The 56,876-nt window shown below is 51.4% G+C and carries 60 protein-coding genes, 2 pseudogenes and 1 CRISPR repeat array (2 of these 63 cut by a window edge); of the genes and pseudogenes, 16 read left to right on the plus strand and 46 right to left on the minus strand.

Annotated elements, in window-relative coordinates:
* The 13 genes in view from spaS to invF are tightly spaced (at most 25 nt apart) and all read right to left on the minus strand, a layout consistent with a single transcriptional unit that may run on beyond the window.
* Positions 1-286, minus strand: the 5' portion of a protein-coding gene (spaS, locus tag J4650_RS06805) for an SPI-1 type III secretion system export apparatus protein SpaS (RefSeq protein ID WP_000097719.1). 785 nt of this gene lie to the left of the window's left edge; 286 of the gene's 1,071 nt are visible here — the first part of the coding sequence; its start codon is at positions 284-286; its stop codon lies beyond the left edge, outside the window.
* Positions 273-1,064: an SPI-1 type III secretion system export apparatus protein SpaR gene (gene spaR / locus J4650_RS06810; RefSeq protein ID WP_000498965.1), complete on the minus strand. Its 792-nt coding sequence runs from the start codon at positions 1,062-1,064 to the stop codon at positions 273-275. Before spaR ends, spaS begins: the two co-directional genes overlap by 14 nt.
* A 3-nt stretch (positions 1,065-1,067) precedes the next feature.
* Positions 1,068-1,328: an SPI-1 type III secretion system export apparatus protein SpaQ gene (gene spaQ / locus J4650_RS06815; protein ID WP_000342503.1), complete on the minus strand. Its 261-nt coding sequence runs from the start codon at positions 1,326-1,328 to the stop codon at positions 1,068-1,070.
* 25 nt (positions 1,329-1,353) lie between these two features.
* A complete protein-coding gene (gene spaP / locus J4650_RS06820; protein WP_000526014.1) occupies positions 1,354-2,028 on the minus strand; it encodes an SPI-1 type III secretion system export apparatus protein SpaP in 675 nt (224 codons plus the stop codon).
* A complete protein-coding gene (gene spaO / locus J4650_RS06825) occupies positions 2,018-2,929 on the minus strand; it encodes an SPI-1 type III secretion system protein SpaO (RefSeq protein WP_000058741.1) in 912 nt (303 codons plus the stop codon). Before spaO ends, spaP begins: the two co-directional genes overlap by 11 nt.
* Complete coding sequence (spaN, locus tag J4650_RS06830; protein WP_000503101.1) at positions 2,929-3,939, minus strand: SPI-1 type III secretion system protein SpaN; 1,011 nt, start codon at positions 3,937-3,939, stop codon at positions 2,929-2,931. The genes spaO and spaN overlap by 1 nt, the downstream gene beginning before the upstream one ends.
* A complete protein-coding gene (spaM, locus tag J4650_RS06835) occupies positions 3,939-4,382 on the minus strand; it encodes an SPI-1 type III secretion system protein SpaM (RefSeq protein ID WP_000555884.1) in 444 nt (147 codons plus the stop codon). The genes spaN and spaM overlap by 1 nt, the downstream gene beginning before the upstream one ends.
* A complete protein-coding gene (gene invC, locus J4650_RS06840; RefSeq protein ID WP_000856766.1) occupies positions 4,360-5,655 on the minus strand; it encodes a SctN family type III secretion system ATPase InvC in 1,296 nt (431 codons plus the stop codon). Before invC ends, spaM begins: the two co-directional genes overlap by 23 nt.
* Positions 5,652-6,059: an SPI-1 type III secretion system chaperone SpaK gene (gene spaK, locus J4650_RS06845; protein WP_001164066.1), complete on the minus strand. Its 408-nt coding sequence runs from the start codon at positions 6,057-6,059 to the stop codon at positions 5,652-5,654. Before spaK ends, invC begins: the two co-directional genes overlap by 4 nt.
* A 23-nt stretch (positions 6,060-6,082) precedes the next feature.
* Positions 6,083-8,140, minus strand: coding sequence for a type III secretion system export apparatus protein InvA (invA, locus tag J4650_RS06850; RefSeq protein ID WP_000927219.1), 2,058 nt, complete (start codon positions 8,138-8,140; stop codon positions 6,083-6,085).
* A 24-nt stretch (positions 8,141-8,164) separates the two neighbouring features.
* On the minus strand, positions 8,165-9,283 hold the full coding sequence (gene invE, locus J4650_RS06855; RefSeq protein WP_000612171.1) for a type III secretion system gatekeeper InvE: 1,119 nt from the start codon (positions 9,281-9,283) through the stop codon (positions 8,165-8,167).
* Positions 9,280-10,968 carry a type III secretion system outer membrane ring protein InvG gene (gene invG / locus J4650_RS06860; RefSeq protein ID WP_000848113.1) on the minus strand — a complete coding sequence of 563 codons (1,689 nt, stop codon included), beginning with the start codon at positions 10,966-10,968 and terminating at the stop codon, positions 9,280-9,282. The genes invE and invG overlap by 4 nt, the downstream gene beginning before the upstream one ends.
* On the minus strand, positions 10,965-11,615 hold the full coding sequence (invF, locus tag J4650_RS06865; RefSeq protein ID WP_001728903.1) for a type III secretion system transcriptional activator InvF: 651 nt from the start codon (positions 11,613-11,615) through the stop codon (positions 10,965-10,967). The genes invG and invF overlap by 4 nt, the downstream gene beginning before the upstream one ends.
* Before the next feature lie 455 nt (positions 11,616-12,070).
* Between invF and invH the strand changes: the two genes are divergently transcribed.
* The 3 genes from invH (at position 12,071) to J4650_RS06880 (ending at position 13,727) form a co-directional block, all read left to right on the plus strand.
* A complete protein-coding gene (gene invH / locus J4650_RS06870; protein WP_023993678.1) occupies positions 12,071-12,514 on the plus strand; it encodes an SPI-1 type III secretion system invasion lipoprotein InvH in 444 nt (147 codons plus the stop codon).
* A gap of 431 nt (positions 12,515-12,945) precedes the next feature.
* A complete protein-coding gene (locus J4650_RS06875) occupies positions 12,946-13,395 on the plus strand; it encodes an STM2901 family protein (RefSeq protein WP_000381612.1) in 450 nt (149 codons plus the stop codon).
* Positions 13,380-13,727, plus strand: coding sequence for a DUF1493 family protein (locus J4650_RS06880; RefSeq protein ID WP_001669174.1), 348 nt, complete (start codon positions 13,380-13,382; stop codon positions 13,725-13,727). Before J4650_RS06875 ends, J4650_RS06880 begins: the two co-directional genes overlap by 16 nt.
* Before the next feature lie 272 nt (positions 13,728-13,999).
* Here the strand turns inward: J4650_RS06880 and J4650_RS06885 are convergent, their stop codons facing one another.
* Positions 14,000-14,326 (minus strand): hypothetical protein, encoded by a 327-nt coding sequence (locus J4650_RS06885; RefSeq protein WP_000393300.1) that lies wholly within the window; start codon positions 14,324-14,326, stop codon positions 14,000-14,002.
* Between the two features lie 240 nt (positions 14,327-14,566).
* On the opposite strand from J4650_RS06885, the pseudogene J4650_RS06890 reads away from it, so the two are divergent.
* From J4650_RS06890 to J4650_RS06900, 3 genes and pseudogenes are all read left to right on the plus strand, one after another.
* A pseudogene (locus tag J4650_RS06890) lies at positions 14,567-14,745 on the plus strand (IS3 family transposase); the annotation flags it as partial.
* A gap of 269 nt (positions 14,746-15,014) precedes the next feature.
* Complete coding sequence (locus J4650_RS06895) at positions 15,015-15,305, plus strand: DUF1778 domain-containing protein (protein ID WP_000855694.1); 291 nt, start codon at positions 15,015-15,017, stop codon at positions 15,303-15,305.
* Positions 15,302-15,829, plus strand: coding sequence for a GNAT family N-acetyltransferase (locus tag J4650_RS06900; protein ID WP_023994249.1), 528 nt, complete (start codon positions 15,302-15,304; stop codon positions 15,827-15,829). The genes J4650_RS06895 and J4650_RS06900 overlap by 4 nt, the downstream gene beginning before the upstream one ends.
* Before the next feature lie 72 nt (positions 15,830-15,901).
* Here the strand turns inward: J4650_RS06900 and J4650_RS06905 are convergent.
* A pseudogene (locus J4650_RS06905) lies at positions 15,902-16,119 on the minus strand (IS5/IS1182 family transposase); the annotation flags it as partial.
* 334 nt (positions 16,120-16,453) lie between these two features.
* On the opposite strand from J4650_RS06905, the gene pphB reads away from it, so the two are divergent.
* On the plus strand, positions 16,454-17,110 hold the full coding sequence (gene pphB / locus J4650_RS06910; protein WP_000420451.1) for a protein-serine/threonine phosphatase: 657 nt from the start codon (positions 16,454-16,456) through the stop codon (positions 17,108-17,110).
* A 170-nt stretch (positions 17,111-17,280) separates the two neighbouring features.
* Here the strand turns inward: pphB and J4650_RS06915 are convergent, their stop codons facing one another.
* On the minus strand, positions 17,281-17,802 hold the full coding sequence (locus J4650_RS06915; protein ID WP_023994250.1) for a hypothetical protein: 522 nt from the start codon (positions 17,800-17,802) through the stop codon (positions 17,281-17,283).
* Positions 17,803-17,960: 158 nt separating this feature from the next.
* Between J4650_RS06915 and mutS the strand changes: the two genes are divergently transcribed.
* On the plus strand, positions 17,961-20,528 hold the full coding sequence (gene mutS / locus J4650_RS06920) for a DNA mismatch repair protein MutS (RefSeq protein WP_001005807.1): 2,568 nt from the start codon (positions 17,961-17,963) through the stop codon (positions 20,526-20,528).
* A 55-nt stretch (positions 20,529-20,583) separates the two neighbouring features.
* Here mutS and J4650_RS06925 read toward each other — a convergent pair whose 3' ends face one another.
* Positions 20,584-20,964, minus strand: a complete 381-nt coding sequence (locus tag J4650_RS06925; protein ID WP_023993675.1) for a DUF4440 domain-containing protein — start codon at positions 20,962-20,964, stop codon at positions 20,584-20,586.
* Positions 20,961-22,169, minus strand: coding sequence for an MFS transporter (locus J4650_RS06930; protein WP_017465870.1), 1,209 nt, complete (start codon positions 22,167-22,169; stop codon positions 20,961-20,963). Before J4650_RS06930 ends, J4650_RS06925 begins: the two co-directional genes overlap by 4 nt.
* 87 nt (positions 22,170-22,256) lie before the next feature.
* Here J4650_RS06930 and J4650_RS06935 point away from each other — a divergent pair, with 87 nt between their 5' ends.
* The gene (locus tag J4650_RS06935) at positions 22,257-23,189 is read left to right on the plus strand and encodes a LysR family transcriptional regulator (RefSeq protein ID WP_072100824.1); all 933 of its coding nucleotides are present in this window, start codon (positions 22,257-22,259) and stop codon (positions 23,187-23,189) included.
* A 41-nt stretch (positions 23,190-23,230) separates the two neighbouring features.
* On the opposite strand, the gene J4650_RS06940 is transcribed toward J4650_RS06935, so the two are convergent.
* Genes J4650_RS06940 through ltnD form a run of 6 tightly spaced genes read right to left on the minus strand, consistent with a single transcriptional unit; the run spans position 23,231 to position 29,309 of the window.
* Positions 23,231-24,727 carry a gluconate:H+ symporter gene (locus tag J4650_RS06940; RefSeq protein WP_000202725.1) on the minus strand — a complete coding sequence of 499 codons (1,497 nt, stop codon included), beginning with the start codon at positions 24,725-24,727 and terminating at the stop codon, positions 23,231-23,233.
* Positions 24,724-25,674, minus strand: coding sequence for a D-erythronate dehydrogenase (gene denD / locus J4650_RS06945; protein ID WP_001165730.1), 951 nt, complete (start codon positions 25,672-25,674; stop codon positions 24,724-24,726). Before denD ends, J4650_RS06940 begins: the two co-directional genes overlap by 4 nt.
* A 39-nt stretch (positions 25,675-25,713) precedes the next feature.
* A complete protein-coding gene (locus J4650_RS06950; RefSeq protein WP_001136899.1) occupies positions 25,714-26,490 on the minus strand; it encodes an HPr family phosphocarrier protein in 777 nt (258 codons plus the stop codon).
* 4 nt (positions 26,491-26,494) lie between these two features.
* Entirely contained in the window at positions 26,495-27,133 is a 639-nt protein-coding gene (locus J4650_RS06955) for an aldolase (protein WP_000153636.1), read from the minus strand.
* A complete protein-coding gene (gene otnK, locus J4650_RS06960) occupies positions 27,130-28,392 on the minus strand; it encodes a 3-oxo-tetronate kinase (RefSeq protein WP_023993673.1) in 1,263 nt (420 codons plus the stop codon). Before otnK ends, J4650_RS06955 begins: the two co-directional genes overlap by 4 nt.
* A complete protein-coding gene (ltnD, locus tag J4650_RS06965) occupies positions 28,386-29,309 on the minus strand; it encodes an L-threonate dehydrogenase (protein ID WP_000206958.1) in 924 nt (307 codons plus the stop codon). Before ltnD ends, otnK begins: the two co-directional genes overlap by 7 nt.
* A gap of 196 nt (positions 29,310-29,505) precedes the next feature.
* Here ltnD and ygbI point away from each other — a divergent pair, with 196 nt between their 5' ends.
* Positions 29,506-30,270: a DNA-binding transcriptional repressor YgbI gene (gene ygbI, locus J4650_RS06970; protein WP_000613179.1), complete on the plus strand. Its 765-nt coding sequence runs from the start codon at positions 29,506-29,508 to the stop codon at positions 30,268-30,270.
* Between the two features lie 18 nt (positions 30,271-30,288).
* On the opposite strand, the gene J4650_RS06975 is transcribed toward ygbI, so the two are convergent.
* Positions 30,289-30,693 carry a MarR family winged helix-turn-helix transcriptional regulator gene (locus J4650_RS06975; protein WP_000423338.1) on the minus strand — a complete coding sequence of 135 codons (405 nt, stop codon included), beginning with the start codon at positions 30,691-30,693 and terminating at the stop codon, positions 30,289-30,291.
* Between the two features lie 170 nt (positions 30,694-30,863).
* Between J4650_RS06975 and J4650_RS06980 the strand changes: the two genes are divergently transcribed.
* From J4650_RS06980 to J4650_RS06990, 3 genes are read left to right on the plus strand one after another with little or no spacing between them, the layout of a single operon-like run.
* Positions 30,864-31,457 carry a non-oxidative hydroxyarylic acid decarboxylases subunit B gene (locus tag J4650_RS06980; RefSeq protein ID WP_001237180.1) on the plus strand — a complete coding sequence of 198 codons (594 nt, stop codon included), beginning with the start codon at positions 30,864-30,866 and terminating at the stop codon, positions 31,455-31,457.
* Positions 31,457-32,884, plus strand: a complete 1,428-nt coding sequence (locus J4650_RS06985) for a non-oxidative hydroxyarylic acid decarboxylases subunit C (protein WP_023993672.1) — start codon at positions 31,457-31,459, stop codon at positions 32,882-32,884. The genes J4650_RS06980 and J4650_RS06985 overlap by 1 nt, the downstream gene beginning before the upstream one ends.
* A gap of 10 nt (positions 32,885-32,894) precedes the next feature.
* Entirely contained in the window at positions 32,895-33,131 is a 237-nt protein-coding gene (locus tag J4650_RS06990) for a non-oxidative hydroxyarylic acid decarboxylases subunit D (RefSeq protein ID WP_000562964.1), read from the plus strand.
* A gap of 43 nt (positions 33,132-33,174) precedes the next feature.
* Here the strand turns inward: J4650_RS06990 and rpoS are convergent, their stop codons facing one another.
* Both rpoS and nlpD read right to left on the minus strand, forming a co-directional pair.
* Entirely contained in the window at positions 33,175-34,167 is a 993-nt protein-coding gene (gene rpoS / locus J4650_RS06995; protein ID WP_000081498.1) for an RNA polymerase sigma factor RpoS, read from the minus strand.
* A gap of 62 nt (positions 34,168-34,229) precedes the next feature.
* Entirely contained in the window at positions 34,230-35,300 is a 1,071-nt protein-coding gene (gene nlpD / locus J4650_RS07000; protein ID WP_223151137.1) for a murein hydrolase activator NlpD, read from the minus strand.
* On the opposite strand from nlpD, the gene J4650_RS22775 reads away from it, so the two are divergent.
* A complete protein-coding gene (locus tag J4650_RS22775) occupies positions 35,230-35,388 on the plus strand; it encodes a peptidase (protein ID WP_223148970.1) in 159 nt (52 codons plus the stop codon). The genes nlpD and J4650_RS22775 overlap by 71 nt on opposite strands.
* A gap of 138 nt (positions 35,389-35,526) precedes the next feature.
* On the opposite strand, the gene J4650_RS07005 is transcribed toward J4650_RS22775, so the two are convergent.
* The 10 genes from J4650_RS07005 to cysD form a co-directional block, all read right to left on the minus strand.
* Complete coding sequence (locus tag J4650_RS07005) at positions 35,527-36,153, minus strand: protein-L-isoaspartate(D-aspartate) O-methyltransferase (protein ID WP_000253545.1); 627 nt, start codon at positions 36,151-36,153, stop codon at positions 35,527-35,529.
* The gene (surE, locus tag J4650_RS07010; RefSeq protein ID WP_023993671.1) at positions 36,147-36,908 is read right to left on the minus strand and encodes a 5'/3'-nucleotidase SurE; all 762 of its coding nucleotides are present in this window, start codon (positions 36,906-36,908) and stop codon (positions 36,147-36,149) included. Before surE ends, J4650_RS07005 begins: the two co-directional genes overlap by 7 nt.
* Positions 36,889-37,938 (minus strand): tRNA pseudouridine(13) synthase TruD, encoded by a 1,050-nt coding sequence (gene truD, locus J4650_RS07015; RefSeq protein ID WP_000134246.1) that lies wholly within the window; start codon positions 37,936-37,938, stop codon positions 36,889-36,891. The genes surE and truD overlap by 20 nt, the downstream gene beginning before the upstream one ends.
* A complete protein-coding gene (gene ispF, locus J4650_RS07020; protein WP_001219244.1) occupies positions 37,935-38,414 on the minus strand; it encodes a 2-C-methyl-D-erythritol 2,4-cyclodiphosphate synthase in 480 nt (159 codons plus the stop codon). Before ispF ends, truD begins: the two co-directional genes overlap by 4 nt.
* Complete coding sequence (ispD, locus tag J4650_RS07025) at positions 38,414-39,124, minus strand: 2-C-methyl-D-erythritol 4-phosphate cytidylyltransferase (RefSeq protein WP_000741649.1); 711 nt, start codon at positions 39,122-39,124, stop codon at positions 38,414-38,416. Before ispD ends, ispF begins: the two co-directional genes overlap by 1 nt.
* An 18-nt stretch (positions 39,125-39,142) precedes the next feature.
* The gene (gene ftsB / locus J4650_RS07030) at positions 39,143-39,454 is read right to left on the minus strand and encodes a cell division protein FtsB (RefSeq protein WP_000517480.1); all 312 of its coding nucleotides are present in this window, start codon (positions 39,452-39,454) and stop codon (positions 39,143-39,145) included.
* A gap of 190 nt (positions 39,455-39,644) precedes the next feature.
* A complete protein-coding gene (locus J4650_RS07035; RefSeq protein ID WP_023993670.1) occupies positions 39,645-39,968 on the minus strand; it encodes a DUF3561 family protein in 324 nt (107 codons plus the stop codon).
* Between the two features lie 50 nt (positions 39,969-40,018).
* The gene (gene cysC, locus J4650_RS07040; protein WP_001173659.1) at positions 40,019-40,624 is read right to left on the minus strand and encodes an adenylyl-sulfate kinase; all 606 of its coding nucleotides are present in this window, start codon (positions 40,622-40,624) and stop codon (positions 40,019-40,021) included.
* Positions 40,611-42,050, minus strand: coding sequence for a sulfate adenylyltransferase subunit CysN (gene cysN / locus J4650_RS07045; protein ID WP_023993669.1), 1,440 nt, complete (start codon positions 42,048-42,050; stop codon positions 40,611-40,613). The genes cysC and cysN overlap by 14 nt, the downstream gene beginning before the upstream one ends.
* A gap of 9 nt (positions 42,051-42,059) precedes the next feature.
* Positions 42,060-42,968 (minus strand): sulfate adenylyltransferase subunit CysD, encoded by a 909-nt coding sequence (gene cysD, locus J4650_RS07050; RefSeq protein WP_000372384.1) that lies wholly within the window; start codon positions 42,966-42,968, stop codon positions 42,060-42,062.
* 250 nt (positions 42,969-43,218) lie between these two features.
* Between cysD and J4650_RS07055 the strand changes: the two genes are divergently transcribed.
* Positions 43,219-44,265: an aminopeptidase gene (locus J4650_RS07055; protein WP_023993668.1), complete on the plus strand. Its 1,047-nt coding sequence runs from the start codon at positions 43,219-43,221 to the stop codon at positions 44,263-44,265.
* Positions 44,266-44,502: 237 nt separating this feature from the next.
* A CRISPR array of direct repeats spans positions 44,503-46,115; the repeat unit is 29 nt; unit sequence CGGTTTATCCCCGCTGGCGCGGGGAACAC.
* Between the two features lie 96 nt (positions 46,116-46,211).
* On the opposite strand, the gene cas2e is transcribed toward J4650_RS07055, so the two are convergent.
* From cas2e to J4650_RS07095, 8 genes are read right to left on the minus strand one after another with little or no spacing between them, the layout of a single operon-like run.
* A complete protein-coding gene (cas2e, locus tag J4650_RS07060) occupies positions 46,212-46,505 on the minus strand; it encodes a type I-E CRISPR-associated endoribonuclease Cas2e (protein ID WP_001518648.1) in 294 nt (97 codons plus the stop codon).
* On the minus strand, positions 46,505-47,425 hold the full coding sequence (cas1e, locus tag J4650_RS07065) for a type I-E CRISPR-associated endonuclease Cas1e (RefSeq protein WP_000144837.1): 921 nt from the start codon (positions 47,423-47,425) through the stop codon (positions 46,505-46,507). The genes cas2e and cas1e overlap by 1 nt, the downstream gene beginning before the upstream one ends.
* Positions 47,422-48,072, minus strand: a complete 651-nt coding sequence (cas6e, locus tag J4650_RS07070) for a type I-E CRISPR-associated protein Cas6/Cse3/CasE (protein WP_023993666.1) — start codon at positions 48,070-48,072, stop codon at positions 47,422-47,424. Before cas6e ends, cas1e begins: the two co-directional genes overlap by 4 nt.
* Positions 48,054-48,800, minus strand: coding sequence for a type I-E CRISPR-associated protein Cas5/CasD (cas5e, locus tag J4650_RS07075; RefSeq protein ID WP_023993665.1), 747 nt, complete (start codon positions 48,798-48,800; stop codon positions 48,054-48,056). The genes cas6e and cas5e overlap by 19 nt, the downstream gene beginning before the upstream one ends.
* A gap of 10 nt (positions 48,801-48,810) precedes the next feature.
* Entirely contained in the window at positions 48,811-49,869 is a 1,059-nt protein-coding gene (gene cas7e, locus J4650_RS07080) for a type I-E CRISPR-associated protein Cas7/Cse4/CasC (RefSeq protein WP_023993664.1), read from the minus strand.
* A 13-nt stretch (positions 49,870-49,882) separates the two neighbouring features.
* On the minus strand, positions 49,883-50,443 hold the full coding sequence (gene casB / locus J4650_RS07085) for a type I-E CRISPR-associated protein Cse2/CasB (RefSeq protein WP_000117946.1): 561 nt from the start codon (positions 50,441-50,443) through the stop codon (positions 49,883-49,885).
* Positions 50,440-51,996, minus strand: coding sequence for a type I-E CRISPR-associated protein Cse1/CasA (gene casA, locus J4650_RS07090; RefSeq protein ID WP_000368584.1), 1,557 nt, complete (start codon positions 51,994-51,996; stop codon positions 50,440-50,442). Before casA ends, casB begins: the two co-directional genes overlap by 4 nt.
* A gap of 11 nt (positions 51,997-52,007) precedes the next feature.
* Positions 52,008-54,671 (minus strand): CRISPR-associated helicase/endonuclease Cas3, encoded by a 2,664-nt coding sequence (locus J4650_RS07095; protein ID WP_023993663.1) that lies wholly within the window; start codon positions 54,669-54,671, stop codon positions 52,008-52,010.
* 443 nt (positions 54,672-55,114) lie between these two features.
* Here J4650_RS07095 and sopD point away from each other — a divergent pair, with 443 nt between their 5' ends.
* On the plus strand, positions 55,115-56,068 hold the full coding sequence (gene sopD, locus J4650_RS07100) for an SPI-1 type III secretion system effector SopD (RefSeq protein ID WP_023993662.1): 954 nt from the start codon (positions 55,115-55,117) through the stop codon (positions 56,066-56,068).
* Between the two features lie 212 nt (positions 56,069-56,280).
* Here sopD and cysH read toward each other — a convergent pair whose 3' ends face one another.
* Positions 56,281-56,876, minus strand: the 3' portion of a protein-coding gene (gene cysH / locus J4650_RS07105) for a phosphoadenosine phosphosulfate reductase (protein ID WP_000039870.1). It continues 139 nt past the right edge of the window; the window shows 596 of its 735 coding nt (coding positions 140-735); its start codon lies off the right edge, out of view; its stop codon occupies positions 56,281-56,283.

Raw genomic sequence — 56,876 nt, forward strand, 5'->3', positions numbered from 1 at the left:
GTAATGCGGAACACACTAAGCAGAGCAGCATAAATGGAATCAGATATTTTAACCCTATCCCAAAAACGGCCAAACTGTAGTCAGCCATGCTCTGATCAAAATTATCCGCAATAATGATCTTAATTATCCCCATAAACTCATTAAATGAGCCATACGACACCAGATAGGCAATTCCTCCCAGCGTCAGGCAGGCGATAATGAGATCTTTACTTTTAAATGACTGGCCTTTTTTAGCGGAGTCTTCCAGCCGTTTTTTAGTCGGTTTTTCTGTTTTATTCGAGGACATGCGTCGCCCCTCGCTCGTAAAACCAACTGCTTAACCCTGTGGCCTGGAAAGAGAGTCGCAGTACATTGTCCGGTAGTACCGGAGAGAAATAAAGCAGCATAATTAAAACGGCAATGCCGCTTTTTACCGTCAGTGAAATCGCAAAAGCGTTCATTTGCGGAGCAAAGCGCGACAATAAACCCAGGAATACTTCTGACAGCAACAGCACTAATACCACCGGGCTGGCCAGAACCAACGCGTTTTGAGCCACCTGATTAATAAACGTTAATAGCGGCGGTAATGAAGGCGTGCACTCGTTCATCGGATCGCATAGCTGATAGCTTTTATTTAACACGTCAACCATCGTGACCAGACCGCCGTTTTGTAAATAAACGACAGCGGCAAACATATTCAGGAAATTAGCCATTTCCGAGGTATCAATACCGTTTGCCGGATCGATACTGCTACTTAGCGTTGCCCCTCGCTGGTTATCGATAATACAACCCAGCGCATGCATAACCCAAAAAGGCCATGACAGCAGACAGCCCAGCATGACGCCTACCGCCGCTTCTTGCAGAACTAACGGGATCATCGCCACCGATAAAAACGGCGGCGCCTCGTTCAATGCATGCGGCCATACTCCCAATGCCACCAGGATGATAATGGCGTTTCTCGGCGCGCCGCTTAATACCCCGCTATTCAAAAACGGCAGGAAGAAAAAAATCGGCGCCACGCGAGCAAACCCTAGCGCCGCAGACGCAACCAGGTGATGAATTTCAAAGTACAACGCGTAAAACATTTTTTACCCCTTAGCCAACGCCAGGAATATCACCTGACGCCCGTAAGAGAGTAAAACTTCGCCATACCAGCCAGAGAGTAAAAACAAGCATAAACACACGCCAAGTAATTTAATGCCAAAAGGCAGCGTCTGTTCCTGTAATTGCGTTACCGTCTGGAATAACCCTACCAGGAGGCCGATAATCGTTGCGACAATCGTCGGCCACCCTGACAGGATCAAAACAAGATAGAGCGCCTTATTACCTGCAAACACTAAATCATCCATTTAACTATCCCGTCTCGTAATGATGTCATGTTGCAATGTCCATATACTGTAATATCAATCCCTTAGACAGTAAGGTCCAGCCATCAAGCGCAACAAAAAGCACCAGCTTAATAGGTGTAGATATCGTCACCGGACTCATCATCATCATCCCCAGCGCCAGTAGCACGCTGGATACCACCAGGTCGACGACGACAAAGGGTAAATAGAGATAAAAACCAATTTTAAACGCGCTTTTTATTTCGCTCAGCGCATAAGCAGGTAATAACGCAAATATTGATGGTTTTTCAATTTCATCTTTGTCACGCTTTACCGTCTCGGTATCTTCTCCATACTGACGCTTCAGTTGCGCGTTTTCAAAAAACTGAACTAACTCGCGATCTGAATATTTGATCAGATAATCGCGATAACCATCCAGACCTTCATCAACGTGTTTACTTAATGACGAAATATCATTAAAGGTGACATCTTCGTCCTCAAAATAGACGTAGGCATCATGCATTATGGGCCACATAACAAACATAGAAAGCAGCAATGCGACGCCGTTAAGCGTCATATTTGAAGGTATCTGCTGCAATCCCAGGGCGTTACGCACCATGACAAATACAATAGAAAATTTAACGAAACAGGTTCCTGACGCAATAATAAATGGCAACAGGGTGGAAAATGCCAGTAAGGCAATTAATGAGATATCATTCCCCATTACCAGACTCGCTCAGCCATTCATGGATCTCAACGCCTAAGGTGTCATTCATCTGTACCAGTTCGCCATTACCCAGCAAAACACCATTCGCCATAATTTCAACGTTAAGTTCAGCATTGGTCGGCAGTGATAATAGCTGCTGCTGCCCCATGGCTTCGAGTTCGGCGAGGGTAACGTTCTTACGATACAAAACAAATTCCAGTTTGACGGGCAATTGGTTCAAGCCAGGCAGAGTTTCTGCAGTTTCAGTTGTATTATTTTCTTCTTCGATATGTTGAATATCTAACGTTTCCACAATAATTCCCCCTTCAACACGGTTGAAATGACCTAACTTTTTCGCGTAGCAATAAACTTCCGCACGGGAAGTACGAATCAGGAGTACATCTCCGATCCCGATTCGGCCCAGCAACGAACGCTGCGTATCACTGCTACCGATTACAAAGCGCAACGGCCAGCGCAGCATTTTCGGCCTGCCGCCCCCGACTGCAGGCAGTTCAGGAAGATATTCAAACCACAGGCCGCCCCGATCGCTCATAATGTGCAACAATTTCCCTTCCGGCAGCGCGCTTCCCGGCACGGGGTTCTCTACGCATAAACGCCGACAGGACAAATGCGGCACGGGCAACTCAAACGGTCGCTCTGTTGCAGCAAGCCAGGGAACGACCAGGTGCTCAGCGCCAGCAGAAACCGCCGCCCCCGCCAGAGCGGGAGAGACATGCTCAAGCCAGTCCCCAGGTTGAATCCACGCCGACCACCGTTTTTCTGCATCGCTCAACCGAACCCACATTCCCTGTCGCGTCGGATATTCCAGCGTCGCTTCCCGGCCATGGCGCTGGCATTCTGTCGCGGTTTGCGCCAATAGCCATTCGCGACGATCAATCTGTCTCACACGCAATGACATCAGGCGTCATCCTCCTCGCCAGATTGTTGTCTGTGCTGTTGCTGCTGCGGATTTTGTTGATCGTCTCGCGTCAGGTGCCAGCGCTGGGGATTACCGTTTTGCCATTGATCATGCAAACGATGTTCAACCTGCGTATTTGACGGTATTAACGAAAACTCCCCTGCTTGCCGCGCCTGAATATTGACGGAATAGTCATTTCCCCAGCGCTGAAAACGGTAAGTCAGCGAGCTATCCTCTCCTTTCACGCCATCGGCAGTGGGAAAAATAGTCATCATCGGCTTTGATTGCGCCGCTAAAGGCATTTTTTCATCGCCGCCGGTTAATTGGCTAAGATCGGCGATAGTGGTTGGTTGCAGCGGAAGCTGAGAAACATCTTTAACCTTTTTATGATCTTTATCGTCAGGCTTACCGGTATTGGCTGCGGCCATTCGGGCAGGTGCGACATCCCGCGCCAGCGGCGCGCCCTCTTTACGAACGCCTTCGCCCGCGATGGCTTTATTATCCCCAGGCAATGCCTTGATATTATCGTCAGAGATTCCCGTGGCGTTATCGGTTACTTCACTAACGGATTCCACAGCTTTTAAATCAGCAGATAATTTTTTACCGCTTACGCTTTCTAACGGCCTATTTTTAGGCGATAGCAACGCTGCGGATTTATCTACTTTGGCCTCCGCAGAAATCAAACCGACAGATTTTTCAGCAGTGACTTTCAACAGTTTTTCAGCAATCCTGAGTTCGCCTTTTCCGTTATGATGCAGACCAGAAACGTTGCCATTGTGATGTTCTGATTTCGCTGGCGCGCCATGTCGCCATGCCGCCAGTAATACCGGTAAAGCCGTTTCTTTATGCATTACGAAAGCATCGCCATAGTCGCGATCTTTTTTATCACCGGAATATTCTGTCTTATGTTTTTCCACCGCTTTTTTTAATGCTTCTGATAAACCGCCAACCTCATCCTGCTGCGGCAGTAAAATGTTCCCGGATGAACTGACAGCTGACACATCGCCCATTAAATTATCTCCTCTGACTCGGCCTCTTCCTGCTGTATCTCTCGCTGGATATAGTGTCTTTTCTGACGGATTATCCAGCGTTGATAGTTCCCTTCTTTGCGCAACCAATATTTACTTTTTTTCTGAAACTCTTCCCTTTTCTTTTCCAGCTCGCTCCGTTTTTCCTGAATTTGTATAATCTGGAGTTCTAAATCTTTTATCTGCCGGCGAACAATAGACTGCTTACGTAATAACGTATAAATTTCCTCACGACTGAGCTGTCTGTTTTCTGCACGCAGCGTATCTAATAACAATTTCAGACCCGCTATTTGTTCAAGGATCGCCTCCTCCTCGGCCTGCAGCCCGCGGTCCTCATCCTGATAGCGAAGTAATATCGACTCACACTGTGAATGAAATACCGTACAGCGCCGCTGCAATACTTTAATTCTGGTCAGCGAATGCATTCATACCGCTCAACGTGTCATCAAAGGATGAATACTGCGCTACCGGCTGGCATAACCAGGCTTTCAGGCTATCCCGCATCTGCATCGCCCGATCGTTATCGATATTTTCGCCAGGACGATATTCTCCCAAGTCAATGAAAAGCTGGAGCTCTTCCAGACGCGTCATTAATTTACGCACGGCAGATGCCTGTTCAGCATGTGTCGGCGTCGTGACTTGTCCAAAAACGCGGCTTACGCTTTTCAGTACATCGATTGCCGGGTAATGTCCCTGCCCGGCCAGCTTTCTGCTCAGATACAGGTGACCGTCAAGGATAGAGCGAATTTCATCCGCCATCGGGTCCGCCTCTTCCTCGCTTTCCAGTAGTACCGTATAAAAGGCAGTAATGCTTCCCTCGCTGGTCGCCCCGGGGCGTTCCAGCAAGCGGGGCAAATTATCGAATACGGAGGCGGGATAACCTCGACGGGCCGGACGCTCTCCCGACGCCAGTGCCACGTCTCGCAAAGCACGCGCATAACGGGTCATGGAATCGATAAAAAGCACAACCCGTTTTCCCTGGTCGCGAAAATATTCCGCTACGGTTGTCGCCAGTTGCGCCGCATTGCAGCGATCGACCGAGGGGAAATCGGAAGTGGCAAAAACCAGCACGCATTTTTCTTTCTTATGCGAAGCGCGTAACATATCCACGAATTCAGTGACCTCACGGCCTCGTTCACCGATAAGACCGATAACAAAGACATCCGCCTCCGTTTGCTCGATCAGCATATGCATCAGCATGGTCTTACCGCATCCTGCGGAGGCAAAAATGCCCATTCGCTGGCCTACGCCACAGGTCAATAACCCGTCAATCGCGCGCACACCGGTAATCAGCGGTTCACGGACGCCAACGCGCGAAGCGTAAGACGGCGGTGCGACATCAATAACGCGTTCTTCGCTAATCGGCGCCACTTCAGGGGTAAAACGCTCAACGATTTTCCCTGTCGGATCCAACACCGCGCCTAATACTGAGTATCCCACCCACGCCGATAACGCACGTCCAGTGGGATAAAGCACGACATCGCGGCTCAGCCCCTGGGCATTGCCGATAAGGCTCAGCACGGTGCGTTCCCGCTGTAAGCCAACCACCTGCGCACGTGCAACAACCTGTTTTTGGTGCCAGCCACGGCGTATTTCACACAGTTCGCCAATGGCCACATCGCGCAATTCCGCCTCAATAATTGGGCCGGTTATTTTTTGTGGGTAGGCCAGATATTGCAGTAAACGAGGTGTTTTCATCTCATTAGCGACCGACTAAAAACTTCCAGATAGTTGTAAAACCCATTCAAGGCAGTAGAGAACTTTTCACCGTCAGATAAAAAATCCGGATGCACTAAGGCTTTAAGCGTTAGCTCCCCATTCTGCTCCCCCAGTAGTAATTGCCCGCCGCGGGCAAAATGGCATCCTTCCATTATGGTCATTAAGATTTCATAAGCCCGCTGTTGTAATACCACCATGCTGTCAGCACCCAATTGCGCCCAGATCCATACATCATCGTCCTTGACGCTGATACAGATACTTGGCAATGCAAATAAATCCAGAACAATTGTTGAATGGCTATCTATTCCTCCGATGAGTGAAGGATCGCAACCACTTACTTCCAGTGCGGAACGAACTAATTCAGCGATATCCAAATGTTGCATAGATCTTTTCCTTAATTAAGCCCTTATATTGTTTTTATAACATTCACTGACTTGCTATCTGCTATCTCACCGAAAGATAAAACCTCCAGATCCGGAAAACGACCTTCAATCATTTTCTTAATAAATCGACGGACATCGACAGACGTAAGGAGGACAAGATCTTTATGTGCAATCAATAAATCATCCAACTTAAGTGTAATGAGATCCATCAAATTAGCGGAGGCTTCCGGGTCAAGGCTGAGGAAGGTACTGCCAGAGGTCTGACGGATCCCTTTGCGAATAACATCCTCAACTTCAGCAGATACCATTACTGCTCGTAATTCGCCGCCATTGGCGAATTTATGGCAAATATAACGCGCCATTGCCCCACGAATATGCTCCACAAGGTTAATGACATCTTTTTCTCTTGGCGCCCACAATGCGAGCGCTTCCATAATTAACTTCATATTACGCACGGAAACACGTTCGCTTAACAAACGCTGCAAAACTTCAGATATACGTTGTACCGTGGCATGTCTGAGCACTTCTTTAAGTAAATCAGGAAATTTCGCTTCCAGTTGGTCCAGCATATGTTTTGTTTCCTGAATACCGAAATATTCATTGACGTTGCGCGCCAGCGTCACCGCCAGACAGTGGTAAAGCTCATCAAGCGCGTTCCGCAACACATAGCCAAGCTCCCGGAGTTTCTCCCCCTCTTCATGCGTTACCCAGAAATACTGACTGCTACCTTGCTGATGGATTGTTGGATTAATGCCAAAGGAAACAACTTCATCGGAATAATTTACCACTCGCATCAAATCAAAATAGACCGTAAATTGTTCAACACGGATCTCATTAATCAACAATACGATGCTGTTATCGTCTAGGCCCTCGCCATCGCGTAACAATACTTCCGGCAGGCGCACGCCATAATCAATAAAGAACTGACTACGTAGACGCTCCGCAAGTTGAGCTTTTTCCAGATCTTCACGCCGGCTCTTCGGCACAAGTAATATCAACGGTACGGTCTCTGTAGAGACTTTATCGAGATCGCCAATCAGTCCTAACGACGACCCTTCTTTTTCCTCAATACTGAGCGGCTGCTCGCCTTTGCTGGTTTTAGGTTTGGCGGCACTACGTTTTGCTTCACGGAATTTAAAATAGAAGAGTACGCTTAAAACCACCGATAAAATAACAAAAACCGGCAGCGGGAATCCCGGCAGAGTTCCCATTGAAATGGTCAAAATAGCCGTAACAACCAATACAAATGGGTTGTTCAACAGCTGCGTCATGATATTCCGTCCCATATTATCGCTATCGCCATTTACGCGAGTCACGATAAAACCGGCACTAATCGCAATCAACAATGCGGGGATCTGGGCGACAAGACCATCACCAATGGTCAGCATGGTATAAGTAGACAGGGCGGAGGACAAATCCATACCATGGCGGGTCATCCCCACCGAAATACCGCCAATAAAGTTCACAAAGATGATAATGATGCCGGCAATAGCGTCACCTTTGATAAACTTCATCGCACCGTCAAAGGAACCGTAAAGCTGGCTTTCTCTTTCCAGTACGCTTCGCCGTTCGCGCGCGGCATCCGCATCAATAATACCGGCCTTCAAATCGGCATCAATACTCATCTGTTTACCGGGCATACCATCCAGAGAAAATCGGGCCGCGACTTCCGCGACGCGTTCTGAACCTTTGGTAATAACGATAAACTGGACCACGGTGACAATAGAGAAGACAACAAAACCCACCGCCAGGCTATCGCCAATAACGAATTGCCCGAACGTGGCGATAATTTCACCGGCATCGGCTTCAATCAAGATAAGACGGCTGGTACTGATTGATAATGCCAGACGAAAGAGCGTGGTAATTAACAGTACCGCAGGAAACGTTGAAAAACTGAGGATTCTGTCAATGTAGAACGACCCCATAAACACCAATATCGCCAGTACGATATTCAGTGCGATCAGGAAATCAACCAGATAGGTAGGTAATGGAATGACGAACATAGAAATGATCATCACCATTAGTACCAGAATCAGTAATTCAGGTCGTAAACGAGCACTGTTAAGTAGAGAAAGCAGCACTATAGGTATCCTGTTAATATTAAATTAAGACAGCTTTTCAATAGTACGACGCTGTTCTGCCATTTCATGCTTGTAGGCAATATCGGTCATACTACGTAACGCCATTAACAATTCTTCCTGCCAATATTCTTCATAAAAGAGTGAAGAGGGTATGGCTTTACATACTTGATAAAATATCTGCAAAAAGGATGCATGTTCTTTATGACTAAGCAATAATGCATTCAAACCTATAATATCGGCTAACAGCGAATCCACTTCATGTGGCTGTTGCAATAGCGAAAGCATCAGTAGTAGCCACGACGACTCCTCCGCATTAAACGCTTTGGTAAACGAATACGACAACAATGTACTCACAAACAGTAGGTCAGCGGAGCGCAACATTTTAAGTTGCGTCAGGCGTCGTAAAAGCTGGCCAAACTCCAGGCGCGAACAACTGGCGTCATTCGCGTCAATATCGGTTAATAGCGAACCCTCAATAAAATCCAGTACCACCAGTCGACGTTGATAGCCATAACTGGCTATCCAGTCAGAGTAAATCTCCACTTCATGTGATTCACTCTGGATAAATTGCCGATAGCTGGCGCGCAATAAGCCTGGTTTTAACGATAATGTTTTCCCAAAAAGCCGGGCCTTCAACGCACAATTAATCCCTGCCTTGAGGGTCTTCGGATCGGTTTGCTCTTCAACGTGCTTAAGTAACGACTCCAGCTTTTTCCGCACGATCTCTTCCAGGTCTTTACGACGAAGCAATTCGCGTAACACAAGGACTAAATCACTGGGGTCAGGAAATAAGCTACGCGCCTGACGTAAAAAATCTTCTAACGCGCCGCCATGTACGCTAATTAGCTTTAAGATTTGCTTCGCCTTCGGTAAAGCCTCATCTTCCAGCACGCGTTCAAAACTGTTAGATAAATTACTGGATTTTTTTTCATAATCGCGACGGTTACGAAATTGCGCCAGCGCCGCTGACATTTCGTCCGTCGACTGGACAAATTTTTGTACTTCCGCCCCTGGAGACGAATCCTCTGCGGCCTGTTGTATTTCCGCCTGTTGCGCATCAGTATGCTGGGTCGCATCCTGATGAGATGTCTGCCGGGACAATATTCTGGAAAATGAAATACCGGAGGTTGAGCCAGGAATCATTTAATTGCCTCCTGACCTCTATCCAGATAAACACGAACCCATTTCTGTAACTTATCGTCCCCACTCCAGGCACCGCTTTGCTTCAGAATATTGTTTACCGATTCGCTGGCATCCGGCGTTAACGGGTCGACAATTTCTTTTGGTTCAATCATGAACACACGAACAACATTACTTTTATTCTTACTGGAATAGCGGAACAGGCTACCAATAAGCGGTAATTTGCCTAAAAACGGAATACTTTGGACAGTATCGGTATTTGCATCCCGTGTATAACCCCCGACCAGCAAACTTTTTCCGTGCGGCACTCTCGCAATAGTGCTAATTAACGTTCGCCCGACTTCGGGTAACGCATCTACGGAGGTGGTAGTATCGGATTGCGGCGTCTTATCGTTGCCATCTTCAATGTCCAGCGACATTTCTATCTGACCATCTGCGGAAAAACGGGGCAGCACTCGGATCATTGTTCCGTATGTTACATGCTCAAGCGCCACATTACGTTCCCCAATCAGCTTGGTGTAAAACGTTCTGTTGTTATCAAAAATAGCGGGAACATTTTCCTGGGTCAGTAATACCGGGCGTGAAACCACCGTCGCCTGTTTCTTCTCTTCTAACGCATTGACCGCGGCGATGAATCGACTGCCATCGAGGGTACTTATTGAAGACTGGTTTAATGACACGCCAAGTTTGTCCCCAATAGTAATGCTGCCGCTCCATGAAGTGCCCAAACGCTCCAGATCGCTTTTATTAAGATCGACAATCCACAGGGATAATTCTACGTGACGTTTGGCGACATCCAGCGCTTTAACCAGCATTTCGATAAAATGCACCTGCTCAGCCGTTCCCTTTACTAACAAACTGTTGGTATCCGGATAGGCCACGATTTTAATATTGCCCGCCGCGGCATTTTGCTTTAAAGCTTCCTGCAGACTCATGCCACCGGCATAATTTGCTGCTTTACCTTTTTCTCCATTCGCTGAAAACGCTGGCATCGCCGGGGGTTCGCTACTGACAATATTACCTAAAGGTTGCTCTTCTCCCTGCAACAACCTTTCAATGGCCGTGGCAATACCGGGGATAACCATTTTCTGATCGCGCAGATTATAGGTACGATCGCCCACGAAGGTATTGTTCAGACGCATCACCCCTATTTTCTGACGTCCCAGCTCAATACCATCGTTTTGCTTGTCCATCATGGTGGCGGCGTTGACCACCATATCAACATAGACGGGTGGCCCTGAAACATAGAATGTTCCTTTACGGTTATCGCCACGTAGCGGGTAATTTTTGTTATATAAACCTGAGCGTTTTAGAAAATTGTTGAACTCATTGAGTGAGACGTTGCGTAAAGAAACCACGGCATTGCGCATTTCACTGGCGTCATAAATATAGATAGCCTGCCCATCGAAATACCAAATCAGCCCCAGTTGTAGGGAAAGCTTCTCCAGTAATGCGTTAGGATCGTGAAACTCAAAGTTGCCCGTAATTTTTTTTCGTGCCGCCATTTTGCTAACAATGACAGGCTCCTTTAGCTGTAGCGCCATGGCATCGAAAAATGTCCGCAGGCTATCGTCTTTCGCAACAAACCCACTTCCCGTTACAGGTATTTTTTCACTAGAATAACCAGGTGTAACCAGAACAAGCGCGGCACATGCCAGCACTCTGGCCAAAAGAATATGTGTCTTCATTTGTCTGCCAATTGAATAATATTTGATAATTTCCGCGGCGAAACGCCGATCAGCTCTTTGATCTCACTAGAAAAATGTGAAGGCGATGAGTAACCATGATTAACGGCTAATTGGGTGATGTTCTCGTGGCCTTCTACACTATTCAGCAGCGATTGCGCCATACGCCAGTTTCGTAATTCACTCTTCGCTTTTCCGCCCAACGCTCTGCTGCACAAACGACGAAAATGGGTATAAGAAACGCCATAGTCTTCTCCCAGCATTCTCATCGTGTTGCCGCTGGTTGACTGAGCGAGTAAATAGCCAACCAACCAGTAACTCTCGCTTTTTCGTAACAGCGCCAGTACCTTATTGAAAGCCGGAGAAGGCGTAATAATTTGCTGCAAAAACCAGTACTCGCAGCGTTTACGATCTTGCCAAATAGCGCGAAACTCGGGACTCAGCAAAACCCATTTATCGGATTCAGCATATGTCGTGTCCACTAACCCTGCGCCATCGATAAATGCCAGTAATTTGCTGAGTACTTCAATTTTTAACGGTCGAAAAACCAGGTCTCCTGATACTGGTGCGACAACAGCCTGCTCGCAAAAAAGCAGCGCGCCTTCCTGAATCAGGCAGTTTTCATTGTGTCGGCCTTCAGAAAATGACATATGCAGCTTTTGCGCGGAACACGTCTGTATAAACCATGCTTCCGGGCTGCGGATTTTCCGCTTCTCTCCTTCTTTAAGTACTTCCTGCGTATTTAGCATAGTTGTCAGCACCAGTTAAAAATCATTTTAATATGTAAACAATACCGGGAGCGGGTGGCAAAATCCTGATGCAAACATTATGAAACTGATGCCACCCGCTAATTAAATTAGCCAACTTGCACAGCGCTCGCTGATTTAAAATAGAAAATCAGCTCATAGTGTATAAATTCTGGCTTATTATTCTGCAGCAGCAAAAATTCAGATATTGTCATCGGGATGGAGAATTAATTATTTATATCAGGAGTTTTTTTTGCTAGCATTCCTGAAACGCATTCGCCCCTTATCACTATTGTCAGATAACATTCTGACGGTTGTGTAAAAACATTGCGCCTCATTCTTCTGTAGTTGGAGTTAATATGAAAAAATTTTATAGCTGTATTCCTGTCTTTTTACTGATCGGCTGTGCTCAGGTGCCCCTCCCTTCCTCCGTGAGCAAACCGGTACAGCAACCTGGCGCTCAGAAAGAGCAACTGGCCAACGCAAATAGTATTGATGAGTGTCAGTCTCTTCCGTATGTGCCGTCAGACCTTGCGAAGAATAAATCATTATCAAACCAGAACGCTGATAATTCCGCATCAAAAAATAGCGCAATCAGCTCAAGCATTTTTTGCGAAAAATATAAACAAACCAAAGAACAGGCGCTCACCTTCTTCCAGGAACATCCACAATACATGCGTTCGAAAGAAGATGAAGAGCAACTCATGACCGAATTTAAAAAAGTTTTGCTTGAACCCGGAAGTAAGAATTTAAGCATATATCAGACGTTACTTGCTGCCCATGAAAGACTGCAAGCCTTATAAGGCCATATCACCGTTGGCTGAACTCATCATGATATAATTAAGACCATATTTTGCATTGCCACTTAATATCAATATAATTATTATAGCTATGGTCACTTTTACGGTTGGCCATTTGTCTCTTACGTTGCATTTATCAATCTGCTTTTTGATACAGCAGCACCTCGCTGCTGCTTTTTTTATTGGCGATAAAGAACTGTCTTCCAGACTCGGGAAAATAGCCGAAACTTATACTGACAAACTATCGTCTCGTATATCGCGGTAAACTGACATCCCCCTCTTGCCCCACATGTTGGCATTCTTACGATACCCCATCCACTTTTCGCGGATAACGTTCTTTTTACCCGTGACAGCGTATTGACGACCAAGCTAGTATAGCGGCAGAAACGTCCCGATGCCTGGAATGAATGGCAAACAGTCTATAAGGTGATTGAATGGATACGACAGAAGAACTAAACGGAACCTACTTCTACCACGGACAATCGAACCTGTCAGCAGGTGAACTATTTGATGTAATTTTCCTTGAGCAATTTTGTGATGAACTTGGGATTGGCATTGAGTCAGGTGCTGCTATCCTCGCCGGGCAACCGTGGTTAAAAACCAGAACGAAACCGGGAGAGGCAATCAAAGGGACAAGTGTTATCTCCAGGTATGGGAGAATGCTTTTACGAAATGCACGAACTCCTTTTGGTATTAGAGTTCCTACACCCGTTGGTATAAGAATGCGAAAAACAAATAATCTTGCCGCAGTCATAGCACGATATGTTCCATGGTTAGGTTGGGTTGGTCTTGTGAATTCAATTTACCAGGTATCAAGGAGAACTCAGGCAAAATACAACCTAATAGCACGCCCTAAAGATCGTATACAATGGACATCCTTTTGATGGACACAATTCAGCAAGAGGTGTTAGCACTCTTCCGTGAAGAGATTCCCGGATATTTAGACAGCAATTGGAAAGAAATCCCATTAGAACTTGATTCTGATTTATTTGAAGCTCCAGGCGATGACCTGCATGAAGCTTTGGATAAATTTGAAAAAAAATTTAATGTAGATTTATCACAAGTTAAATGGTCGTGTTATTTCCCTTGGGAGAATACTCCACTGCTTACACGATGGTTTAAATTAAAACGGGAAGATGTAGAACGAACTCGTAAGCCTTTAACAATCAGAATGTTTTCTGAATCAGCGAAAGCTGGGAAATGGCTTTATGATTAATGAAAAATATGTCGAATTAATCAGGAGCTAATTACTATGAATTTTGTTAATCGATTAAAATTAAAAGTAGTAAATTCCATATACTTTTCAAATTAAAATAATGTGTTGTATCTACCTTTCGACCACCAGTAACTCTGACGCCATCCGTTTTAAATTGACCATTTGGTTCTGGTGGTATATCGCGAGTAGATATTTCTGAAGTACTTGACTATTCACTCTTTTTTAGCCTGCATGTATGGTGGCGACGATGCTGTTACATAGGTACCGGTATATTACCAAATTGATTCTGCCAGATATCCCGCCTCACGTAGAGCATTCATAATTTTATTCGCTAATTCATACTGATATTCATACGAGGTATTCTCCATGGAAAATACCGTTAATTCATATTTATAATACAGCCAACCATCATTCTCATTTATCAACTTAGGATTACAGTCATAATTTATTTCTATTGTAATCATTGTATTTTCGTATCTTAAATATAATAAGTTCACTTTTATTATGTCTGGAATCCCTTGGGATAAAAAATCAATTAACTCATATTTATCCAGATCAGACTCAACAACGATTGTGAATTCAGAGTTAACTTCTTCCATTATGGAACCTCAATATATGGGCCTCTATTAAACGGTGATGATTGTTTCATTACCGATACCTGTATTTTTGTTACATCATCCGGATGAAAGTGTAGGATATACATCCTCCCATATGCCACCTTCATCACCAGGGCCTAATGCACGCCGTTGAGCCTTTGTTGATTTTTAACCTTCTGATCTTACTCAGCAATAGTGGACACGCAACTAAGTGAGTAAACGCTCAAGCAAGAGGTGACTCACATAACAAAACCAGCATCAACCACCAATAAGCCACGCAAGCAGCACACGCCTGAAAGCCCTGAAACTGGCGGAACGCATTGGGGTGGCCGCTGCCACCCGCGAGCTTAACCTGTATAAATCACAGATCTACAGCTGGCGAAACTCAGCTCTCTTCTTCTGAACGTGAGCAGGAGATGTCCGCCGCTTAGGGTTGTGTCCCTATTACGCGGGTAGGATCAATCAAGCAGTTACGGCAAAAAAGAGAATCATGAATATATTTAGCAAACTCCCTGATGATACGTAATCAGTGAGATTAAAGTAATACAATCGCGATAAACCGAAGTTAATCCCCTGTTTAAAGACAGTGAACGACCTTCTTGCCATGCCTGGACTATATCAGCCTCACATGTACGCCTTGAAAGCGTACAGATATGTATTATAATTGTACATATTGTTCATAAACAGGAGGATGAAAACCATGCCTCAGATAGCTATAGAATCTAACGAAAGACTGTCGTTACGTGTATCGACGGATGCCAAAAAGTTGATAGTCCGCGCTGCGGCAATCCAGCAAACCAACCTGACGGATTTTGTGGTCAGTAACGTACTACCTGTCGCACAGAAGATTGTTGATGCCGCCGAACGGGTATATCTGACGGAGCGTGATACTCAAATGATCATGGAAATTTTAGATAACCCGCCAGCGCCGAATGAAAAGCTTCTTGCCGCTGCTTTCGCCCTGCCGGACATGAAGAAATGATGTTTACAGACTGGCATGAGGCCGCGATAGGGAAAACCCACAATCGAATGAATTTTGATTGTGGGGATGCCGATCTGAACCAATTCCTACAACGCCATGCACTACAAAATCATGAGAAAGGGACAACGAAAACCTATGTTGCGCTTGATAATTCGGATGTTACACGTATCCACGGCTTTTACTCAGTCAGTCCTGCATCACTGATATATGCACAGGTTCCCGGCGCAATCAGCAAAGGATTAGGGAGATATGATGTGCCAGTGTTTCGTCTGGGTCGTTTAGCCGTAGACAAATCTATGCAGGGGCAAGGGCTGGGAGCACAACTTTTGTTATCTGCCGGAAAGCGTTGCATACAGGCGGCTTTGCAGGTCGGCGGCGTAGCCCTGCTTATTGATGCCAAAAATAAACAGGTCTGCGACTGGTACAAAGGATTTGGCGCAGTACCATTAAACAATCAACCCCTTTCCTTGTTGCTGTCGTTTAAAACGCTTTATGCTGCTTTATCTGCATCTGGTAGGTTATGACAACATGAGGCTTTGTTGAATAATTCAGAATCGGCCAACGATAAGGATACAGGACTCCCACCGGAGCACTCGTTATACGAGCCTGACGCTGGTCGGCATTGCCAACAACGTCATCCGGTTCAGCGCTTTGACCATCGCCATCACTTCACCCACCTGCGCGTCATGGTTCCGCAGGCTCAGATGGCCGCCCAGCAAGGTTTTGATACGGAACATGACCGTTTCCGCCACTGAACGACGGTGATAGCCCACTTTCTTTTCCAGACCTCATTGCTGCCGCTCAGATGTTGATTTTAAACTTTTGCTTTGCCATGGGAACCCGATGCTGAAACGACAGTAACGATCAGATCCGCCAATCTCTTTATTCAACAAAGCCCCTTCGGGATAGAGCTTTCGCTGAGCGGGAAAGTATGCCTTTGCAATTAATCAGTAAAGTGTTGCGCGAGAAATAGTGCATCTTTCAAGCACATCGTCTACTTTAATTAACCGATTCATAAAATATATATTACCTGTTCATTTCTAGCTTGTAGATTATTTTAATAACTGTGTATTTTAAAGAATAAAAATTAATATTACTCTACTTTTTTGTTATAATACCAGACTCCAAAATTGTGCTATAGGAACATCATGGAATTAATTCGTTATGCTGACATCAACAGCGATCTCTATCGCCACATTTGGGTCGTTGGTGATATTCATGGATGTTACTCCTTATTGTTAACCAGACTGGCTCAATTAAATTTCTCTCCTGATACCGATCTCTTGATCTCCACTGGAGATAACATTGATCGAGGAAAAGAAAACCTTGAAACACTGAGACTGTTAAATGCCTCATGGTTTATTTCTGTAGTGGGTAATCATGAAGCTATGGCGCTTGACGCTTTTGAAACACAGGATGGCAATTTCTGGTATGTAAACGGTGGTTACTGGTACGACTCGGTCACCGAAAAAGACAGGCAAGAAGCCACTGAGCTATTACTAACTTTTAAGCAGCGTCCTCACATCATAGAGGTTGAAACGTCCTCAAAGAAGTACGTGATTGCCCATGCCGATTATCCAGATGACAGCTACGATTATGGGAAGCAAGTTGATATTGATAGCGTTCTATGGTCACGCGATCGTCTGCTTGGTTCGTTACAGGGGAATATCCATCCAATACGCGGTGCGGATACTTTCATCTTCGGCCATATGATTGTTGACTACACAACAACATTCGCCAATCAAATCTACATTGACACAGGTTCTTTCTGTTCAGGCAATCTGTCTTTTTTTAAAATAAAGTAATCTGGAAATAGAATTATATAATATCAACCCTCCCTGCATTATGGGCAATGATATAGCCTTCAATAAATACCATTGCCCATTCGTAATAGCGTCTAAATTTCGCGTTTTTCTGCCGATTTCATCATTAAGATCGCTGACCAAAAAACGAAGCCGTAATCCGACGCAGGTAGTTACTCGATCGCCTGAGAAGAGTAAAGATCGCACATCTCAAGATACCTATCGGAAGAAAGCGCAATAACCGTGGTGGCGAAATGGATCGGCTTGCCTTCATGCAACACAATCTTGATTACAGTCTCGAGTTTGGAAGCATCCGCTCCCCTCTTAATTTTGTTGGGATTTCTCTTTGTTGCGAGCATGGTCTGAACTAATTGCCTGGCTACTTGCCTTGTTTCGTCAATATTTGGAAAATCGAACACATTTCCAACTTTTACTTTCAAGACAGAACTTGGCTTCCTACCCTCACTGACATTACGATCTGACGAGGCTACTCTTCGCTGGATTACGTAGGTTTTTTTCGTCAAACTGGCTTTTACCCCGAAACCAGCAGGAGCTTCTCTGTGGTCATCGAAAACAATGTAGAGTTTTTGAGCTGGGTTAGCTTCGAAAACGATTTTTCCAGAGCGACTGAGTGCAGGCTTAACATTGATACTTAACTTGTTGATAATGAAAGGCTGGCTGAGAGTTGTTTTCAAAGTATCACCCCTGTTGTAGTCCAGGAATGATGAGAATGTAACCTGTCACATTTTAGGCTACAGGTGAGCTACAAATTTATGGGTTTATGTGAGTTTATAAGGGTTTTACCCGGGGCCACATGAGCACTTGAAAGAATAAAAAAACGAGTAAAATCAATATGAATGAGTCATTTGATAAGGACTTCTCCAACCACACCCCCATGATGCAGCAGTATCTCAAGCTGAAAGCCCAGCATCCGGAGATCCTGCTCTTTTATCGTATGGGAGACTTTTACGAGCTGTTTTATGACGACGCAAAGCGTGCGTCGCAGTTGCTCGATATTTCGCTGACCAAACGCGGCGCATCGGCTGGCGAACCTATCCCTATGGCGGGTATCCCGCACCACGCCGTAGAAAACTACCTCGCGAAACTGGTCAATCAGGGCGAATCCGTCGCTATTTGCGAACAGATTGGCGATCCGGCCACCAGCAAAGGTCCCGTTGAACGTAAGGTCGTGCGTATCGTTACGCCTGGCACTATCAGCGATGAAGCCCTGTTACAGGAGCGTCAGGATAACCTGCTGGCGGCTATCTGGCAGGATGGTAAAGGCTACGGTTACGCCACGCTGGATATCAGCTCCGGGCGCTTTCGTCTGAGCGAACCCGCCGACCGTGAAACGATGGCCGCAGAGCTGCAGCGCACCAATCCCGCCGAACTGTTGTATGCCGAAGATTTTGCTGAAATGGCGTTAATAGAGGGACGCCGGGGTCTGCGCCGTCGCCCGTTGTGGGAGTTTGAGATTGATACCGCCCGCCAGCAGTTAAATCTGCAATTCGGTACGCGGGATCTGGTCGGTTTCGGCGTCGAAAATGCCTCGCGTGGATTATGTGCGGCAGGCTGCCTGTTACAGTACGTAAAAGATACCCAGCGCACCTCCCTGCCGCATATTCGTTCCATTACGATGGAACGCCAGCAGGACAGCATCATTATGGATGCCGCGACCCGCCGCAATCTGGAAATTACCCAGAACCTGGCCGGCGGTGTCGAAAATACCCTCGCCGCGGTGCTTGACTGTACCGTGACGCCAATGGGTAGCCGAATGCTTAAACGCTGGCTGCATATGCCGGTACGAAATACCGACATATTGCGTGAACGCCAGCAGACCATCGGCGCCTTGCAGGACACCGTCAGCGAACTGCAACCGGTGCTGCGTCAGGTCGGCGATCTGGAGCGCATCCTTGCGCGTCTGGCGCTGCGCACCGCGCGTCCGCGCGATCTCGCCCGAATGCGTCACGCCTTCCAGCAGCTGCCGGAATTGCACGCTCAGCTTGAAACCGTTGACAGCGCGCCGGTACAGGCGTTGCGTAAAAAAATGGGCGATTTCGCCGAGCTGCGCGACCTCCTGGAACGCGCCATTATTGACGCGCCGCCGGTACTGGTCCGCGACGGCGGCGTTATTGCGCCCGGCTACCATGAAGAGCTGGACGAATGGCGCGCGCTGGCGGACGGCGCTACCGATTATCTCGATCGTCTGGAAATTCGCGAACGCGAGCGTACCGGGCTGGATACGCTGAAAGTCGGCTATAACGCGGTACATGGTTATTACATTCAGATTAGCCGTGGTCAAAGCCATCTGGCGCCCATCAATTATGTGCGTCGCCAGACGCTGAAAAATGCCGAACGCTACATTATTCCTGAGCTTAAAGAGTACGAAGATAAAGTTCTGACCTCGAAAGGCAAAGCGCTGGCGCTGGAAAAACAGCTATATGACGAATTGTTTGATCTGCTGTTGCCGCATCTGGCCGATTTACAGCAGAGCGCCAACGCGCTGGCGGAACTGGATGTGCTGGTTAACCTGGCCGAACGCGCCTGGACGCTGAATTATACCTGCCCGACATTTACCGATAAACCCGGTATCCGTATTACCGAAGGTCGCCACCCGGTGGTTGAACAGGTACTGAATGAGCCGTTTATCGCTAACCCACTCAACCTGTCGCCGCAGCGCCGGATGTTGATCATTACCGGCCCCAATATGGGCGGTAAAAGTACCTATATGCGGCAAACGGCATTGATCGCCCTACTGGCCTATATCGGCAGTTACGTTCCGGCGCAAAACGTGGAAATCGGCCCCATCGACCGTATTTTTACCCGCGTCGGCGCAGCGGACGACCTGGCTTCCGGGCGTTCGACCTTTATGGTGGAGATGACCGAAACCGCGAACATTCTGCATAATGCCACGGAAAACAGTCTGGTATTGATGGATGAAATCGGGCGCGGTACCTCCACGTATGACGGGCTGTCGTTGGCCTGGGCCTGCGCGGAGAATCTCGCGAATAAGATTAAAGCGTTAACGCTGTTCGCTACCCACTACTTCGAGCTGACCCAATTACCGGAGAAAATGGAAGGCGTGGCGAACGTCCACCTGGATGCGCTGGAACACGGCGATACTATCGCGTTTATGCACAGCGTGCAGGACGGCGCAGCAAGTAAGAGCTATGGCCTGGCGGTCGCGGCGCTTGCGGGCGTCCCTAAAGAAGTCATCAAACGCGCGCGCCAAAAACTCCGCGAGCTGGAAAGCATCTCGCCCAATGCGGCGGCAACGCAGGTGGACGGCACGCAAATGTCGTTGCTTGCCGCCCCGGAGGAGACATCGCCTGCCGTTGAAGCGCTGGAAAATCTCGATCCGGACTCCCTGACGCCACGCCAGGCGCTGGAGTGGATCTATCGGCTGAAAAGTCTGGTGTAAACGTGTCAGACCCGATAGCGCCGCGCTATCGGGTCTGCGCGCCGGAACAGGCTTTTCAGGCTGTGACTGTCGTTTCGTGTAAATGACGCCAGACTATCCGTCCTCTTTCCCTTTTTAAAATGACCGTCGACCAGCGTACCGTCTCAGCCTGGCCCGGCAGTTGCTGGCGCTCACGATAACGCAGCGCGGCGCCTTCCGGCCACTCCGCCACAAGGTCAATATGCTCAACCACGATAACCAGCCCCGGGCGACCCCCGCGCTGCGCCTGGAAAAAAGCGCCGAGCGCCGGATAATCCAGACAAACACCGCCTGGCGTTATCATCGTAAAATCAGCAGCGAAACGCGCTATCAACGCATCCATGCTACCCATCCCCTTACTAAGCCAGCTCTCAATCGCCGCATGGGCGTGAATAATTTCATCTTTATATGGATTCATGGTCTTTCCTTTTTCAGGCACAGAAGCGCCTGTCTATTGTTCAGACAGACAGCGTAAATAAGGGGCAGCAGGGTGATACCGGCGGCGGCAATAAAGGTCCAGCGATAAGCAACCTCAAGCGACATAACGCGCTGGAGCGCGTTTAACAGCAGCGTCAACAGCGTCGCGCCAAGGAAAAAGCTGAGCTGACGATTAAGATTCCATAGCGCGCTGGCCTCAGGCATGTCCCAGCGAGCAATAGTCAGGAAAGCGCCACTCTGCGCGGTACTGCTGCACAAACTGCCGCCAGCGCCCATTAAGGCGAATATCATCATCAGTACACGGTGCGATGTCGCAGGCGTAACGTTAGTTAAAAGCAGTATCCCTGCGGCCTGAAGTAGACAGCCGACGATAATCAGCGGACGCGGCCCAAGCCGATTGAAGTAACGTCCGGTAAGCATAATGGCGACAAATGAAGCGATTGACCAGGGGAGCATCAGCGACCCCGCCGCCGCAGGCGATAGCTGCGCGACGTTCTGTAGATAGAACATCCCGACCACGCTGATACCAATGAACATACCCGGCACACACAGATAGACGATCATGGCAAAACGCAGCAGCCTGTCCGTCAACAACGGCAGATGGAGCAATCTTGCTGACGCCATTGTCGTCGACGCAACGTTCAGCCAACGATAAGCGAGCAATAAGGTGAGAACGGCCACCGGCAGCGTGGCAAAGAATATCCAGCGCCAGCCGCACGTTTCCACCAGCAGCCCGCCAATCGCAGGCGAACATGCCGGCGCCAGTAGCGCCACCATCATGACAACCGATGACACGCCAGCGCGTTCATGCGGTTTAAACTGTTGCCAGGTTAACGCCTGACCAACCGGGATCAATAAGCCACCGCCCGCCCCCTGCACAATACGCCAGAAAACAAGGCTGTGTAAGGAATCGGCAAAACCTGCGGCAGCGGCGGCAACGCTAAACAGAATGAGCGAAAATATGATCAGCCGTCGTGCGCCGAGATAACGCGAAAGAAACGCGCTAAACGGAACGATCAGCGTTAATCCTGCGATATAACCGTTACTCACCCATGCCAGCGCCGATATGGACGTATGCAGATCCACGGACATCGCAGGAAAAGCCACGCTGGCAATAAACAGATTAATCAGATCAAGAAAGAAGCCGAGCAGGTAAACCACTGCCACTTTACTGCGATACGTCATTATGCATCCTCCGTCAGAGGCGCTAATGTAGCCGTCCGGAGAAAGCCAGATAAGTCCGCGCTTCAACGATATACTGTCAAAATAATTTTGACAGTAAAGGAGCTCGCCATGCTCAATTTGCAGCGTATGTCGCTGTTTATCGCCGTGGTAGATAGCGGCAGCTTCACGGCGGCGGCGGCCGCATCGGGCCAAACAAAAGCGGTAGTGAGTTTTAATATTCGGCAGCTTGAAAAAGAGCTTGGCGTAACGTTACTGCTACGTTCCACCCGACGATTGACGCTCACAGACGCCGGCATCCTCTTTTACCAAAAAGGCGTGAATTTACTCAATGCAGCGAAAAATTTGCAGGATGAAGTGCGTGCCAGCCATAGTGGGCTGGGCGGCGAGTTACGTATTACCACTACGCCCGAGTTTGGCGAACAGGTGATCGTTCCGTTACTGGCGCAGTTTAGTCAGCGCCATCCCGATCTCCATATTCGGCATATGTCCTCATCACATCATGCCGATTTAATTGCCGAGCGCTTTGATGTGGCGATTCGGCTTGGCTCGCTGGCGGACTCCCGCTATCGCGCCGCGCTGATATCCCGCTTTACCATTCTGCCGGTCGCCGCGCCGCAGTGGCTCGCCCGCCACCCTGTTTCATCACTGGAGTCGTTGGCCCAGGCGGAATGGATTATTCATGAGCGATTACCTACGCCGCTACGGTGGACAGTAACGAGTAATCATGGCCAACACTCACGCTTGGAGATAAGCAAAGCCGGCAAAATTTCTGTCGACAGCGCGCGCTCGCTGATGGCCTTCGCTCTCGCGGGAAGCGGCGTCGCATTACTGCCGCAATGGTTAGTCAACACCGCACTGGAGGAGGGAACGTTAATTCACGTGTTACCCGACTATCATTTTCCCCGTCAGGGCATTTATGTCGTTTACCCGGACGCCCGCCATGTATCGACAAAAGTACGCGCATTTATTGATTTTTTACGTTCGCAATGGGATTGCGGGGAGCACGCCCCATCATCGTAGCCAGTCCGGGAGCATTGCGCTCCCGGACGGATAATACTGTCTTAATCCTTAACTACCAGCTTGTCTTTGATCCCCTGCGCCTGCCAACGCACCCACAGCATAATTGCCGCCAGAACAACAATCGGCAGTAACGGATCGAGCCAACTACCGCCGGAACCGAACAGCAGGTTAATCAGCGCCACGCCGGTGCCGCCAATCGCCCAGGCAATGGTCGTCGGTACAGACCAAACCACCATCTGCTGTTTGACATCAGAGACGCCCATCATGCGGTTAACCACCCAGAACAGGCTATCGTTGAAGTAGCCGAAGAACAGCGACCCCATCGTTGCGGCCTGAGCGGCAAGCAACATATTGATGCCGGGGATCTGCGCCAGGATCGGCGCGGAAATCGAGGCGGCAGTGATCATCGCCACCGTCCCCGATCCCTGAATCAGGCGTACCAGCGTCGCCACGATAAACGGGATCAGGATCGGCGAGATCGGCAGGTTGGCAACCTGCTCCGCCAGCTGTTGTCCCGCGCCGCTGTCGCGCAGGATCGCGCCCAACGCGCCGCCAGCGCCCGTGACCAGTAAGATAATCCCGGCGCTTTGCAAGCCCTCTTCCAGACGCTCTGCGGTGGTATGTTTATCCATGCGCGGCACCAGCGTATACACCGCCAGCAGAACGCTGATGGCCAACGCGATCACCGGACTTCCCACAAAGTTGATTGCCTGTACCACCGGATGCGTCGCCAGGCCGGACCATCCTTCTACAGTGGCGAGGGTGGAACAGATAGCCTTCAGGAAGATCAGCACGATCGGCACCACAATAGGCAGCAGAGAGAGCGTCAGGCTCGGCAGATCCTTTTGCTCTTTCTCTTTGTTGTACTGCTCCAGCGCGGCATTGACTTCATCGGCGTTCAGCGTGCGCGGCACGAAATCAGGGTAGCGTTTATCCAGCCACTGCGCATAGAACACAATGCCGATCACACAGGGCACCGCCAGCGCCATCCCGGTCAATAACATTGCGCCGATGTCGACGTTAAAAATCCCGGCTACCCCCAGCGGACCGGGCGTCGGAGGTACCGTATGGTGAGTGACCACCAGCCCGCCCGCCAGCGCGACGCCCAGCGTCAGTAGCGAACGTTTACCGCTTTTCGCCAGCGCTTTCGCCACCGGATAAAGAATGACAAAAGCGGAATCGACGAAAATGGGGATGCTGACAATATAACCCGTGATCGCCAGCGCCCACTCTTCACGGCGTTTCCCCAGCCATTTGATAAAGCTCCAGGCGATACGCTCCGCCGCGCCGGAAACCTCCAGCAAGCGCCCCATCATTACGCCGAGACCAATCACCAGGCCAATGCTGCCCAGCGTCGTACCGAATCCGCTGGTGATGACAGAGAGCGTTTTATCAATGCCCATTCCCCCCAACAGACCGGCGATGCAGGCCGCCGCCAGCATCGCGATCAGCGCATGAACACGGGTGCGTAACACCAGCCATACCAGCACGAAAACGGCAACGATCAGACCGATAATTGGGGTCGGTAAACTTGTCATGACCTCCCCTCCATATCATCTTGTCGAAAGCGTTCGATAATGTCATCGAAGCGTTTATCGGCGACAAAACCTAACGCCAGCGCACGCTGGTTATCGATACGTCCCGGCCAGGAGGCGACAATTTTCTCGACGCCTTCGTCGCGCTGATGCGTAACCCGATCGCGCGCCGCCTGGCCGCCCGCCTGACACAACGTTTCCAGCATCTCGCCCACGGTTACGCTGATCCCGGGTAAGTTGATGCTGCTCGCCTCGCCAGGCGCGGGTAACGTTGCGGCCAGCGACAGGTTATGGATCACCGTCGCCGGGCTGGAAATCCACAGCCGCAAACTTTCCGACACCGGGCAGACGGTCGTCTCGCCCTGCAACGGTTCACGAATAATCGCGCTGACAAAAGAAGAAGCGGCGCGGTTTGGTTTACCCGGGCGAACACAGATCGTCGGCAAACGCAGCGCCAGCCCATCCACATAGCCTTTGCGGGTATAATCGTTGACCAACAGTTCACAGGCGGCCTTCTGCGCGCCATAAGACGAGCGCGGCGTGAGCGCGGTGGTATCGGTGACGCATTCCGGCAGCGTACCGCCATAAACGGCAAGCGAGCTGGAGAAGACAAAACGAATTTTCTGCGGTTGTCGACGACACGCCTCAAGTAACTGGCGGGTAAGATCCAGGTTAACTTTCCATCCCAGATCAAAATCGTCTTCCGCATGACTGCTGACAATCGCAGCGAGATGATAAACAACAGAGGTATTAGCGGTAATCACATTCTCCAGCACGCCCGGCTGGGTTAAGTCAGCTTCCAGGCAGCGTAAACGAGGGGAATCTGATAACCGTGCAGGCATTTTTAAATCAACAAGAAGCAGTTCGTTAAACGCCAGCGATGAGTTTAATAAGGCGCTTGCGAGTTTCTGGCCTAAAAAGCCGCCCCCGCCGGTAATGATAATCTGCATCCGGATGTCCTCTTTATTGTTGTGTAGGGTAGTTCAGGGTTAGCGCCAGGCGTTAAACCAGCCAAGCCCGTCCTGCGTGGTATTCCGTGGTTGGTATTCGCAGCCTATCCAGCCGCGATAACCTACGTCATCGAACAGCCGGAACAGCCATGGGTAGTTGATCTCGCCATCATCCGGTTCATGTCTGTCCGGTAGCGAGGCGATTTGTACATGGGCATAGCGGCCCGCGTACTCGCGAATCAGGTGACTCAAATTGCCATCCACTTTTTGTGCGTGGAAAGTGTCGAGCTGGATGAACACATTCGGGCGGTCAACCTCTTCTGCGATGCCCAGCGCCTGATATTGGCTGGAAAAGAGGTAGCCGGGTTTAACGCCGGGACTCAGCGCTTCGATCAAAATACGTTTATCGTGGGCGGCAAACCGGTCGGCGGCATAACGCAAATTATCGATAAACGTGGCGCGATAACGTGCGCCATCAGCGCCATCCGGCACGACGCCCGCCATGATGTGAACCTGCTCGCATTCCAGCGCCAGAGCGTATTCCAGAGCCAGATCGATATCGGCGCGCGCGTCGTGTTCGCGCCCCGGTAGCGCGGCACGTCCCCACTCGCCCGCCGCGGTATCGCCCGCCGAAGTATTAAACAGCGCCAGCGTCAGATCATGACGCGATAGCTGGGCTTTAATCTCGCTGGCGGCAAAGCCGTAGGGGAACAGAAACTCAACGGCCTGAAAACCGGCTTCGGCAGCAGCGGCAAAACGCTCGATAAACGGCACTTCGGTAAACATCATCGACAAATTGGCGGCAAAACGCGGCATCGGGTTATCTCCTTAACTGCGCAATTTCTTCGGTGGTTAAATAACGAATCGGGCGTTCGCCAAGGATAAAAATCAGCTTTGCCGTCTCTTCCAGCTCCTCGGTATTATTAGCGGCTTCCTGCAAATTCTCCCCGCACACGACCGGCCCATGATTAGCCAGTAAAAAGGCCTGATGCCGGGCCGCCAGCGCAGCCAAATCGCGAGCAATTCGGTCATCCCCCGGGCGATAGTAGGGAACCAGCGGAATGTCGCCCATCCGCATCACCACATAGGGGGTAAACGGGCGAATCACATTTTGCGGGTCCAGCCCTTCGAGACAGGAAAGCGCCGTTGACCAAGTGCTGTGCAGATGTACCACGGCCTTGCAGCAAGGGTTATTGCGATACAACGCCAGATGAAAACGCACCTCTTTAGACGGTTTATCGCCGCTGAGCCATTCGCCCTGCGGGTCCACTTTGGATAGCCGCTGCGGGTCGAGATTACCCAGACACGAACCGGTGGGCGTCGCCAGAATATTGCCGTCCGGCAGTAACAGCGAGAGGTTGCCTGCCGAGCCGGTGGCATAGCCGCGCTGGAAAAACGAGGCGGCTATCCTGACCATCTCTTCTCGCAAAGCGTGCTCTTCTTTTGCCAGTATCGTCATACCTGAAACTCCCTTTGAGCGCGGATGAAAAAGGATTCATCGCCAAAATTACCTGACTTTAGCGCCAGCGAGACTGGCGCATGGAGCGCGTTGACCCACGGCACGCCGGGTGAAATGCACGGTCCGATGTGAAAACCGGTAATACCGAGGCTTTGCGTCACCACGCCCGAGGTTTCGCCGCCCGCCACAATAAACCGGGTGATACCGCCTTCCGCTAAGCGAGCAGCCAGCAGGGAAAAGAGCGCCTCTACCGCATGGCTGGCTTCGGTAGCGCCATATTGCTGCTGGATGGCGGCCAGCGCCTGCGTGGAGGCGGTGGCGCTAATCATTGGCGCCAGTTCGCTGTCCTGACTGAGCACCCACTGCGCCAGCGCTTCAGCGTAGGCCTCGCGCGTCTCGGATGACAGGCAGCGCGCCACATCAACGTCGCGTGTGGGAGCATGTTGTCGATAGAAGTCCACCTGCTGATTCGTCATTTGCGAACAGGAACCGGAAAGCACCACCGCGCGACCGCTCAGCGGATAGCCTGCGGAACGGGCCTGAGAAACGCCGTGCTTCGCCCACTGACGCGCCAGCCCCATTGCCAGCCCGGAACCGCCGGTCACCAGCGGGGCATCACGCAAAACCTCGCCCTGGATTTCCAGGTGCCGCTCATTGAGCGCGTCAAGTACCGCGTAGCGATATCCTTCCTGCTGTAAACGCGACAGCGCCGCACGGGTCGCGGCAACGCCTTCATCAAGCGTCTGAGCCGGAATAACGCCGCAGCGCCCTTGCGCCTGCGCTTCCATCAGACGCGGCAGGTAGCTGTCGGTCATCGGATTGATAGGGTGGTGGCGCATACCGGACTCCGCCAGCAAGTGGTTCATGACAAACAGATAGCCCTGATAAACCGTGCGTCCGTTAACCGGCAGCGCGGGAGAAATCACGGTAAATGAGGTATCCAGCGCCACCATCAGCGCATCGGTGACCGGGCCGATATTGCCTTCGGCGGTACTATCGAAAGTCGAGCAATATTTGAAATAGACTTGCTGGCAGCCCTGTTTTTTCAGCCATACCAGCGCCGCCAGCGATTGTTTTATCGCCTCTTGCGCCGGGCATGAGCGGGTTTTCAGGCTGATAACCACCGCGTCGCACCCTTCCGGTTGCGTCCCGGTTGGGACATCATTGATCTGCACTGTCGGCATCCCGTTTTCGACCAGAAAACTGGCGATGTCGGTCGCGCCGGTAAAATCGTCGGCAATGACGCCAATTTTTAACATGACGGCTCCTCAGGCGTGACGCCAGGCAGAGTAATCCCCGAGAAAATTTTGATCACAGCGCTGTCATCCTCTTTGCCATAACCGGCGTTACTGGCGCTGGTGAACATATTTAACGCCGTAGAGGCCAGCGGTAAGGGGAAGCGCAGCGCTTTCGCCGTGTCGGCAACCAGCCCCAAATCTTTGACAAAAATGTCGACGGCCGAACGCGGGGTATAGTCGCCGTCAACGACATGCTGCATACGGTTCTCAAACATCCAGGAGTTTCCGGCGGCATGGGTCACGACGTCATACATCACGTCCAGAGGAATACCGGCCCGCGCGGCCAGCGCCATCGCTTCGGCCGCCGCCGCAATATGCACGCCAGCCAGCAGTTGATGAATGATTTTGACGGTTGAGCCTGCGCCCGGCGTATCGCTGATGCGATAAACGTTGCTGGCAACGGCGTCCAGCACAGGCTTCAGGCGGGTAAACGCCGCCTCGCTCCCGGAGGCCATCACCGTCATTTCGCCCTGCGCCGCTTTTACCGCGCCGCCGGAAACCGGCGCATCCAGCATGTTAAGATTCAATGCCGTCAACGCCGCGGCGATCTCTTGTGCGTCGGCGCTTGAGATCGTGGACGAAACCATCACCGCGCTTCCGGGTTTCATCAGATGGGCGACGCCATCCTCACCGAATAACACCTGTCTGACCTGGGCGGCATTGACGACCAGAATGACTAACGCATCCACGACGCCGGCGAACTCCCTGGCGCTGGCGGCAGCCCCACAAGCCCCTTCAGCAAGAAGATTCGCGCACGCTTGCGGGTTAAGATCGGCCCCCCATGTGGAAAGCCCGGCGCGCAGGCATGAACGCGCAGCGCCCATTCCCATTGAGCCAAGCCCCACAATGCCGACATGAAAATCAGTTCCTGTTGTCATTATCACTCCATGTTAATTTACGTGATATTATGTTTTGTTATGTGAATATAGGCGTTTTTGTAAACAATTGCGGTGAGTTGTTTCACAAAAAATAACAAAATGTGTTATTTTTTGTGAAGGCAATCCTCATAGAACTTCACACGCTGTGACGAGAAATCGCGTAAAATCGCGACAGGACTAAAGAAAGGAGCAGACGTTGATACCTACTGAGCGTCGACAAATCATTCTTGATATGGTGGCGGAGAAAGGCATCGTCAGTATCGCTGAACTGACCGAGCGCATGCATGTATCCCACATGACTATCCGCCGTGATTTACAAAAACTGGAGCAGCAAGGCGCGGTAATCCAGGTCTCTGGCGGCGTGCAATCATCGACTCGCGTGGCGCACGAACCCTCGCATCAGATCAAAACCGAACTGGCGACGCCGCAGAAAGCGGCAATTGGCAAACTGGCCGCCAGCCTGGTACAGCCAGAAAGCTGTATCTACCTTGATGCAGGTACGACCACGCTGGCGATTGCCAGGCAGCTGGTTACGATGAATAAACTTACGGTGGTGACGAATGATTTCGTTATCGCCGATTACCTGATGGACAATAGCGATTGCACAATTATTCACACTGGCGGGGCGGTATGCCGGGAAAACCGGTCGTGCGTCGGTGAAGCCGCGGCGACGCTTTTGCGCGGGCTGATGATTGACCAGGCCTTTATTTCCGCCTCGTCCTGGAGCGTGCGCGGTATTTCAACGCCGGCAGAAGATAAAGTCACGGTGAAACGGGCCGTCGCCAGCGCCAGCCGCCAAAAAATTCTGGTGTGCGACGCGACCAAATACGGCCAGGTCGCTACATGGCTGGCGTTACCGCTGGCGGAATTCAACCAAATCGTCACCGATGACGGCCTGCCGGAAAGCGCAATTCGGGCGCTGGCCAAAGTGGATATCTCACTGCTGATGGCCAAACAATAGCGAAGCGGCGCAAGCCGCTTACGTCATCATCTTGCGTACCAGTTGCGTAAACTGTTCGCGTTCTTCAGCGCTCAGTCGCCCCAAAAACTCATCGTCAACGCGATCCCCCAGTGGTATCGCGGCGGCGAGCAACGTTTGGCCCTGAACGGTGAGATAGACAAAACGCCGACGTTTATCCAGCGGATCGTTTTCTCGCTTTACCAGCCCACGATTTTCCATCCGGCTTAACATCTCCGCCAGCGTCGCTTTAGTGCTGACCGCTGCTTCGGTCAGATCGACCTGTTCAATACCCGGATGTTCAGCAATAACGCGCATCACCGCATATTGAGGTTTGGTGAGCTCCGGTAGTTCATGCTGCCAGCGTGCGGTATGTTGCTGAAAAAGTTGGCGTAACAGATGAAACGCGGTGTTTCGTAACTCCATGAGCGCTCCGGATAAATTAACTTTTTCTATCATAACGACTTATGCACGGTTTTTTAATGACGAATGCTTTAGCTAAACGTGCGCAGGCGTCGGGAGCGATCTTGTCGCAAAGGCCGTGTGGGCGTATTTTGATCAAAATGTTCGTATACGAACGATATTTGAGGTAAGAAATGAGATTGATTGTGGGGATGACCGGTGCGACCGGTGCGCCGCTTGGCGTCGAGCTACTCCAGGCATTGCGGGCGATACCTGATGTTGAAACGCATCTGGTAATGTCAAAGTGGGCGAAAACCACTATTGAACTGGAGACGCCCTACACGCCCGCTGAGGTAGCCGCCCTGGCAGATTATTGTCATAGCCCGGCCGATCAGGCGGCGACCATTTCCTCCGGCTCATTTCGTACCGACGGCATGATTATTATCCCCTGCAGTATGAAAACACTGGCGGGGGTTCGCGCCGGCTATGCCGAGGGGCTGGTGGGACGCGCTGCCGATGTCGTGTTGAAAGAGGGTCGCAAGCTGGTGCTTGTGCCGCGGGAAATGCCGCTCAGCACGATTCATCTGGAAAACATGCTTGCGCTTTCTCGTATGGGGGTGGCGATAGTGCCGCCCATGCCCGCGTTCTACAACCTGCCGCAAACCGTTGACGATATTATCCAGCACATCGTAGCGCGCGTTCTCGACCAGTTTGGTCTGGAGCATACGCGCGCGCGCCGCTGGCAAGGACTGCGACAGGCAGCAAATTTTTCACAGGAGAATGGATAATGGCATTTGATGATTTGCGCAGTTTTTTACATGCGCTGGATCAGCAGGGACAACTGCTGAAAATCAGCGAGGAAGTGAATGCGGAGCCGGATCTCGCCGCCGCTGCCAACGCAACGGGACGCATCGGCGATGGCGCGCCCGCGCTGTGGTTTGACAATATTCGTGGTTTTACCGACGCCCGCGTGGCGATGAATACCATCGGTTCCTGGCAGAACCATGCCATCTCACTGGGTTTGCCGCCTAACACGCCGGTTAAAAAACAGATCGATGAATTTATTCGCCGCTGGGACAATTTTCCGGTAGCGCCGGAACGACGGGCGAATCCGGGCTGGGCGGAAAATACCGTCGACGGCGACGCGATCAACCTGTTTGATATCCTGCCGCTGTTTCGTCTGAACGACGGCGACGGCGGATTCTATCTGGATAAAGCCTGTGTGGTATCACGCGATCCGCTCGATCCCGATAACTTCGGCAAGCAGAATGTCGGCATCTACCGCATGGAAGTTAAAGGCAAGCGTAAGCTGGGTCTGCAACCAGTGCCGATGCATGATATCGCATTGCACCTGCACAAAGCTGAAGAGCGCGGGGAAGATCTGCCGATTGCGATCACGTTGGGTAACGATCCGATCATTACCCTGATGGGCGCAACGCCGCTGAAATACGATCAGTCAGAGTATGAAATGGCAGGCGCGCTGCGTGAAAGCCCCTATCCTATCGCCACCGCGCCGCTGACCGGTTTTGATGTGCCGTGGGGATCTGAAGTCATTCTTGAAGGGGTCATCGAAAGCCGTAAACGTGAAATTGAAGGACCGTTCGGCGAATTTACCGGCCACTATTCCGGCGGTCGCAACATGACCGTGGTGCGTATCGATAAGGTCTCTTACCGCAGCAAACCCATTTTTGAATCGCTCTATTTAGGTATGCCGTGGACAGAAATCGACTACCTGATGGGGCCGGCGACCTGCGTGCCACTGTATCAACAGCTGAAAACCGAATTTCCGGAAGTGCAGGCGGTAAACGCCATGTACACCCACGGCTTGCTGGCCATCATCTCGACCAAAAAACGCTACGGCGGCTTTGCCCGTGCGGTGGGCCTGCGAGCGATGACGACGCCGCACGGTCTGGGATATGTGAAGATGGTGATCATGGTCGATGAAGATGTCGATCCATTCAATCTGCCACAGGTGATGTGGGCATTGTCGTCGAAAGTGAATCCGGCAGGCGATCTGGTACAGCTACCGAATATGTCCGTCCTGGAACTGGATCCGGGCTCAAGCCCGGCGGGGATTACCGACAAGCTGATCATTGACGCCACCACGCCGGTTGCGCCAGATAACCGTGGTCACTATAGCCAGCCGGTTGTTGATTTACCGGAAACTAAAGCCTGGGCTGAAAAGCTGACCGCCATGCTGGCCAACCGTAAATAAGGAGTAACCGATGATTTGTCCACGCTGTGCCGATGCACATATTGAACTCATGGCGACTTCGCCGGTAAAAGGAGTCTGGACGGTATATCAGTGTCAGCATTGTCTGTATACCTGGCGCGATACCGAACCGTTACGCCGTACCAGCCGCGAACACTATCCACAAGCGTTTCGCATGACGCAAAAAGATATTGATGACGCGCCAATGGTGCCGAGTATCCCGCCGCTGCTGGCAGAAGACAAACGGTAAAAAAAGGCCAGTCTGTCGACTGGCCTTTTTTTGACAAGGGTACTTACTCGCGGAACAGCGCTTCGATATTCAGCCCCTGCGTCTGCAGAATTTCGCGCAGACGGCGCAGGCCTTCAACCTGAATCTGACGAACACGTTCACGCGTAAGACCGATTTCACGGCCTACATCTTCCAGTGTCGCAGCTTCATATCCCAGCAGACCGAAACGGCGCGCCAGCACTTCACGCTGTTTGGCGTTCAGTTCGAACAACCATTTGACGATGCTCTGTTTCATATCGTCATCTTGCGTGGTGTCTTCCGGACCGTTCTCTTTTTCATCGGCCAGGATGTCCAGCAACGCTTTTTCGGAATCACCGCCCAGCGGGGTGTCTACCGAGGTAATGCGCTCGTTGAGACGAAGCATACGGCTGACGTCATCAACCGGTTTATCCAGTTGCTCTGCAATTTCTTCCGCACTCGGTTCGTGGTCCAGTTTATGCGACAACTCACGTGCGGTGCGCAGGTATACGTTCAGCTCTTTAACAATGTGAATCGGCAAGCGAATCGTACGGGTTTGGTTCATAATCGCCCGTTCGATTGTCTGGCGAATCCACCAGGTTGCGTATGTTGAGAAGCGGAACCCGCGTTCCGGGTCAAACTTCTCGACTGCACGGATAAGCCCCAGGTTGCCCTCTTCAATCAGGTCCAGCAACGCCAGTCCACGATTGCCATAACGGCGGGCAATTTTTACCACCAGACGCAGGTTACTCTCAATCATGCGACGGCGAGAAGCGACATCTCCACGCAGTGCGCGACGCGCAAAATAGACTTCTTCTTCGGCTGTTAACAGTGGTGAATACCCAATCTCACCAAGGTAAAGCTGAGTCGCGTCCAACACACGCTGTGTGGCCCCTTGCGATAACAGCTCTTCTTCAGCCAGGTCGTTATCACTGGGTTCCTCTTCACTCAAGGCTTTTTCGTCAAAAGCCTCTACTCCGTTCTCATCAAATTCCGCGTCTTCATTTAAATCATGAACTTTCAGCGTATTCTGACTCATAAGGTGGCTCCTACCCGTGATCCCTTGACGGAACTAGCAAGTCAAAGCCTGGTTCCGCCGCTTTATCGCTGCGGTAAATAACGCAGCGGGTTTACGGATTTCCCCTTGTAACGAATTTCAAAATGCAAGCGTGTAGAGCTGGTGCCGGTGCTACCCATAGTAGCGATTTTTTGCCCCGCCTTAACTTCCTGTTGTTCCCGGACCAGCATCGTATCATTATGGGCGTAGGCACTCAGGTAATCATCGTTATGTTTGATGATAATAAGATTACCGTAACCACGCAGTGCGTTACCGGCATATACGACGCGCCCATCAGCGGTTGCGACGATAGCCTGTCCCTTACTGCCTGCAATGTCGATCCCTTTATTGCCCCCTTCGGAAGCGCCAAAGTTTTCGATCACTTTGCCATCCGTCGGCCAGCGCCATGCGGAAATCGGCGCGCTGGTTGACGTACTGCTTGCATTTGGTTCGGTCGTGCTTACCGTTGGTGCCGTTACAGGCGCTGTGACAACCGTCCCAGCAGGCTTGTTGTTTGGCAACATTTTGTTAGCACTTTGTTCACCTGAGCCCTCAGAATACGTAATTGTTGGTTGAGACGCAACTGCAACGGTGGAATTTTGTGCAGACCTGGTCACAACTCCTTGCTGTGCTGCATCCGCCTGGGTGATCGCATTTCCGCCAGTAATTGGCGTACCGGATGCGTTACCAACTTGCAAAGTTTGCCCTACATTCAGGCTATACGGGGCAGAAATACTGTTTCTCTGGGCCAGATCGCGGAAATCGTTCCCGGTAATCCAGGCGATGTAAAAAAGCGTATCACCCTTTTTCACGGTGTAAGTACTGCCGCCCGTATAGCTACCTTTCGGAATATTCCCATACTGGCGATTGTATACGATTCGCCCATTTTCCATCTGCACGGGTTGTTCCGTGACCGGTTGAGTTTGCATGGGCTGCGTTACAGGACGCTGAACGGGTTGAATTTGCGGCGCTTGTTGCGGCGTCGCGCCCATTTTTGGCGGCGGTGTGATCAACATCCCGGAATTGGTATTTGATGACGACCCACTGTCCACAGACGTGACCGGCGCCGGAGGGTTTGACGAACTGGTACAACCTGCCAGCCATAGTGAAACCAGTGATAGTGCCGCAATGCGACTAACGGTGAATTTTGGGCTTCCCGCGCTCATTTATCCCCCAGGAAAAAATTTGGTTAACAACCAGTGACGTAAGAACCGTGCAACGCATTAAGTGAACACGGGAAAATGTGTTCACGATACGCTTAACCCACCGGGAATAACCAGGAAAACTCCAGGTATTCGTTTCGGCTTCATCAGGCGTAAGAGTGGGTGTTTGCAGGGCAAACTAGGCCAGCTCTCCCTTGACTAACGGGACGAAGCGAACGGCCTCCACGGTATCGATAATAAATTCGCCGCCCCGGCGACGCACGCGTTTCAAAAACTGCTGCTCATCGCCCACGGGCAGAACAAGAATGCCGCCTTCATCCAACTGTGCCATGAGCGCGGTAGGAATTTCCGGCGGCGCGGCCGTCACAATGATAGCGTCAAACGGCGCACGCGCCTGCCAGCCTTGCCAGCCATCGCCATGACGGGTAGAAACATTATGTAAATCGAGCTGCTTCAGGCGGCGACGCGCCTGCCATTGCAGCCCCTTAATCCGCTCAACGGAGCAAACGTGATGTACCAGATGCGCCAGAATCGCCGTCTGATAGCCGGAACCGGTGCCAATTTCCAGCACCCTGGATTGCGGCGTCAGTTCGAGCAGTTCCGTCATTCGCGCCACCATATAGGGCTGCGAAATCGTCTGACCCTGGCCTATCGGCAAAGCGATATTTTCCCAGGCCTTATGTTCAAACGCTTCATCAATAAATTTCTCGCGCGGCACTGCGGCAAGCGCATTAAGCACCTGCTCATCTCTGATGCCCTGCGCGCGCAATTGTTCAAGAAGAGCCTGTACACGTCCACTTACCATTGCGTGCCAACTCCCACGCTGTCTAACCAGTCTGAAACCACATCATGCGCGCTGTGCGCGGTTAAATCCACATGCAACGGCGTGACGGAGACGTAGCCTTCATCCACCGCCGCGAAATCGGTATCCGGCCCGGCATCGTATTTATCGCCTGGCGGGCCAATCCAGTACAATATATTACCGCGCGGATCTTCCTGCGGGATTACTTTATCCGCTGGATGGCGGCTACCACAGCGAGTCACGCGGATGCCTTTAATCTGCGCTAACGGTAGATCCGGGACATTCACGTTGAGAATACGCCCGGTACGCAACGGCTCCCGGCTTAACCCTCGCAAAAGCGCGCAAGTCACGGCCGCAGCCGTATCATAATGCTGATAGCCGTTAAGGGAGACCGCTAATGCCGGAAAGCCGAGATGACGACCTTCCATCGCCGCGGCGACAGTACCGGAATAGATCACATCATCGCCCAGATTCGGACCCGCGTTAATACCGGAAACGACAATATCCGGACGCGGACGCATTAAGGCATTAACGCCCAGATAGACGCAATCGGTCGGCGTCCCCATCTGTACGGCGATATCGCCATTATCAAAGGTAAAAGTACGAAGCGAAGATTCCAGCGTGAGGGAATTAGACGCGCCGCTGCGGTTACGATCCGGGGCTACGACCTGTACATCAGCAAACTCACGCAGCGCTTTCGCCAGCGTTTGTATACCGGGCGCGTGAACCCCGTCATCGTTACTCAGCAATATGCGCATAATCACCCATTGTGTTGATCAGTTCCCTTACTACGCTGGTGGCAAAACTGCCTGCGGGCAGCCAGAAACGTAACTCGACGGTAACGTCATCCCACCAGTTCCAGCTTAATTGTTGCGGATAAAGCAGCATCGCTCTGCGCGACGCCTCTACTTTTTCGCGCAGCAACAGCGATTGCAACACCGTTTCCTGGGCAATGGCATCTTGCTCAAACGCCAGCGCCGCACGCTGTGTTCCCCACTCTCCGCTGCCCGGCAACGATGCTGTAATCATCAGCTCTTTTTCGTCTACCCGGCGCTGCAATTCAGGCAGTTCTTCAGATGTCGCGACGAACCAGCTTCCACGCCCCGCTAATTGTAGCGCATCGCCGTCAACAACTTGATTAAAGTCTGGTTTCTTCAGCCGCTGGTGAACAATTTGATTAAACAACGCGCTACGTGCCGCCGACAACCAAAAACTGCGTTTATTGCGATCGCGCACCGGCGCGTTACTTTGCGCCCAGCGCAGCGCGCCCTGCAAGTTGCTGCCGCCAATGCCGAATCGCTGTGCGCCGAAATAGTTCGGCACGCCGCCATCGCGAATCGCCTGCAATCGTGTTTCGACATCGCGGCGATCGCTTATTTCACGCAATACCAGCGTAAAGGCATTGCCTTTCAGCGCGCCTAAACGCAGCTTACGCTTGTGACGCGCGTATTCCAGTACTTTACAACCTTCCAGCTGAAAGGCGCTGAAATCGGGCATCTCTTTCCCCGGCACGCGCGCGCACAGCCACTGCTCGGTAACGGCGTGTTTATCTTTTTGCCCGGCAAAGCTCACTTCGCGAGCGTGAATTTTCAGGAATTTCGCCAGCGCGTCAGCGACAAAACGGGTATTGCAACCGTTTTTCAAAATACGCAGCAAAATGTGCTCGCCTTCACCATCCGGCGTAAAACCTAAATCTTCAACTACCACAAAATCTTCCGGATTCGCTTTCAGCAATCCGCTACCTTGTGGTTTTCCGTGCAGCCAGGTGAGATTGTCAAACTCTGTCATTTCGCCGCCTTCATCAGCAACGCGACCGCTTCGCAGGCAATGCCTTCTCCGCGTCCGGTAAATCCGAGCTTTTCCGTCGTCGTCGCCTTCACGTTAACGTCATCCATATGGCAGCCGAGATCTTCGGCGATAAAGACGCGCATTTGCGGAATATGCGGCAGCATTTTCGGCGCCTGCGCAATAATGGTGACATCCACGTTGCCGAGGGTGTACCCCTTCGCCTGAATACGACGCCAGGCTTCACGCAGTAGTTCGCGGCTATCCGCTCCCTTAAATGCCGGATCGGTATCCGGGAAGAGCTTGCCGATATCGCCAAGCGCCGCCGCGCCCAGCAGCGCATCGGTCAGCGCATGTAACGCCACATCGCCATCGGAATGCGCCAATAGCCCTTTTTCATAAGGGATACGCACGCCGCCAATGATAATCGGCCCTTCTCCGCCAAACGCGTGTACGTCAAAACCGTGTCCAATTCGCATTATGCTTTCTCCTGGTGGATGGTTCGGGTCAGATAAAATTCCGCCAGCGCCAGATCTTCCGGACGGGTGACCTTGATGTTATCCGCGCGACCTTCTACCAGCGCCGGATGAAAACCACAATACTCCAGCGCTGACGCCTCGTCGGTGATGGTCGCGCCTTCATTCAGCGCACGCGTCAGACAATCGTGCAAGAGTTCGCGGGGGAAAAACTGCGGGGTGAGCGCGTGCCATAAATCGGCGCGCTCTACGGTATGGGCAATAGCGTTTTTCCCCGGTTCGCCGCGTTTCATGGTGTCGCGCACCGGACTGGCGAGAATACCGCCGACCCGGCTGTTTTCGCTGATGGCCAGTAACCGCGCAAGGTCATCCTGATGCAAACAGGGTCTTGCCGCGTCGTGCACCAGCACCCACTGCGCCTTTGCAACGGCCTGCAACCCGGCCAAAACAGAATCAGCGCGTTCGTTGCCGCCATCCACAACGGTGATTTGCGGATGATTCGCCAGCGGAAGTTGGGCAAAGCGATGATCGCCAGGGCTGATAGCAATAACAACGCGTGTCACCCGAGGATGCGCCAGCAGCGCATGAACTGAGTGCTCCAGAATGGTTTTATTACCGATTGAGAGATACTGCTTAGGACATTCTGTTTGCATTCGGCGGCCAAATCCGGCCGCCGGCACCACGGCGCAAACGTCCAATAAAGTGGCTGCCATGTTAAATCCCTGGATGGTTTATCGATGAGTTTGCCCCGCCGTTGCCGCGCGTTTTGAGGCGTCAGGCACCAGACGATAGAAGGTTTCGCCCGGTTTGGTCATGCTAAGTTCGTTGCGCGCGCGCTCCTCAATCGCTTCCTGGCCGCCATTGAGATCGTCAATTTCGGCAAAAAGCTGATCGTTACGCGCTTTAAGTTTGGCGTTTGTCGCCTGCTGCGCGACCACATCATCGTTGACGCGGCTATAGTCATGTATGCCGTTCTTACCGAACCACAGCGAGTACTGTAGCCAGACCAGTAAAGCCAGCAACAGCAGCGTTAGTTTACCCATCCTGCCCCCTGAAAAACGGCATCATCATCCCATAACGTCCTCTGTGACTCCACATTCAGGACGGGATTGCCGCGACAACGCCGGCAAATGTACCACATTTGCCGGATGTTACGTATACCCGAGTAAGGAGAACATAATCTCATTGTTGGTTACGGTTTGAATTATGACCGGAGGCGCAGTGATAACCCGTCTACCCTAATAGCCATATAAATAACGCGCCGAACAGCGCGCCTACGGCCAGTAGAGTAAACATGATGCTAAAAAGTATTTTGCCCTTTACCAGCAGATGCAACGCAATGCCGATAATCACCGATACCGGCATTAACGCGAGGAAAAAGGGCCAGGTATAGAGGAAAAAAAACAGCGTGTTAGGGCCATAAAGCAGAAAAGGGATCCCCAACGCCAGCAGCCATGACACAAAGCCGACCACCGCCCCCGGAAATGCACTGGTGGCGTCATCGTTGACCATGAAGGCGTCTGACCTTGTGAAAGTAATGTTATGGCTATTACGCATATTAAATCCTGTAACCTTGACCATACCGGGCATACAAGCCCGGTGGTGTCTCAGGATCTGATAATATCGCGCCGTCTCAGCAGGTCTAATAATTGGGAAACCAAATTTGTTACTAATTGTTCACCATTAAGATGAACCTGTGGCGAGTCAGGCGCTTCGTAAATGGCGTCGATGCCGGTAAAGTTACGCAACTCGCCCGCACGCGCTTTTTTATACAACCCTTTAGGATCGCGCTGTTCACAGATAGCCAGCGGCGTATTGACATAAATCTCGATAAAACGATCGTGGCCGACGCGCTCTTTTACCAGTTGCCGCTCGGCGCGGTGCGGAGAAATAAATGCCGTCAAAACAATCAGGCCGGCGTCCGCCATCAGGCTGGCCACTTCGCCTACCCGCCGGATATTCTCCTGGCGATCGGCATCGCTAAAGCCTAAATCACGGCACAAACCGTGGCGCACATTATCGCCATCCAACAGGTAGGTACTGACGCCACGGTGATGTAACGCCTCTTCCAGCGCGCCGGCCACCGTTGATTTTCCCGAACCGGAGAGTCCGGTAAACCACAGCACCACGCCACGGTGGCCGTGGAGCTGTTCACGGGCGGCGACAGTAACGGGATGAGAGTGCCAGACCACGTTCTCATCATGCAGCGCCATGTTTATCTCCCAGCAAATCTCGGGCGTCCCAGTGCGGAAAATGACGGCGTACCAGCGCATTCAGCTCCAGCTCAAACGCACTGTATTCCACGAGCGGCGTCGCTCCGCGTTCGTCCAGTTCCCGCACCATGCCAGCGCCCACGGTAACGTTAGAAAGTCGGTCGATAAAAATCAGCCCGCCCGTCACCGGATTTTGCTGATAAATATCCAGCGCGAGCGGCTCATCGAATGTCATCTCCACCAGACCAATACCGTTTAACGGCAGGCTCTCGACGTCTCGTTGGGTCAGATTGTTGATATCAATCTGATAGCGAATAGCCTCGATACGCGCGCGGGTTTTCTTACCCGCAAGTTTAACGTCGTAGCTTTGGCCCGGCGCCAGCGGCTGTTCCGCCATCCATACCACGTCGATCGCGGCGTGCCGCGCAGGTACCAGCGTCTCGTTTGCCGCCAGCAGCAGATCGCCGCGGCTAATATCAATGTCGTCGTTGAGTACCAGGGTAATGGCTTCGCCCGCACAGGCTTCTTCTTTATCGCCATCAAAAGTGACGATACGCGCCACGCTGGATTCCACGCCAGACGGCAGCACTTTAATGCGCTCTCCGACTTTGACGCTACCAGACGCCAGAGTGCCGGCATATCCCCGAAAATCAAGGTTCGGGCGATTGACGTATTGTACCGGAAAGCGCATCGGCTGACGGTCTACCGCACGCTGTATGTCTACCGTTTCCAGGACTTCCAGCAGCGTCGGACCGCTGTACCAGCGCATATTCGCGCTCTGCGCGGCGACATTATCCCCTTCCAGCGCCGAAAGCGGGACAAAGCGAATGTCCAAATCGCCCGGCAACTGTTCAGCAAAGGTCAGGTAATCTTCGCGAATACGGGCGAAGGTCTCTTCGCAGTAGTCAACGAGATCCATTTTGTTGATTGCCACCACCAGGTGTTTGATCCCCAACAGAGTGGAGATAAAGCTATGGCGACGCGTCTGATCCAGCACGCCTTTACGCGCGTCGATCAGTAGGATCGCCAGATCGCAGGTGGACGCCCCGGTCGCCATATTACGAGTATATTGTTCATGGCCCGGCGTGTCGGCGATAATAAATTTTCGTTTTTCCGTGGAGAAATAGCGGTACGCGACGTCAATAGTAATGCCCTGCTCACGCTCGGCCTGCAGCCCATCTACCAGCAGCGCCAGATCGAGTTTTTCTCCCTGCGTGCCATGACGTTTACTGTCATTATGCAGAGAAGAGAGCTGATCTTCATAAATTTGCAGGGTATCGTGCAGCAAACGACCTATCAGCGTACTTTTACCGTCATCAACGCTGCCACAGGTTAAAAAACGCAGCAGGCTTTTGTGCTGTTGGGCAATCATCCAGGCTTCGACGCCGCCTTCATTGGCGATTTGTTGTGCAAGTATGGTGTTCATGGCGGCTCCTTAGAAATACCCCTGACGTTTTTTAAGCTCCATCGACCCCGCCTGATCGCGGTCAATCATCCTCCCCTGGCGCTCGCTGGTGGTAGAAACCAGCATCTCTTCGATAATTTCCGGCAGCGTTTGCGCGTGGGATTCCACCGCCCCGGTGAGCGGCCAACAGCCAAGTGTACGGAAGCGCACCATCCTTTTTTTGATGACTTCGCCAGGCTGGAGATCGATACGATCGTCATCCACCATCATCAACATGCCGTCACGTTCCAGAACCGGGCGTTCAGCAGCCAAATACAGCGGCACGATGTCGATGTTTTCCAGCCAGATGTATTGCCAGATATCCTGCTCTGTCCAGTTGGAGAGCGGGAAGACGCGTATACTTTCGCCTTTATTAATCTGACCGTTATAGTTACGCCACAACTCTGGCCGCTGATTTTTCGGGTCCCAGCGATGGAAACGGTCACGAAAGGAGTAAATACGTTCTTTCGCGCGGGATTTTTCCTCATCGCGCCGTGCGCCGCCGAACGCGGCATCAAAACCGTACTTATTCAGCGCCTGCTTTAACCCTTCGGTTTTCATAATGTCGGTGTGTTTAGCGCTACCGTGAACGAACGGATTGATGCCCATCGCCACGCCTTCCGGATTTTTATGTACCAGCAATTCGCAGCCGTATGCGTTGGCGGTACGATCGCGAAAGGCGTACATCTCACGGAATTTCCAACCGGTATCAACGTGCAATAGCGGGAACGGCAACGTACCCGGATAAAACGCCTTACGCGCCAGATGCAGCATGACGCTGGAGTCTTTACCAATGGAGTACAGCATGACCGGATTAGCGAATTCCGCTGCCACTTCACGGATAATGTGGATACTTTCCGCCTCCAGTTGCCGCAGGTGGGTGAGTCGTTTTTGATCCATAACCGTTCCTTTGCAATACCGTTTTTTGCTAAACATTTCGATTACACGACTATAGGGAGCGCAGGAGAGTGAATGAAATGACGAATTGGAATGAGTAGTTCCTCAAAGGAATAACGCGGCCCAAAAACCAATATCAAAAAATGCTTAACGTACCGGATTGCCAGCATTTAGGAGCAAATGAAATTGTATTAACACGATCGCGGTTTCATACTAGCCACGTAAAATTTTGTTCTGTATTTAAGGACTCATTATGTTTTCCGCAACGCGCCGCTTTGCCGTCATTCTGGCGCTCGGCGTAGGCTTTATCCTTCCTGCACAAGCATCATCACCAGGGCCTGGTGAAATAGCGAATACTCAGGCACGACATATCGCCACCTTTTTTCCCGGGAGAATGACGGGCTCCCCCGCCGAGATGTTGTCTGCCGATTATTTACGCCAACAATTTACCCAGATGGGATACCAAAGCGATATTCGAACGTTTAATAGCCGATTTATTTATACCACGAAGGATAATCGCAAAAACTGGCATAACGTGACGGGCAGTACGGTCATCGCCGCCCATGAAGGGCGCGTGCCGCAGCAGATCATCATTATGGCGCATCTGGATACCTACGCTCCACAGAGCGACGCTGATGTCGATGCCAATCTGGGCGGTTTAACGTTACAGGGAATGGATGATAATGCCGCGGGATTAGGCGTTATGCTGGAACTGGCGGCGCGTCTGAAAGATATACCGACCCATTATGGGATTCGTTTTATCGCCACCAGCGGGGAAGAAGAGGGAAAGCTAGGCGCGGAAAATTTACTCAAACGAATGAGTGACGCTGAGAAGAAAAATACGCTACTGGTGATTAATCTCGATAACCTGATTGTTGGCGACAAGCTCTATTTTAATAGCGGGAAAAATACGCCGGAAGCGGTGCGTACACTGACCCGCGATCGAGCATTAGCGATTGCGCGCCGTTATGGTATCGCCGCCAACACCAATCCGGGACGCAATCCATCCTACCCCAAAGGAACGGGTTGCTGTAATGATGCGGAGGTTTTCGATAAAGCGGGAATATCGGTGCTTTCTGTTGAGGCGACGAACTGGAATCTGGGTAAAAAAGACGGATACCAGCAACGCGTGAAAAATGCATCCTTCCCGAACGGCAATAGCTGGCACGATGTACGGCTTGATAATCAACAGCATATTGACAAGGCGCTGCCTGGGCGGATTGAGCGCCGTAGCCGCGATGTAGTGCGGATAATGCTGCCGTTGGTAAAAGAGCTGGCGAAGGCGGAAAAAACGTCCTGATATGCTGGTGAAACGTGTTTATCCCCGCTGACGCGGGGAACATTTTTCAGCCCTTGTCGACTGCGGAACGCCCCTCGGTTTATCCCCGCTGGCGCGGGGAACACACCGACAGCCAGGTGACGAACGCCACCAACGACGGTTTATCCCCGCTGGCGCGGGGAACACTGGTTCATGACGTATAAGCTCATATACCCTGTCGGTTTATCCCCGCTGCAGCGCTGTTTAAATGGCTGGCCGCGGTTTATCCCCGCTGGCGCGGGGAACACTGGGGTTACCTGCACTCCAGTCCCGGCAGGTACGGTTTATCCCCGCTGGCGCGGGGAACACATCAGCGGCACTATCAGCCCAATTTATAAGACCGGTTTATCCCCGCTAGCGCGGGGAACACTGTTGCTGCCATTGCGGCGCAGCCCTGCCAAGCGGTTTATCCCCGCTAGCGCGGGGAACACGTTAACTATTACGATCCAACGCATAACAACAGCGGTTTATCCCCGCTAGCGCGGGGAACACTGCTGCCAGCGTGAAATATAATTCTGCAATCTCGGTTTATCCCCGCTAGCGCGGGGAACACATTTCGTACCCGTCTTCATTAATCCAATCCTGCGGTTTATCCCCGCTAGCGCGGGGAACACTTTTCGCCACAAAAAACGATCCCGTCGCCGTTCGGTTTATCCCCGCTAGCGCGGGGAACACCAACCCCGCCGCCGCCTGTATTTAACAAGGGGTTTATCCCCGCTAGCGCGGGGAACACCGAAACAGGAAACTAAATAAATGAACGAAACGCGGTTTATCCCCGCTAGCGCGGGGAACACGACGGTGGAAATCGCTATTGTCCGCGAGATGTCGGTTTATCCCCGCTAGCGCGGGGAACACACGATCCATTTTTTCAGGTCGAATAAAACGCCCGGTTTATCCCCGCTGGCGCGGGGAACACGCACCGCCACCGGTGCGGCTGGCCGTCTCCTGCGGTTTATCCCCGCTGGCGCGGGGAACACACGCCCGGCACCGTTGCCAGTCCCTGCGCTACAGGTTTATCCCCGCTGGCGCGGGGAACACGCAGGCGGCCATCTCGACCCCCGGCAATAGAGCGGTTTATCCCCGCTGGCGCGGGGAACACACGGCGGTGAAAACTCGGGCAAAACGGCATTGCGGTTTATCCCCGCTGGCGCGGGGAACACGCTCACGCGGCCTTTTTATTTTGCTACTGTATCGGTTTATCCCCGCTGGCGCGGGGAACACAGATTTCACAGGTACGCATCGAGTAATTTATGCGGTTTATCCCCGCTGGCGCGGGGAACACGATTTTGTTCGCTACGTCGCCAGCCATGCCAACGGTTTATCCCCGCTGGCGCGGGGAACACTTGGTCATGGTTGAGACAAACGGGCCTGGTAGCGGTTTATCCCCGCTGGCGCGGGGAACACTCGCCTTCAGGAAGAAACCTACATCGAACACGCGGTTTATCCCCGCTGGCGCGGGGAACACCTGCAATTCGCGTTCTCTGGCCTGTTTCGCCACGGTTTATCCCCGCTGGCGCGGGGAACACGCTGACATGGAAACCGTCGCCGGCAATTGGGCCGGTTTATCCCCGCTGGCGCGGGGAACACGCGGAGAATTATATATCGGAATGTTACAGGAAACGGTTTATCCCCGCTGGCGCGGGGAACACGTTAAATACAATTCGCCCGCCATTAAAATCAACGGTTTATCCCCGCTGGCGCGGGGAACACGATGAATTCAGGGGGCCAGTTTTTGTAAAAATCGGTTTATCCCCGCTGGCGCGGGGAACACGGGTTGAGGGGCTTTATATAGTGGTATTCCGCCGGTTTATCCCCGCTGGCGCGGGGAACACACTAAAACTATATATTTGTTCTAAAAGCCCTTTTTTACTACATAACAAACTACCAACGGTAAGATAACAATTCCTTATTATTAAAGAACATTCAACTTATTGATTTTCAACAGGAAGAAAAGAAACCAAACGCAGTCCATCCAAATCTACCGGAATACGTCTGTTTTCACCCCAGGTCTGGAACTCAAAACCAGACTCAGTATTTGTTGCCCAGGCCATTACTACGTTTCCGACTCCGCCAAGCTGTGTGATCTGTTGCCAAATCATTTCCCGAATACGCTTCGAGGTATCGCCAACATAAACACCTGCACGAACCTCAAGTAACCAGACGGCAAGACGTCCCCGCAGGCGCGGCGGTACGTTTTCCGTGACCACAACCACCATACTCATCAACCATGCCCCCGATGGCCGCTATCACCCAGTGATTCAGGTTCCGGTATTGCTGGCGGCAGCATATCCGGCGCAGGCTGAGGTGGTTTAATTTCACCGGCAGCGAGTACCTCTTCGATCAGTGGGATCAATTTTCCGGTCAGCTTCGAACTGCGAAAAATATCACGGCAGGCCAGGCGCACTTCTTTATCAGGTTCCGCCGGGTGACGAGCGGCGATCTCAAATGCTTTGGGCACCACCGATTCAAATTTGATGATATCGGCAATGTCATAAACAAAAGAAAGCGGCTTACCGCTATGGATAAAACCGATAGCCGGCGCATATCCCGCCGCCAGGATAGCCGCTTCTGAAATCCCGTACAGGCACGATGTCGCCGCGCTAATACATCGGTTGACGACATCCCCCTTCTCCCAGTCTTTCGGATCATAGTTACGACCATGCCATTTCACGCCATACTGCTTCGCCAGTAATGCATAGGTCGCCCGCACACGGGATCCTTCAATACCGCGCAGTTGCTCAACGGAACGACGGGCGGGAGGCGGCTCACGAAAACGCAGTTCATACATTTTGCGGACTACTTTAAGCCGCAGGTCATCATCTAACGCCAGCTTTGCCTGATAAAGCAACTTATCGGCTCGTGCGCCTCCGGGTTGTCCGGAGGAATAGACCCGCACTCCCGCCTCGCCCACCCATACCAACAGGGTGCCGACCGTTGATGCTAAATGCACTGCCGCATGGGAAACCCGCGTTCCCGGTTCCAGCATGATGCAGGCGACCGATCCCACCGGAATATGCGTACGAACCCCGGTTTTATTGATTAATACAAATGCCCCATCCAGCACGTCAATTTGACCGTACTGGAGGAAGATCATCGAGGTTCGATCTTTTAACGGGATCGGGTTGAGCGGTACGAACGTCACGCGTCGTCTCCGGGTTTGATCATCATCATTCCGCAGCCAAACGCCCGACTTTTACCGTACCCCTGCGCCAGACGTTGCAGGAAAAGCACGGGATCGTTAATCACCAGCACGCCGGTATAGTCCACGCTGCTAAACTGAATCATCTGCCGGGATTTCTCTCGACGTATCTGCTGCTGCCGGTAAGCATCAACGCTCGCCTCGCGCAGGGTGAAGCCATTTTGCTCCCCCTGGCGCGCCAACCACGTCAGCGCCGCCTGCTGCTGATAAGACCAAATATCCTGGCTATCACCCTGCGTTTTACGCTGGCGTTTCGCCTCCATCAGCAAATCGTGACGCTTGCCGTTTTTGCAAACCGTCGGATTGGCGCGCAAGTTAAACCGCAGCGTCTGTCCCGCGCTCAGCGTTGGCGCAAACGGGCGAGTCTGCACGTCAAAAATCGCGCTAGCGGCAGGCTGTTCCTGCGAGAGGACAAAAAAGCGAAACGCGCCCTGTAACTCTTCGCGGCGATAAAGAAACTGCCGTTCCTTGCCGCCGGGAAAGAGATCCCATAACCACTGGTGCATCACGTACTCGCCGCGCTCCACCAGATGCAAGAGCTGTGCCGGCGAAAGCTCGCTGGTGTGCAGCGTTATTCTTGAGAGATACACGCGTCCTCCTTGCGGAGCCACGGCTCCTGATTCACGCTACGTTCACCGAACAGCCATTGCTGGCGGCTCAACGGCATGTCGCGACGACGTAAAATTTTGCTCGCCGTTAAGCCATCGTGTTCACCTTCCCACCAGCATTCGTTCTGTAATCTGGGGAGAGGCAGTTTCAGCGCATTGAATTGATCCTGATACCAACGATATGCTTCACGCAGGACATCCGCCGCACTCCCTTCCAGCAGTTGCGGCGCAAGCGGCAACGCCAGAGGGTGACTTTTGCGCCCCAGATACAGCGGGAACACAGGATGTTGTAACGACGCCTGAAGCTGCGCCAACGTGTAAGGCGCGTCCGGCGTCGCGCTGACAGCGATCATCCACCAAGCGTCGGTGTAGTAGTCGCGTCGGGAAATCAGCGCGCTCAGTAATTCAGGATCCTGCAACTCTTCACGGCGGCTGAAGTAACGTGCCTTACGTACCTCTTTCGGCATCTGCACCGTGTGATAATCCCGCGCCCAGCGCGGGTTGCCACTGGCGCACAGCAAAAATTGGTAATGACGATTGAAGGCGTTTAGCCGTTCCTCCTCATCGCGGCGAATTCCCAGCGCCGCAGCTAATAACCCCAACAGCGCCGAGCGCGAGGGTAGCTCATGGCTGTGGCGCACTTCGCCTGGCGCATCCACGCCCCAGGAGGCCATCGGCCCGTGAAGCTGAAAAACCAGATATTGGCTCATAAGCCGCCCCTTACGCGCAGATGAAGTCAAGCACGTCTTCCATGCTTCCCTGCTGATTCATCACGTCGAAACTGGCGGTATCAGTCCGCTGGCCATAAACCTTATTCATATTCTTATGCAGCGATGTAATACGCTTAACAGCAACGTTCAATTGGTCTGTACCGTTGATCGGTTCATAAAACGCGGCCGCCAGTGAACGTGGTTGGTCGGTGCCTTTTTCCGCCAGCGCCCACGAGGCATAGGCACGACTGGCAAAGCTGTTCTGTTTGCCGGTCGGCGACACTTTCAGCGCCGCTTCAGTAAAGGCGCGCAGCGTTTTGTTTGCCAGCTCTTCATTGCCGTTCAGGTTTTTCACCAGCAGATCTTTGTCGATGCAGATATAGGTGTAAAACAGCGCGGAGCCAAAGCCGGTTTCGCCGAGATGGCCTGCGCCTGCATCTTCTGCCGATGCCTGGCGTAGGTCATCCACAGCGGTAAAGAAATCGTCTTCGATGATCGTTTCGCTGACGCCGAAGGCGTGGGCGACCTGGCAGGCTGCTTCCACGTTAAAATCAGTTTTCTTCGCTAACATCCGGCCAAACATGGCAATATCGACGGCCATGCGATCGTGACGTAACAGTTCTGCTTCCTCTTCTGTTGCCGGACGTTTTTCTTCTGCCAGACGGCGCGCCAGCGCTTTCACGGCCTCAAACTCAGCAGGGCTGATATGCACCAGTTGCTCGGTTTCAGCATTCGTCAACTCATCTTTGGGTTTCTTATCCTCTTTTACCTTGCCAAAGCAGTTGGCGATGTTCTTGACGTACTCAACCGCTTTTTTGGCGTCAATGCCGCTATCAACGAGGATTTGCGCCGCCTCACGAGCAATGCGACCAGTACGAATACCAATATGGCCAGCTAATGCCTGTTCAAATAACTCAGATGTACGCCAGGCGCGTTTCAGGCTCTGAGAGGAGATACGCAGACGTGTTGCTCCGCCAAGCACCACGGTTTTTGGCGCACCGGTATCATCACGGTTCAGGTTAGCGGCGGGGTAAGCGGTCAGTAAATGGAGCTGAATAAACGTTGTCATAAAGATATCCCTGTTAATCTTGTTCGTTATCGGTATCGCCATCGCCGGCCTGGTAGTATTCCAGCGCCCAGCGGATACGAAGAAATTCGGTTGGCCGCTGCTGGCGGCGATGGTGGTTCAGCAAGTCATTCTGCTCCTGGCACCAGCAGAAAATATCGTCTGCAAGAGAAAACAGGTTGACCGAACCATCTAACAGCTTCACCGCACGCCGTAACTGGCGCAGCAGTTCATCCGGCGTTTTTACCGCTAATAGGTGGGAGAAGCGTAATTTTGACATCACCGGAGTGTCGCCACCTTTCTTCTGTCCAAGCTGCGCAGCAAAACTCTTTTGCTCATCAATAAATTTGATATGTGCAGCCAGTGCCGCTGTGATTGCCAATGCAGTAACATTCCAGGGTGCTTTGTTTTTCCATAAAGAATGTGTTTGCATTAACAATGAATGAAGCCCCTCAGCCAAACAGGCATCATTCACCGTTTTACTACGTCGTAAGCTGGCACGTAATCCACGTTTTTCTTGTAGTTCCTCATGCCACTGACGCAAAGTGGCTTTATCATCTTTCGTCACAACACTCATTCAGCAGCCTCCTGTTTCTTTGCTTTGGCGGCTTTTGCGCTTTGTTTTTCCGCCGATGTCGTAAAATATTTCTTGCGCGCGGTCATGATGCGTTCCAGATCGCTGCTCTCGTAGGGGTTGGTAAAGACGTGATCATCGAAGTAATGACGGGTAAACAGCCAAAGTTCTCTTTGCCATTTATTCAGCCTTTCGTCCGGCTTGTGGCCGTTTTCCAGATCGTGAATCAGGTTGAGAAAACGTCCCTGCGTCAGGTTCCAGAAATCAATGTCGATAAAACTGAAATCACCGCGAGCACCCTTCGCATCGGCAAACCAGGCCTCTTTGAGCGCGCTGCGAAGCAGGCTCAACAGGCGGGCCGCAGTTTGCACGGCCTTACGTAAATCAGGGATCAGACCTTCCGTCATCAGCAACGGGAAGTGATGCTCATACCAGCAGCGGATTTTCATATTGTCGAAATCCGCGCCAAAGCCCCAGATCCCCGCTTTAACGTCAGTCAGCGAGCGGGCGTTAAACACCTTGACTACCTGCGCGGGAGATTCGTAATTCGCTTCCGTCTGGTTGTTCTGACTTAATCCCAGCCAGTCGCGCCAGATAAGGCCGCCGGGCTGCGGTTTAACGGAAAAGAAGGCGTTTTGATCTTTTACCGGGGCGCGATAAGGCGTCAGCGGGTGCCGCCAGCCATCGTAGTTAACGCCGTAGTTCTTGACGGTCATAAAGCCAAGAAGCTCATCGCTTTCAGCGCCGCAAATATCGCAGCAACCTGACTGTAAGGTGGCAAAATCCAGGCGGATACGACGCGGCATCCCCCAGTACGCCTGGAGTTTATTGACCTGCTCCGGCGTGGTAACGGCATTCGCCTGCTCGCTGGTCCGCGTCGCGGCAAGCCACGGGAAAACGGTCGCATCACACTGGTCTGGTAAAGGCAGATCCGCAGTATCCTGCGGCATCACGTTGAGCCACAGCTTGCGCCAGAGCGGCGTTTGCCGCTCGCCCTGATATTCCTGCAATTCAACCAGCGTGGTCAGTGGCCCGCCGCCGCGCAGCCCGGTACGATAGCCTTTGCCGCCCGCAGGCGCGTTAAGCTGCAACGAGAACAGCGCCAGCGCCGCGCAGTGCGGACAAAAACGTTCCGTTACGCCGCGTTTGACAAAATGATCTTTATTGAACTTCGTGGTTTGCGCGCCAGGTATTTCCGGCAACAATGAAGCAATAGAGACTTTTTCGCCGCTTAACGGTTCAAAATCCTGCATAAAAGACGGCGTTTCCGCGCCAAACTGAAAAGCGTGTTCTAACGGTGCTAATGCCTTATGGAGCACATCGGCATGCAATCCATCAAACCAGATATCCTCCCAATTTTTGTATCTTTTCGGCGCGATACTGCATTGCAGCAATCCCAACAGAAACTGCCAGGCCGCTCCCTGTAAATCTGCTCGCGTTGCGGCGATGTCCACCACGTTTTCATCCGCCAGATCGACGGGGGCCAGCTTGCCCGTGGAACCGTCTTTGAAACGGACGGGGAGCCAGGGCGTTGTTAAAAGTGAAAAATTGTCCATATCTGTATTCGTTATTCCCCCATCATGCCAATCAATCCCTCATTCGCCGAATAACCACAAGCGGCAAAGTCCGTCACCACAATCACCGTGGCAAAATCCTTATCCTGATGCTGTTGCGCACACCACTTACGCAAGGGTTCGCCGTCTAATTTTTCAAACTCGTCTTTATGTTTATTCCACCAGCTCTGACGTACTCGCAGCACGCTCATCTCCCAGGCGTGTTCACCGCTGGCATAAGGGGTTACGACGCTATCCACGATTTTCGCCAGCCACAGCGTGACAGACTCTTCCGCCAGCCGCGTTGACATTTTCTCCGGTAAAGAATCGCTAATTTCAGCACAGTAGCCCGGCGCAAAGTTAAGCAGCATCTGGCCGGCAAATGCCCGGTCGCAATAAAATTTGCCTTCCTGCAATTGCTCGGTTTTTGCAAATCCAACCGGCATGTTGACATCCTCGCCGTAGACCGACTCAATCAACAATCGGGCAGATTGCGGCATCCGAATCGTCCCCTGCTCACGTAATATGCGCTGTGTCAGCCACATGCGCCCATGATCGGGATAGACATAGGCGCTGTTACGCATGGCGCTGGATAACCAGTTCTCTCGCGGCGCGTCATCCCACTCCGGAGCAAGAATGCGCAGCACTGGCGTCTCTCGCTCATCCTGCCCACTCTTTTTCACCAGACCGTTACGATCGCGAATATGACGCTGTAGTCGACCGGCCCGCTGAATTAATAAATCCACCGGCGCTAAATCAGAGATCATCTCATCGCAGTCAATATCCAGACTTTGTTCGATTACCTGCGTGGCGATAATGACCTTACCGGCACGTTGTGCGCCGCTCTGTTTGCCAAAGAGATTCAGCGTCTGTGACTCAATCCGCTGACGATCGTGGAAAGCAAAGCGACTATGGAAGAGTAAAAGGTTTTCCGTGGCGACGACCTTACTCAGTTGAAGCTGGCGATAGATACGAATCGCATCATCAACGGAGTTACGTATCCAGGCGATACAGTTTCCTTTTTCCACTGCTTCACCTATACGTTCAAGACACGCCTCTTCACTATGTAGCCAGCCAATATCTACGCTACGCTCAACCTCTTTGCGTGTATCAACCCGCTGAGAAATCAGCTCTGTTTGTGTGACCTGAGTCAGCCAGGGATAATCGTCATGGCCTAGCAACGGCGCCTGCACACTACGCCTCACCCCACGGGAAAATGCCGCCACCAGCTTATCTCGCTGCTGCTGCGATAGCGTCGCAGATAACAGAATAGTGGCGTTGCCATTACTGGCCTGCCGTTCGATCAAACCTTCAAGTATTCGGGACATCCATGCATCACAGGCATGGATCTCATCAGCCAGTAAAATCTTGTTGCTAAGACCCAGTAACCGCAGGTTGTTATGTTTAAATGGCATTACCGCCATCATCGCCTGATCCAACGTGCCTACACCAACCTCCGCCAACAACGCTTTTTTATTGCTGTCGGCAAACCAGGCGGCGCATCCCTGACTATCAGGCTGCGCTTCATCGGGTTCTTCCGTACCGGAAAGAGTGACCGACCATATTGACTGATTGAAACGATCCATTAAGCGACGCGCGCTATGCGCCAGAATCAGGCTGGGACGGGAGTCCGGCTGATACAGCGCCAGCCAGGTGTTCGCCATACGTTCAAACATCGCGTTGGCTGTCGCCATTGTCGGCAGTCCAAAATAGAGTCCCTGCGCTTTACCTGCCGCCATCAGTCGATGAGCTAATATGAGCGCCGCCTCTGTTTTTCCGGCCCCGGTGACATCTTCAAGAATAAAGAGTTGGGCGCCATCCACGTTGATATCCAGCTCAAGCGCCTTTTGTTGTAACGGTGTGGGATGTTGAATAAAAGGGAAAAGCGTTTCTATGCCCGTAAAGGCAGACACATTCGCTGCTGAGGGAAATAGCGTGATGGCAGTTTGTGCTTTAGCGAGAGCTTGCTGCCAGTAGGTATCAACAGGCATTTTTTCCGCAGTACGCGGAAAATAACGGCTGGCGGAACCAGTCCAGTCAGCCAGTACAACCGCAGCGGAAATAAACCAGGAAAGTTGCTGAAATTGGTCGATACCCTCATCTTCATCCCAGGCTTCAGGCAAAGTAATTAAAGGAAAGAGCGCTTTTATTCTCAGAAGAAAATCTCTTGCCGCGTCTTTATCCTGCTGGCGAAAATGGTCCAGCTCCTGGATTGCCTCTGGAGGGCGTCCATGATGACCTGTAGTGACTGGCATCCAAAGCGCCATAACGCGCTTACTTTTACGAACTGAAAGCGAAGAAGGAGGAAACAATTCAGGGCATTCACTTAGCCAGGAGTTCCACAACACGTATCCCAGCGTGGTATGCGCGATTTTTTCATAATGCCGTGTAGGCTCATTAAAGATGTTTAAAGCCTCATGACGGTATAGTTGCTGGAAGGAATGAGCAAATTTTCCAATATCATGCCAACATAAAATCCAGGCAAAAAATTGCGCCGCCTGCTCCTTATCCTGGATGCCTAATTTTTTTAGATAGTGGTCAATAAAATAAATATTATTTATCACCATCCAGTAACCCACAGCCGCAACATCTAAAGAATGCCAGCAAAGCAAATGGTAATCATCACCGCCGTTAGTTTCTCCTCGTCGAGACTTTCCCCAATAGTGATATATCGACACGTAAACTCCAGCATGTGGATAATAAAAGCACTCTACGCCTTTTTAATGGTCTTTTTTGTTGATATATCTCACAAAAATTGCACTTCCTGAGATTATATTTAAATATGCTCACTCAACTTTATATATTCTTCAGAAATATTTACCCCACGAATAATTATTATAAATTTTTCCGCTCTTTTCTTCTGGAAGAAGCGATCAAAGAGGCTTCTTCCAACGCCCCCTGCATAAACCAAAATTTAAAAAAACGACCATTTGCGGCGAATCATCTACCTTTTGTCTGAATTATCGTCACCACAAAGGATTACCAACCATAAATGTGCTGTATTAATAATGCCGTTCAAATTCTCTCCTGTAGTAAACCTTATCTGTTTAATAAAAAAGAGCGAATTGAACGATATATTTTACTCCGGATATTGAATAATATAAATTTGAAGGAAAATATTATGCCAGTCACTTTAAGCTTCGGTAATCATCAAAATTATATGCTTAATGAAAGTCGGCTTGCTCATCTGTTAAGCGCAGATAAAGAAAAAGCAATCCATATGGGGGGCTGGGATAAAGTCCAGGATCATTTTAGAGCGGAAAAAAAGGACCATGCGCTGGAAGTGTTACACTCCATCATTCACGGGCAGGGCCGTGGTGAACCTGGAGAGATGGAAGTTAACATAGAGGATATAAATAAAATTTACGCCTTTAAACGGCTACAACATCTGGCCTGCCCGGCTCATCAGGATCTGTTTACTATCAAGTTGGACGCTTCTCAGACACAATTTTTACTTATGGTCGGCGACACGGTGATCAGCCAAAGCAATATTAAGGACATCCTCAATATATCAGATGATGCAGTGATAGAATCTATGAGTAGAGAGGAGAGACAATTATTTTTACAAATATGTGAGGTGATTGGTGCGAAGATGACCTGGCACCCGGAATTACTTCAGGAGTCGATTTCAACTCTACGAAAAGAAGTGACGGGAAATGCACAAATCAAAACGGCGGTTTATGAGATGATGCGTCCCGCAGAGGCTCCAGACCACCCGCTTGTCGAATGGCAGGACTCACTTACTGCAGATGAAAAATCAATGCTGGCCTGTATTAATGCCGGTAACTTTGAGCCTACGACTCAGTTTTGCAAAATAGGTTATCAGGAGGTACAAGGTGAAGTCGCTTTTAGCATGATGCATCCGTGCATCTCCTATTTACTACATAGCTATTCACCGTTTGCAGAGTTTAAACCAACAAACTCTGGTTTTTTAAAAAAACTTAATCAGGATTATAACGACTATCATGCAAAAAAAATGTTTATTGATGTAATTCTTGAAAAGCTATATCTAACCCATGAACGTTCTTTGCACATTGGTAAAGATGGGTGCAGTCGTAATATATTACTGGTATAAAGATAGTCAGTAATATACCCTTCATACTTCAAGTTGCTTATGTGTTGGCTACGCTCGTTCACCCCAGTCACATAGTTATCTATGCTCCTGGGGACTCACTCCCTTGCCGCCTTTAAGCAACTCGAATTATTTTGGGTATATAACCAATTTAAAATCCGGCTGCCTGCCGGATTTTTCATAGCAGCAGGTATAATCATACCGCGTAAGGACAATTACCCTTCATGCAGCCCGCACTCACGTTTCAGTCCGAAGAAGCGTGTCTCTTCTTCCGCCATACCCGGCTCCCATTTGCGGGTGGTGTGCGTATCGCCCACAGACAGATAGCCCTGATCCCACAGCGGATGGTATTTCAGACCGTGCTTTTGCAGATACTGGTAAACCGTGCGGTTATCCCAGTCGATAATCGGTAGCACTTTAAACACGCCGCGTTGGATAGCGAGAACAGGTAAATGCGCGCGGCTGCCGGACTGCTCGCGACGCAGACCCGCAAACCACGTCTGCGCTTTCAGCTCTTTTAGCGCCCGGTTCATCGGCTCGACTTTGTTGATCTCATTGTATTTCTCAATGCCCTCAACGCCCTGCTCCCACAGCTTGCCGTAACGCGCTTCCTGCCAGGCCGGACTTTCGCCCGCGCGGTAAACTTTCAGGTTGAGTTTGAGTTTGTCCGTTAGCTCATCAATAAACTGATAGGTTTCCGGGAACAAATAGCCGGTATCGGTGAGGATCACCGGGATATCCGGGCGAATCTGATTCACCAGGTGCAGGCTCACCGCCGCCTGGATGCCAAAGCTTGAAGAAAGCACGTATT

Source organism: Salmonella sp. 32120201201600049SM (assembly GCF_017572835.1).
Taxonomy (GTDB): domain Bacteria; phylum Pseudomonadota; class Gammaproteobacteria; order Enterobacterales; family Enterobacteriaceae; genus Salmonella; species Salmonella enterica.

Bases quoted from the DNA above. Each gene is read 5' to 3' on its own strand.
- casB (WP_000117946.1), bottom strand. From the start codon at position 50,443: ATGAGTGTTGTGACGAAAGATGATAAAGCCACTTTGCGTCAGTGGCAT.
- pphB (WP_000420451.1), top strand. From the start codon at position 16,454: ATGGAATTAATTCGTTATGCTGACATCAACAGCGATCTCTATCGCCAC.
- mutS (WP_001005807.1), top strand. From the start codon at position 17,961: ATGAATGAGTCATTTGATAAGGACTTCTCCAACCACACCCCCATGATG.
- truD (WP_000134246.1), bottom strand. From the start codon at position 37,938: ATGACAGAGTTTGACAATCTCACCTGGCTGCACGGAAAACCACAAGGT.
- J4650_RS06985 (WP_023993672.1), top strand. From the start codon at position 31,457: ATGGCATTTGATGATTTGCGCAGTTTTTTACATGCGCTGGATCAGCAG.
- J4650_RS06980 (WP_001237180.1), top strand. From the start codon at position 30,864: ATGAGATTGATTGTGGGGATGACCGGTGCGACCGGTGCGCCGCTTGGC.
- spaQ (WP_000342503.1), bottom strand. From the start codon at position 1,328: ATGGATGATTTAGTGTTTGCAGGTAATAAGGCGCTCTATCTTGTTTTG.
- cysC (WP_001173659.1), bottom strand. From the start codon at position 40,624: ATGGCGCTGCATGATGAGAACGTGGTCTGGCACTCTCATCCCGTTACT.
- J4650_RS06875 (WP_000381612.1), top strand. From the start codon at position 12,946: ATGGATACGACAGAAGAACTAAACGGAACCTACTTCTACCACGGACAA.
- spaM (WP_000555884.1), bottom strand. From the start codon at position 4,382: ATGCATTCGCTGACCAGAATTAAAGTATTGCAGCGGCGCTGTACGGTA.
- invC (WP_000856766.1), bottom strand. From the start codon at position 5,655: ATGAAAACACCTCGTTTACTGCAATATCTGGCCTACCCACAAAAAATA.
- invG (WP_000848113.1), bottom strand. From the start codon at position 10,968: ATGAAGACACATATTCTTTTGGCCAGAGTGCTGGCATGTGCCGCGCTT.
- rpoS (WP_000081498.1), bottom strand. From the start codon at position 34,167: ATGAGTCAGAATACGCTGAAAGTTCATGATTTAAATGAAGACGCGGAA.
- J4650_RS06900 (WP_023994249.1), top strand. From the start codon at position 15,302: ATGATGTTTACAGACTGGCATGAGGCCGCGATAGGGAAAACCCACAAT.
- cas5e (WP_023993665.1), bottom strand. From the start codon at position 48,800: ATGAGCCAATATCTGGTTTTTCAGCTTCACGGGCCGATGGCCTCCTGG.
- cysN (WP_023993669.1), bottom strand. From the start codon at position 42,050: ATGAACACCATACTTGCACAACAAATCGCCAATGAAGGCGGCGTCGAA.
- J4650_RS06925 (WP_023993675.1), bottom strand. From the start codon at position 20,964: ATGAATCCATATAAAGATGAAATTATTCACGCCCATGCGGCGATTGAG.
- ispF (WP_001219244.1), bottom strand. From the start codon at position 38,414: ATGCGAATTGGACACGGTTTTGACGTACACGCGTTTGGCGGAGAAGGG.
- cysD (WP_000372384.1), bottom strand. From the start codon at position 42,968: ATGGATCAAAAACGACTCACCCACCTGCGGCAACTGGAGGCGGAAAGT.
- invE (WP_000612171.1), bottom strand. From the start codon at position 9,283: ATGATTCCTGGCTCAACCTCCGGTATTTCATTTTCCAGAATATTGTCC.
- spaP (WP_000526014.1), bottom strand. From the start codon at position 2,028: ATGGGGAATGATATCTCATTAATTGCCTTACTGGCATTTTCCACCCTG.
- J4650_RS06880 (WP_001669174.1), top strand. From the start codon at position 13,380: ATGGACATCCTTTTGATGGACACAATTCAGCAAGAGGTGTTAGCACTC.
- J4650_RS06950 (WP_001136899.1), bottom strand. From the start codon at position 26,490: ATGCCGCGTTTTGCCGCCAATTTGTCGATGATGTTTACCGAAGTGCCG.
- invH (WP_023993678.1), top strand. From the start codon at position 12,071: ATGAAAAAATTTTATAGCTGTATTCCTGTCTTTTTACTGATCGGCTGT.
- invF (WP_001728903.1), bottom strand. From the start codon at position 11,615: ATGTCATTTTCTGAAGGCCGACACAATGAAAACTGCCTGATTCAGGAA.
- spaK (WP_001164066.1), bottom strand. From the start codon at position 6,059: ATGCAACATTTGGATATCGCTGAATTAGTTCGTTCCGCACTGGAAGTA.
- J4650_RS06990 (WP_000562964.1), top strand. From the start codon at position 32,895: ATGATTTGTCCACGCTGTGCCGATGCACATATTGAACTCATGGCGACT.
- spaO (WP_000058741.1), bottom strand. From the start codon at position 2,929: ATGTCATTGCGTGTGAGACAGATTGATCGTCGCGAATGGCTATTGGCG.
- J4650_RS06885 (WP_000393300.1), bottom strand. From the start codon at position 14,326: ATGGAAGAAGTTAACTCTGAATTCACAATCGTTGTTGAGTCTGATCTG.
- J4650_RS07005 (WP_000253545.1), bottom strand. From the start codon at position 36,153: ATGGTAAGTGGACGTGTACAGGCTCTTCTTGAACAATTGCGCGCGCAG.
- J4650_RS06975 (WP_000423338.1), bottom strand. From the start codon at position 30,693: ATGGAGTTACGAAACACCGCGTTTCATCTGTTACGCCAACTTTTTCAG.
- J4650_RS06955 (WP_000153636.1), bottom strand. From the start codon at position 27,133: ATGACGATACTGGCAAAAGAAGAGCACGCTTTGCGAGAAGAGATGGTC.
- surE (WP_023993671.1), bottom strand. From the start codon at position 36,908: ATGCGCATATTGCTGAGTAACGATGACGGGGTTCACGCGCCCGGTATA.
- cas2e (WP_001518648.1), bottom strand. From the start codon at position 46,505: ATGAGTATGGTGGTTGTGGTCACGGAAAACGTACCGCCGCGCCTGCGG.
- otnK (WP_023993673.1), bottom strand. From the start codon at position 28,392: ATGTTAAAAATTGGCGTCATTGCCGACGATTTTACCGGCGCGACCGAC.
- spaR (WP_000498965.1), bottom strand. From the start codon at position 1,064: ATGTTTTACGCGTTGTACTTTGAAATTCATCACCTGGTTGCGTCTGCG.
- J4650_RS07035 (WP_023993670.1), bottom strand. From the start codon at position 39,968: ATGCGTAATAGCCATAACATTACTTTCACAAGGTCAGACGCCTTCATG.
- spaN (WP_000503101.1), bottom strand. From the start codon at position 3,939: ATGGGCGATGTGTCAGCTGTCAGTTCATCCGGGAACATTTTACTGCCG.
- casA (WP_000368584.1), bottom strand. From the start codon at position 51,996: ATGGACAATTTTTCACTTTTAACAACGCCCTGGCTCCCCGTCCGTTTC.
- J4650_RS06895 (WP_000855694.1), top strand. From the start codon at position 15,015: ATGAAAACCATGCCTCAGATAGCTATAGAATCTAACGAAAGACTGTCG.
- J4650_RS07055 (WP_023993668.1), top strand. From the start codon at position 43,219: ATGTTTTCCGCAACGCGCCGCTTTGCCGTCATTCTGGCGCTCGGCGTA.
- ltnD (WP_000206958.1), bottom strand. From the start codon at position 29,309: ATGACAACAGGAACTGATTTTCATGTCGGCATTGTGGGGCTTGGCTCA.
- cas7e (WP_023993664.1), bottom strand. From the start codon at position 49,869: ATGACAACGTTTATTCAGCTCCATTTACTGACCGCTTACCCCGCCGCT.
- ispD (WP_000741649.1), bottom strand. From the start codon at position 39,124: ATGGCAGCCACTTTATTGGACGTTTGCGCCGTGGTGCCGGCGGCCGGA.
- denD (WP_001165730.1), bottom strand. From the start codon at position 25,674: ATGCAGATTATCATTACCGGCGGGGGCGGCTTTTTAGGCCAGAAACTC.
- ftsB (WP_000517480.1), bottom strand. From the start codon at position 39,454: ATGGGTAAACTAACGCTGCTGTTGCTGGCTTTACTGGTCTGGCTACAG.
- J4650_RS06930 (WP_017465870.1), bottom strand. From the start codon at position 22,169: ATGACGTATCGCAGTAAAGTGGCAGTGGTTTACCTGCTCGGCTTCTTT.
- J4650_RS06940 (WP_000202725.1), bottom strand. From the start codon at position 24,727: ATGACAAGTTTACCGACCCCAATTATCGGTCTGATCGTTGCCGTTTTC.
- sopD (WP_023993662.1), top strand. From the start codon at position 55,115: ATGCCAGTCACTTTAAGCTTCGGTAATCATCAAAATTATATGCTTAAT.